Source organism: Staphylococcus taiwanensis, assembly GCA_020544305.1.
GTDB lineage: Bacteria > Bacillota > Bacilli > Staphylococcales > Staphylococcaceae > Staphylococcus > Staphylococcus taiwanensis.
In genome coordinates this window covers 403,699-461,369 of the sequence record CP058667.1, presented here as the reverse complement: position 1 = coordinate 461,369, position 57,671 = coordinate 403,699, and the positions used below count along the sequence as shown (strand labels likewise).

At 35.0% G+C, this 57,671-nt stretch carries 42 protein-coding genes, 4 pseudogenes and 1 riboswitch (1 of these 47 running past the window's edge); of the genes and pseudogenes, 10 read left to right on the top strand and 36 right to left on the bottom strand.

Annotated features, from left to right (window positions below):
- Positions 1-182: 182 nt before the first annotated feature.
- The 4 genes from HYI43_02070 to HYI43_02055 form a co-directional block, all read right to left on the bottom strand.
- Positions 183-1,361, bottom strand: coding sequence for an FAD-dependent monooxygenase (locus HYI43_02070; protein UDI77392.1), 1,179 nt, complete (start codon positions 1,359-1,361; stop codon positions 183-185).
- A 20-nt stretch (positions 1,362-1,381) separates the two neighbouring features.
- Entirely contained in the window at positions 1,382-1,957 is a 576-nt protein-coding gene (locus HYI43_02065) for a PadR family transcriptional regulator (protein UDI77391.1), read from the bottom strand.
- Between the two features lie 158 nt (positions 1,958-2,115).
- A complete protein-coding gene (locus HYI43_02060; GenBank protein ID UDI77390.1) occupies positions 2,116-2,433 on the bottom strand; it encodes a hypothetical protein in 318 nt (105 codons plus the stop codon).
- 10 nt (positions 2,434-2,443) lie between these two features.
- Positions 2,444-3,298, bottom strand: a complete 855-nt coding sequence (locus tag HYI43_02055; GenBank protein ID UDI79253.1) for a methyltransferase domain-containing protein — start codon at positions 3,296-3,298, stop codon at positions 2,444-2,446.
- Between the two features lie 166 nt (positions 3,299-3,464).
- Here HYI43_02055 and HYI43_02050 point away from each other — a divergent pair, with 166 nt between their 5' ends.
- Both HYI43_02050 and HYI43_02045 read left to right on the top strand, forming a co-directional pair.
- Positions 3,465-4,352: a LysR family transcriptional regulator gene (locus tag HYI43_02050; GenBank protein UDI77389.1), complete on the top strand. Its 888-nt coding sequence runs from the start codon at positions 3,465-3,467 to the stop codon at positions 4,350-4,352.
- 129 nt (positions 4,353-4,481) lie between these two features.
- Entirely contained in the window at positions 4,482-6,353 is a 1,872-nt protein-coding gene (locus tag HYI43_02045) for an esterase (protein UDI77388.1), read from the top strand.
- 104 nt (positions 6,354-6,457) lie between these two features.
- On the opposite strand, the gene HYI43_02040 is transcribed toward HYI43_02045, so the two are convergent.
- Positions 6,458-7,897: a 6-phospho-beta-glucosidase gene (locus HYI43_02040; GenBank protein UDI77387.1), complete on the bottom strand. Its 1,440-nt coding sequence runs from the start codon at positions 7,895-7,897 to the stop codon at positions 6,458-6,460.
- 41 nt (positions 7,898-7,938) lie between these two features.
- The gene (locus HYI43_02035; protein UDI77386.1) at positions 7,939-9,840 is read right to left on the bottom strand and encodes a PTS glucose transporter subunit IIA; all 1,902 of its coding nucleotides are present in this window, start codon (positions 9,838-9,840) and stop codon (positions 7,939-7,941) included.
- 187 nt (positions 9,841-10,027) lie between these two features.
- On the opposite strand from HYI43_02035, the gene HYI43_02030 reads away from it, so the two are divergent.
- The gene (locus tag HYI43_02030; GenBank protein ID UDI77385.1) at positions 10,028-10,732 is read left to right on the top strand and encodes a GntR family transcriptional regulator; all 705 of its coding nucleotides are present in this window, start codon (positions 10,028-10,030) and stop codon (positions 10,730-10,732) included.
- Between the two features lie 186 nt (positions 10,733-10,918).
- Here HYI43_02030 and mqo read toward each other — a convergent pair whose 3' ends face one another.
- From mqo to HYI43_02010, 4 genes and pseudogenes are all read right to left on the bottom strand, one after another.
- Positions 10,919-12,412 (bottom strand): malate dehydrogenase (quinone), encoded by a 1,494-nt coding sequence (gene mqo / locus HYI43_02025; protein ID UDI77384.1) that lies wholly within the window; start codon positions 12,410-12,412, stop codon positions 10,919-10,921.
- Between the two features lie 364 nt (positions 12,413-12,776).
- A pseudogene (locus HYI43_02020) lies at positions 12,777-13,494 on the bottom strand (kinase/pyrophosphorylase).
- A 1-nt stretch (position 13,495) separates the two neighbouring features.
- Complete coding sequence (locus HYI43_02015) at positions 13,496-16,123, bottom strand: pyruvate, phosphate dikinase (GenBank protein UDI77383.1); 2,628 nt, start codon at positions 16,121-16,123, stop codon at positions 13,496-13,498.
- 206 nt (positions 16,124-16,329) lie between these two features.
- Positions 16,330-17,220, bottom strand: coding sequence for a LysR family transcriptional regulator (locus tag HYI43_02010; GenBank protein UDI77382.1), 891 nt, complete (start codon positions 17,218-17,220; stop codon positions 16,330-16,332).
- A 119-nt stretch (positions 17,221-17,339) separates the two neighbouring features.
- On the opposite strand from HYI43_02010, the pseudogene HYI43_02005 reads away from it, so the two are divergent.
- A pseudogene (locus HYI43_02005) lies at positions 17,340-18,123 on the top strand (SDR family oxidoreductase).
- A 53-nt stretch (positions 18,124-18,176) separates the two neighbouring features.
- On the opposite strand, the pseudogene HYI43_02000 reads toward HYI43_02005, so the two are convergent.
- The 8 genes and pseudogenes from HYI43_02000 to betB all read right to left on the bottom strand — a co-directional run bounded on the left by HYI43_02000 (position 18,177) and on the right by betB (position 29,976).
- Positions 18,177-19,649, bottom strand: a pseudogene (locus HYI43_02000) (acyl--CoA ligase).
- Positions 19,650-19,768: 119 nt separating this feature from the next.
- On the bottom strand, positions 19,769-19,984 hold the full coding sequence (locus HYI43_01995) for a hypothetical protein (GenBank protein ID UDI77381.1): 216 nt from the start codon (positions 19,982-19,984) through the stop codon (positions 19,769-19,771).
- 113 nt (positions 19,985-20,097) lie between these two features.
- A complete protein-coding gene (locus HYI43_01990) occupies positions 20,098-21,282 on the bottom strand; it encodes an amidohydrolase (protein UDI77380.1) in 1,185 nt (394 codons plus the stop codon).
- Between the two features lie 180 nt (positions 21,283-21,462).
- The gene (locus HYI43_01985; GenBank protein UDI77379.1) at positions 21,463-22,845 is read right to left on the bottom strand and encodes an MFS transporter; all 1,383 of its coding nucleotides are present in this window, start codon (positions 22,843-22,845) and stop codon (positions 21,463-21,465) included.
- 12 nt (positions 22,846-22,857) lie between these two features.
- Positions 22,858-24,033, bottom strand: coding sequence for an amidohydrolase (locus HYI43_01980; protein UDI77378.1), 1,176 nt, complete (start codon positions 24,031-24,033; stop codon positions 22,858-22,860).
- A gap of 147 nt (positions 24,034-24,180) precedes the next feature.
- The gene (locus HYI43_01975) at positions 24,181-26,445 is read right to left on the bottom strand and encodes a helix-turn-helix domain-containing protein (protein UDI77377.1); all 2,265 of its coding nucleotides are present in this window, start codon (positions 26,443-26,445) and stop codon (positions 24,181-24,183) included.
- A gap of 191 nt (positions 26,446-26,636) precedes the next feature.
- Positions 26,637-28,343 (bottom strand): choline dehydrogenase, encoded by a 1,707-nt coding sequence (betA, locus tag HYI43_01970; protein ID UDI77376.1) that lies wholly within the window; start codon positions 28,341-28,343, stop codon positions 26,637-26,639.
- Between the two features lie 142 nt (positions 28,344-28,485).
- Positions 28,486-29,976, bottom strand: a complete 1,491-nt coding sequence (gene betB, locus HYI43_01965; GenBank protein UDI77375.1) for a betaine-aldehyde dehydrogenase — start codon at positions 29,974-29,976, stop codon at positions 28,486-28,488.
- A gap of 262 nt (positions 29,977-30,238) precedes the next feature.
- On the opposite strand from betB, the gene HYI43_01960 reads away from it, so the two are divergent.
- On the top strand, positions 30,239-30,793 hold the full coding sequence (locus HYI43_01960; GenBank protein UDI77374.1) for a GbsR/MarR family transcriptional regulator: 555 nt from the start codon (positions 30,239-30,241) through the stop codon (positions 30,791-30,793).
- A gap of 57 nt (positions 30,794-30,850) precedes the next feature.
- Here the strand turns inward: HYI43_01960 and HYI43_01955 are convergent.
- The 13 genes and pseudogenes from HYI43_01955 to HYI43_01895 form a co-directional block, all read right to left on the bottom strand.
- Positions 30,851-32,121 (bottom strand): annotated as a pseudogene (locus tag HYI43_01955) (BCCT family transporter).
- Positions 32,122-32,639: 518 nt separating this feature from the next.
- On the bottom strand, positions 32,640-33,932 hold the full coding sequence (locus HYI43_01950; GenBank protein UDI77373.1) for an anaerobic C4-dicarboxylate transporter: 1,293 nt from the start codon (positions 33,930-33,932) through the stop codon (positions 32,640-32,642).
- 242 nt (positions 33,933-34,174) lie between these two features.
- Complete coding sequence (locus HYI43_01945; GenBank protein UDI77372.1) at positions 34,175-34,426, bottom strand: hypothetical protein; 252 nt, start codon at positions 34,424-34,426, stop codon at positions 34,175-34,177.
- A 180-nt stretch (positions 34,427-34,606) separates the two neighbouring features.
- Positions 34,607-35,431: a CHAP domain-containing protein gene (locus HYI43_01940; GenBank protein UDI77371.1), complete on the bottom strand. Its 825-nt coding sequence runs from the start codon at positions 35,429-35,431 to the stop codon at positions 34,607-34,609.
- A gap of 565 nt (positions 35,432-35,996) precedes the next feature.
- Entirely contained in the window at positions 35,997-37,367 is a 1,371-nt protein-coding gene (locus HYI43_01935) for a CitMHS family transporter (protein ID UDI77370.1), read from the bottom strand.
- Between the two features lie 295 nt (positions 37,368-37,662).
- A complete protein-coding gene (cysC, locus tag HYI43_01930; protein UDI77369.1) occupies positions 37,663-38,262 on the bottom strand; it encodes an adenylyl-sulfate kinase in 600 nt (199 codons plus the stop codon).
- Positions 38,263-38,278: 16 nt separating this feature from the next.
- A complete protein-coding gene (gene sat / locus HYI43_01925; GenBank protein UDI79252.1) occupies positions 38,279-39,457 on the bottom strand; it encodes a sulfate adenylyltransferase in 1,179 nt (392 codons plus the stop codon).
- Positions 39,458-39,503: 46 nt separating this feature from the next.
- Positions 39,504-40,379: a sulfite exporter TauE/SafE family protein gene (locus HYI43_01920; GenBank protein UDI77368.1), complete on the bottom strand. Its 876-nt coding sequence runs from the start codon at positions 40,377-40,379 to the stop codon at positions 39,504-39,506.
- A gap of 20 nt (positions 40,380-40,399) precedes the next feature.
- Positions 40,400-41,011, bottom strand: a complete 612-nt coding sequence (locus HYI43_01915; GenBank protein UDI77367.1) for an NAD(P)-binding protein — start codon at positions 41,009-41,011, stop codon at positions 40,400-40,402.
- Between the two features lie 36 nt (positions 41,012-41,047).
- A complete protein-coding gene (gene cobA / locus HYI43_01910; protein ID UDI77366.1) occupies positions 41,048-41,812 on the bottom strand; it encodes a uroporphyrinogen-III C-methyltransferase in 765 nt (254 codons plus the stop codon).
- A gap of 34 nt (positions 41,813-41,846) precedes the next feature.
- The gene (gene cysI, locus HYI43_01905) at positions 41,847-43,568 is read right to left on the bottom strand and encodes an assimilatory sulfite reductase (NADPH) hemoprotein subunit (protein ID UDI77365.1); all 1,722 of its coding nucleotides are present in this window, start codon (positions 43,566-43,568) and stop codon (positions 41,847-41,849) included.
- An 18-nt stretch (positions 43,569-43,586) separates the two neighbouring features.
- The gene (locus HYI43_01900) at positions 43,587-45,452 is read right to left on the bottom strand and encodes an assimilatory sulfite reductase (NADPH) flavoprotein subunit (protein UDI77364.1); all 1,866 of its coding nucleotides are present in this window, start codon (positions 45,450-45,452) and stop codon (positions 43,587-43,589) included.
- A 167-nt stretch (positions 45,453-45,619) separates the two neighbouring features.
- Positions 45,620-46,351 (bottom strand): phosphoadenylyl-sulfate reductase, encoded by a 732-nt coding sequence (locus HYI43_01895; GenBank protein UDI77363.1) that lies wholly within the window; start codon positions 46,349-46,351, stop codon positions 45,620-45,622.
- A gap of 247 nt (positions 46,352-46,598) precedes the next feature.
- Between HYI43_01895 and HYI43_01890 the strand changes: the two genes are divergently transcribed.
- The 3 genes from HYI43_01890 (at position 46,599) to HYI43_01880 (ending at position 50,443) form a co-directional block, all read left to right on the top strand.
- On the top strand, positions 46,599-47,882 hold the full coding sequence (locus tag HYI43_01890) for an MFS transporter (GenBank protein ID UDI77362.1): 1,284 nt from the start codon (positions 46,599-46,601) through the stop codon (positions 47,880-47,882).
- A gap of 17 nt (positions 47,883-47,899) precedes the next feature.
- Positions 47,900-49,315: a sucrose-6-phosphate hydrolase gene (locus tag HYI43_01885; protein ID UDI77361.1), complete on the top strand. Its 1,416-nt coding sequence runs from the start codon at positions 47,900-47,902 to the stop codon at positions 49,313-49,315.
- Between the two features lie 150 nt (positions 49,316-49,465).
- A complete protein-coding gene (locus tag HYI43_01880) occupies positions 49,466-50,443 on the top strand; it encodes a LacI family DNA-binding transcriptional regulator (protein UDI77360.1) in 978 nt (325 codons plus the stop codon).
- Between the two features lie 73 nt (positions 50,444-50,516).
- Here HYI43_01880 and HYI43_01875 read toward each other — a convergent pair whose 3' ends face one another.
- The 3 genes from HYI43_01875 to HYI43_01865 form a co-directional block, all read right to left on the bottom strand.
- Positions 50,517-51,305, bottom strand: coding sequence for a zinc-ribbon domain-containing protein (locus HYI43_01875; protein UDI77359.1), 789 nt, complete (start codon positions 51,303-51,305; stop codon positions 50,517-50,519).
- Between the two features lie 200 nt (positions 51,306-51,505).
- On the bottom strand, positions 51,506-52,621 hold the full coding sequence (locus HYI43_01870) for a 5,10-methylene-tetrahydrofolate dehydrogenase (protein ID UDI77358.1): 1,116 nt from the start codon (positions 52,619-52,621) through the stop codon (positions 51,506-51,508).
- Positions 52,618-53,769 (bottom strand): 5,10-methylene-tetrahydrofolate dehydrogenase, encoded by a 1,152-nt coding sequence (locus HYI43_01865; protein UDI77357.1) that lies wholly within the window; start codon positions 53,767-53,769, stop codon positions 52,618-52,620. The genes HYI43_01870 and HYI43_01865 overlap by 4 nt, the downstream gene beginning before the upstream one ends.
- Before the next feature lie 241 nt (positions 53,770-54,010).
- Positions 54,011-54,112: riboswitch (TPP riboswitch) on the top strand.
- A gap of 126 nt (positions 54,113-54,238) precedes the next feature.
- On the opposite strand from HYI43_01865, the gene HYI43_01860 reads away from it, so the two are divergent.
- Positions 54,239-54,988: a 3-oxoacyl-ACP reductase gene (locus HYI43_01860; protein UDI77356.1), complete on the top strand. Its 750-nt coding sequence runs from the start codon at positions 54,239-54,241 to the stop codon at positions 54,986-54,988.
- Positions 54,989-55,065: 77 nt separating this feature from the next.
- Entirely contained in the window at positions 55,066-56,370 is a 1,305-nt protein-coding gene (locus tag HYI43_01855; GenBank protein ID UDI79251.1) for an LLM class flavin-dependent oxidoreductase, read from the top strand.
- 104 nt (positions 56,371-56,474) lie between these two features.
- Here the strand turns inward: HYI43_01855 and HYI43_01850 are convergent, their stop codons facing one another.
- Entirely contained in the window at positions 56,475-56,831 is a 357-nt protein-coding gene (locus HYI43_01850) for a DoxX family protein (GenBank protein ID UDI77355.1), read from the bottom strand.
- Between the two features lie 324 nt (positions 56,832-57,155).
- A protein-coding gene (locus HYI43_01845) for a DUF4064 domain-containing protein (GenBank protein UDI77354.1) crosses the window boundary here: on the bottom strand, positions 57,156-57,671 show its 3' portion. It continues 726 nt past the right edge of the window; the window shows 516 of its 1,242 coding nt (coding positions 727-1,242); the start codon falls outside the window, past its right edge; it ends in the stop codon at positions 57,156-57,158.

The following is a 57,671-nucleotide window of genomic DNA, read 5'->3' as shown; positions in this document are numbered from 1 at the left end:
CTTAGGTTGCGAACAATTACTAGCATCAAGCAAAAACTGTTCTTTAGTTTTAGCGCGATGCGTATAATTGTTGAGCAATCTGCTCACTGTAGCCCGTTTATCATTCCGGCGAAGTTCTATACAACTTCACTCGAATTAAAAGCCGACTGGTTATTTCAACCAGCCGGCTTTTCTAATACTTATTATGCTTGATTATGCGTTTGATGTTCTTCGAACAATTCCCCTACTTGATTAAAGAAATCGCCAAACGTTTGTGCTGCATTGTCATCAAACATTTTTTCTAAATTAGATTGTGATTCACTTGCACTTTGTTCAGAAACTTCATACATTTTTGCTTCATACGCTTTCAATGCACTTTGTAAATCATCATTCTCTTTTATCGCTTCTGCTAATAAATAAGCATCATAAAATGCCATATTGACGCCCTCACCCGCAAACGGACTCATTAAATGTGCAGCATCACCAATTAAAGTTAAATTTGACTGATTATCCCATTTGAATCCAATTGGCAATTTATAAATACGGCGTAGTAATAAATCATCACCAGCATATTCGATATATTTTTTTAAATCTGCATCCCAATCTTCAAAATCTTTCATTAACTGCGCTTTAATTTCAGATTTTGACATTGCTTTAAATTTATCAAATTCGTCGTAAGCCATTTTATACGACATGTAGACTTTTATACGTCCATCGCCATTGACTTGTCCTAATATCGCTTTATTGTCTCCAAAAGCCATCATTTTACCATTTTTATTAAACTGGGCTAAATCAGGATATTGATTAAACACGTCTTCCACATTCAATTCAACCATTGAAATATCATTATATTCTACATCTACATGAGCCAAATATGGTCTTACTTTTGAAAAGGCACCATCAGCCCCAATCACAAAATCAAACGTTTCATTGCTATCATCATCAAACATCACTTCAATTTGTGCATTGTCTAACTGTTTCAATGATTTAAATGCTTTACCGTATACCACTGTGCCATCGTTCAATTGTTCTGAAATTATGTCACATAATTCACCACGGTCAATCTCTGGGCGACCGCCCTCAATTTCAGGGTCTGCCGTTTCTTCATAGTAGACATTGCCATTTTTATCTAAAACACGTGTGTCTTCACCCTCAAAACGGGCAAGTTCTCTAAATTTATCAATAATGCCAGTTTCTTTTAATGCCAATTGACCGCTTTCCTCATGAATATCTAATGAGCCACCACGATCACTATTCACATTGAGTCCAGCTTTTTCAAAGATTTTAACCCCAAATCCTTGTTGTTGTAGGAGAAGACCTAACATTAAACCACCAGGGCCTCCTCCAATAATACCTACATTTTTTACATCTTTAATGTTCATAACCCGTTACCCCCGATTTATTATTTATAGAATCGTTCTAATTTTTCTTTAGTTTCTTCAATAAATACGTTTAATTCTTTTTGTTTTTCTTCATCTTGTAATGCACTTTGACTTGCTTTCATAAATCCATGGAATAATCCTTGTAATTGTTCGCGTGATGCTTTCATTTGTTCAAAATCTACATTTTTAAATTGTTCTAAGCGTTGTGTAAATTCATCTTGGTCAACATTCTCTTTTAAGAAGGTTTTACCTTCATCTGTAATGGTGTAGATTTTTTTGTTACCCTCTTTAGAAATTGATACAAAGTCTCTATCTTCTAACATTTGTAAAATTGGGTAAACTGAACCAGGACTTGGTGAATAGAAACCTTTGAAGCGTTCTTCTAAATCTTTAATGATTTGATAACCGTGACGTGATTCTTCTTCTAACATTTGTAAAATAATAAATTGTAGATTTCCTTTTTTGAAAAATCTATCTCGACCACCACGACGTCCGAAACCACCAAACCCTTCAAAACCTTGTGGCCCTTTGCTTCCACCAAATTGTTCAAAACGATCCATTCCTTGTCTCATATCTTGCATATGTCTTCTAAACATCATTAAAATCACCTTTTCTTTAATTATTATTTAATTACTTTTTCGATATATCGATATAATAAACGATATATCGTTAAATGTAAAGCGATATATCGAAATAATTTTATTAAAAATAAATACCATTCCAACAAAGACCGTCAGAATAGTATTTATACATATTAATTTTGTTCAAATTCTTCATTCGCAAGGTGCTCTAAATTACCAAATAACGGTTTCCACGCTTCAATTGTATAATGAGAAACTAAGCCTTGATACCAAAAAGGATCTTTCTCAAGTAACGACATTAACATGTCACGATTTTTAACTTTAAATATTAAATAAGCTTCTTTCACATCTTTGCGCTCATCAACAGTTGGACCAGAAACTATTAAGTGCCCTTGCTTTATCAACTTCTTTAAGTATAAGACATGCGGGACAACATACTTCTTCCATCTTTTTAAATCAGTGTGTTCAAATTTTACGATATAGTATTTCATAACGTCCCCTCTATACATGAATCAATACTTTACCAAACTTACCACCAGTGATTACAGGTATCGCATCGCCATATTTATCTTGTAAATAGTCTTTCACACTCCCCAGTTGTTGTTCATCTAGTTCAACCTCAACTTCTTTTAACCATTGAGGTAATTGCTGCATAACATCATCAAGTGTTTTATCATTGTGTTGTGTATGACGCTCGATTAATGTTTCATACGTGTAATCATTAACATATAATAACTGCAATAAGTAATACATATCCGCCGTCATAGTCTGACTTTTTTCATCTAAAAATGCTACAACCTCATCAACTATTGAATTTTCCTTAGGTCCAGCAATTAAACTGACATATACATATTTCTGTGCGATATCAATTGCTTTATTAACCGCTTCCCACGTCGTAACTGCCGGACACATAGATGCAAATACTAAATCATGATGCCCTAGTTCATCAATGCAAGCATCTTCAAACGATTGATTAATCGTTTCTAGTGTTACACCGAAATGGTACGCATTATCTTTTAGCATGTCATGTAATATAGGTGATGGCTCTAACGCTGTCACTTTAGCACCTTCTTTAGCAAATGGCATACTAAAGACGCCTGAGGCAGCACCAATATCTAATATACTTAAATCACTAAATGCTCCCGTTTGTCGTTCAATCCAATCCATAATACGTTTTGTACGTTGTTGGCTTTCTTTAGTAAATGATTGTTTATCAAAGTTTTTTGCCCACTTTTCAAAGCCAGGTGCAGATGGATCACCTAAGCCTGCACGTTTCATTCTTTTATCTTGTGTATTAGGATCGTTTTCCCACGCTTTCTCCCAATATTGATTATTAAATATATTTTCATTCACTATCATCAGCCCCTATATCTTAAATATTCATTTGTATTTTAACTATCAACTATAAAAAAACAAAACAATTTGAATGATTGGTTATATTTGAAATTACTTACAATTTTATATATTAAGAAGAATCATGTATCATTTAAATAATCAATATTATCGAAAGTTGTTGATAAATATGGAAATATCTTATTTAAATGAATTTATTGTCTTAGCTAAATATCAAAACTATTTCAAAGCTTCCCAAGATCTTTATATTGCCCAATCCACATTATCAAAACATATTGTTACATTAGAAAATGAATGTGGATACCGCCTTATTGACCGTAGTAATAAACAATTTGAACTAACAGAATCAGGTAAATTATTCCTTCATTATGCGAAAATGATTTGTCAGAACCATAAAGATTTAATCACAAAACTAGAACAACAAAATCATGATAATTTACTGACCATTAATCTTGGTGCCTCTCGATTAATGATTGAATATGGTATCACTAACATCGTCTCACAATGTATCCAAAAATTTCCAAATGTAAGATTCCGTATTCATGAAGGTAGTGAGCAAGATTTGCAGCAACTTATAGAAGACGGTGCAATTGATATAAGTTTCTTAAGAGAAGAACGACCGGTGCATGAAACACACGCCTTTACCTATTTAGAAGAAAAACTGTGTGCCGTCGTTCACGAATCTCATCCTTTAGTGCATGTTCCGGAAGTAACACTTGATATGCTTGAGGGCGAATCGCTGTATCTTACTCCTGATTTTGCGATTGAACATCAATCTTTCTTAGATTATTGCGAAAACCAACAATTCTATCCACATATTTCATTTACTGCACCTCGCATTGAGAACTTTCTTGAGATGGCAAATATCAATAATGGCGTAGCATTAATTATGGAACAACAAGCGAAATTCTATATCACCTCACCTTTAAAAATGGTTCCATTTAAATCACCAATAACATCCTACATCAATGTCAAAGTATATGACCATATTTTACCTTCTAATGAGATAGATGAATTAATGAAGCTTATTCAAGCATGTAGTCACGACAAGCACTAACAATTGTCAAGGGACTAAAGGTCTATTGGTACTTTCAAATATAGAATGGTTGATTCGCTTAATCCGAATTGATACCCCTCCTTATGTGATAAATAATAGATTTATCACAATTTAGAGGAGGAGTATAAGATGAAACGAACCTTTATATCACTTTTAACAGCTACAGTCCTATTATCTGGTTGTAGTGCTGGTGAACATCAAAGCAACAATTCAAGTCACGATACAAAAGGTGTGTCTACATCTAGTGTTAAGATTAAAAATTATAAGCAAGCCTCATCATCATTGAAAATAGATAACACGAAATGGAAATATGATAGTAAAAACAACGTTTATTATCAATTAAATGTGCGTTATGTTTCAAACCCCCAAGCCAAAAATGTAGAAAAACTTGGTATATATGTACCTGCCGCCTATTTCACAGGTAAGAAAAATAGCAACGGCACCTATACAGTTACAATTAATAATGGAAAAAAAGTGAACGGTTATTCCGCTAAAACAGCTCCTATCGTCTATCCGGTAAACACCCCTGGCTATGCTGAACAAAGTGCGCCTACTTCATATAATTACAGCAACATTTCGAAATATATGAAAGCTGGATTCATTTATGTAGAAGCAGGTCTTCGTGGCCGTAGTATGAGCATGGGCAATGATAGTAGTAGTTCTAGTACGAAATCATATGAAACTGGCTCTCCATGGGGTGTAACGGATCTTAAAGCAGCAATTCGATACTATCGCTTCAATGATAGCAATCTCCCAGGTAATAGCAGTAAGATTTATACATTTGGTCATAGTGGTGGCGGTGCTCAAAGTTCCATTGCCGGTGCTTCTGGAGATAGCAAGCTATATTATAAATATTTAGAAAAGATTGGCGCCGCCATGACAGACAAAAATGGTAAATATATTAGTGATAAAATCGATGGTGCCATGGCATGGTGCCCAATTACAAGTTTAGACCAAGCTGATGCCGCATATGAATGGCAAATGGGTCAATATGGTAACGAAGGCAACCGTAAAACAAACTCATTCCAAAAACAATTATCAACAGATCTCGCTTCATCATATGCTAGCTATTTAAATCAATTAAAGCTTAAAGATGGTAACACAACACTGTCATTATCTAAATCTAAACATGGGCAATATACTGAAGGTACTTACGCTAAATATCTTAAAAAAGAAATTGAAGACTCAGCTACTGAATTTTTAAATAACACAACTTTCCCATACAAACAAAGTAGCTCGGAACAAGCGGGCATGACTAGCGGTAAACAAAGTGGCAATAAACCAAGTGGTAGTAAACCATCCGGTAAAAAACCTTCAGGCAATAGTGGTTCAGCACCTAAAATGGGTAATCAATCTTCAAACAAGACATATAAAACAATGGATGACTATTTGAAAGCATTGAATAAAAAAGGCACATGGATTACGTACGACAAAAAGACAAAACGTGCACATATTACAAGTCTTAAAGACTTTGCAAAATACTATAAACAACCTTCAAAATCTGTCTCAGCCTTTGATGACTTAAAACGTAGCCAAGCTGAAAATGAAGTATTCGGTACTTCTGGTAATAACAGCAAATTACATTTTAACCAAACACTTGCAAAACTTTTACAAGATAATAAATCAAAATATAGTAAATTGAGTGGTTGGAATAGCAAATATGTATCTGCCTACCATAATGATTTAACTAAAACAGACAAATTAGGTACGAACATGTCTACACGAATGAACATGTATAATCCAATGTATTATTTATCTAATTATTATGGCGGTTATGGTAAGTCAAACGTGGCTAAACATTGGAGAATTAGAACAGGCATCCAACAAGGCGATACAGCATTAAATACTGAAACCAACTTATCCCTAGCATTGAAACAACTTGTAGGCGCTAACAATGTTGATTTCAAAACGGTATGGGATCAAGGTCATACAATGGCAGAAACATCTGGTGATGGTAACAGTAACTTCATCAAATGGGTAGAAAGCATAAATAAAAAATAAGACGCATTATTAACACAACATATATTAAAATAACTAAGTCCCTAGAAGAAATGGATAACCACGGCTTCTAGGGACTTTTATTGTATTTTCATTTTATAGTTTAGCTATAATGTTTCACCGTTTGATTCAATCACTTTACGGTACCAATCAAATGAATCTTTCTTCGTACGTTTTAATGAACCATTCCCATCATTATCGCGGTCTACGTGTATTAAACCATAGCGTTTTTTCATTTCACCAGTTGTGAATGAAATAATATCAATAATACCCCATGGCGTATAACCCATTAATTCTACACCATCTTTATCAACAGCATCGATGGCTGCTTCAATATGTTCGCGTAAATATTCAATACGGTAATCATCATGGATTTGTCCATTTTCATCAAATTCATCTACAGCACCAAAACCATTTTCAACAATAAATAATGGAATTTGGTAACGGTTATATAATGCATTTAATGTGTAACGTAAACCGACTGGGTCAATCGCCCAACCCCAATCACTCTTCTTAATATATGGATTATCAACTGAGTTTGGTAAACCACCATTAACAACATTATCTTCTACACTTGATTCATTATCATGTTTTACAGCTGTAGACATATAGTAACTGAATCCGATGTAATCCACTGTACCTTCACGTAAAATATCGTCATCACCATCTTGCCAACCAATATCGAATCCTTCACGTTCGAACATCTTCGTCGCATAACCTGGGTAATAACCACGGACATGAACATCTGGGAAGAAGAAACGCATACGACTTGCCACTTCCGCTTCCATAATATCTTCTGGGTTACAGCTATAAGGGTAGATTGGCACATGTGAAATCATCGCACCAATTTCGAATTCAGGATTGATTGCTTTACCAATCTTAACGGCTTTAGCACTCGCAATTAATTCATTATGCGCTACTTGGTACAACACTTCTTCTTTATTATCATCCTCTTTTAATGAGACACCTGAGTTTGTCCATAAGAAGATTGGATTATTGATGTCCATTTGGTTGTTTATTTCGTTAAATGTCATCCAATATTTCACTTTATCTTTGTAACGTTTAAATACAGTTTCTGCAAAATGCGCAAAGAAATCTGCCACTTTACGATTTCTGAAACCTCCATATTCACGCGCTAAATGTAATGGCATTTCAAAATGTGAAAGTGTAATCACAGGTTGAATGTTATATTTTAATAATTCATCAAATAAATCATCATAGAATTGTAGCCCTGCTTCATTAGGTTCTGTTTCATCACCATTAGGGAATATGCGTGTCCATGCGATTGATGTTCTTAAACATTTTAAGCCCATTTCACTGAACATTTTCACATCATCTTTATAACGATTATAGAAATCAATACCAACATGATTTGGGTAATATTTGTCTGGTTCTACATCTTGTGTGATTTCACGTGCTTTACCGTGTGCGCCAGCTGTCATCACATCAATAACACTTAATCCTTTGCCATCTTGATCATAGCCACCTTCGAATTGATTGGCTGCTAAAGCGCCACCCCATAAGAAATCTTTAGGTAATTTAGACATCTCTCAAAACTCCTTTTCTTATTTATCGATTTTTCAATATTTTACTTTTTAACTACCGTCATAATCTTATCTTTTGCTTTTACGTGTTGTGTATCGTCTAATATGACATCTTCAAATTCATCACTATTTGTGATTAATACTGGTGTAATAATGTCATAGCCTTGTTCTTTGATATAACTTGCATCAAATTTTAATATAGGTTGTCCTACTTTTACTTTTTCATTTTCAGAAACGAGTAAATAGAAACCTTTACCATTCAACTTAACTGTATCTAAGCCTACGTGCACTAGAAGTTCAACACCATTTGATGATGTAATACCAATAGCATGTTTACTAACTGCTACCATGCTGATTGTGCCATCGATAGGTGCTTTAATCTCATAACTTTCTGGTTGGATAGCAACGCCTTTACCCATCATACCCTCAGAGAATATTGGGTCATTGACTTCAGATAAAGGTACAACCAAACCGTTTAATGGTGCATAAACATCACTTTCAAGATGTTCATTCGCAATTGTTGTGTTGTGGCTAGCCTCGTGGCCTTCATCAACTTCAACGCCTTCTACTTGTTCCGTCACATCTTCACCATACCCAAGCACTTGGATTAAGATAATTGGTAATACAATCGCAATGATTGAACCAATGATAATACCCCATATAGATGTTGGATTATGCGCGTTATAGCCATTTACAATAGTAATTGGACCCGGTAATCCAGCGTACGCGTAGTATTTCGGATTAAAGAAACTAGCAATCAAAGCACCAATACCGCCACTAATACACGCGATAACAAATGGTTTCTTAAATCGTAAGTTAACACCATACATTGATGGCTCGGTAATGCCAAAGATGCCTGTAATACCTGCTGATAATGAAACCTTCTTCAAGTCTTTATTTCTCGTTTTCAGGAATACACCCATAACGGCACCAAACTGTGCGATAACCGCAATTGTTTGGAATGCAGAGAAAGCATCACTTTTATATTGTTCAAAGTTTGCCAAGACCATAGGTGTCACACCCCAGTGAACACCGAATATAACGAATACTTGCCAGAATGTACCTATTAACAAGCCAGCTAACCATGGTGCTACAGCTACTAACCAGTTAAATCCTTGAGCAATACCATGCGCAGCAACAGACGCTAAGGGCCCAATCACTAATAATGTAAGTGGCACCATGATGACAATACTGAAGAATGGTACAAATAAAGGTCGTATGACTTCATGAATATATTTATTTAAATATTTCTCAACATATGACAACACCCATACTAATAATAACGGTGGTAATACAGATGATGTATAGCTTGTTTCACTTAAAGGAATGCCAATAAACGTAAATGTTTTACCACTACTAATACGTTCTACAATACCTGCTAAATCCGGGCTAACCAATGCCGCACAACATGCCACAGCGATATATGTATTCACTTTGAAATGTTTAGAAGCAGTAATTGCTATGAATATGGGTAAGAATGTAAATGGTGACCATGAGATGAAGTTGAATACTTCATATGTACCCGTCTTCTCAAAAGTTGGAAAGATCATCTTTGCTATTATTAAGATACCTTGTAAAATACCAGCCGCAGCCAAGATATAAATGAATGGCGCGAATACTGCTGACATAGTTGCAATAATACGATTTAGAATCGTTCCCTTTTCACCCTCATCATCAGTTGATTGTTGATTATCTTCCCCCACTAAGCCTTCAAATTCTTTGTATACACTAGCGACCGCATTGCCAATCACGACTTGAAACTGTCCATTATTTTCAACGACAGTTACCACACCATCAAGTGCTGCTACATTCTTTTTCGCATCCGGCACAGAACGTTTCAAGACAATACGTAATCGCGTTGCGCAATGAGTGTAATTGACGATATTATCCTCTCCACCTACTGCTTCGAGGATTTCACTCGCCAATCGTTTATCTTTTTCACTCATGACACAACCTCCCAATTAATTATTTTCATTTTTATTCCCTTAAAAATGAAAACCCTTACACATTTTATTATAATTATACCGGTACAATTTGTAAACAGATTTCCCAGAATTATACCGGTACAATTAACAAAATTGAACTTAGTTTTGCTATAATGTATATAAAATCACGTCATAAGGGAGTCAAATGATGTTAAAGTACGAACGCATTGCACATGAAATTTCAGATTCTATTGAAAACAATCAATATCTTGTTGGAGATAAATTGCCTAGTGTAGAACAGCTCAAGCAAGACTATCAAGTTAGTAAAAGCACGATTATTAAAGCATTGGAAATGTTAGAAAAAGAAGGTACGATTTATCAGACAAGAGGTAGTGGTATCTATGTACGTAATAAAAAGAAATCTGGCTATATTAATTTATTAAAAACAAAAGGATTTTCCGATAATTTACAAGGCCATCAAGTCACAAGTAAAGTCTTAAAAGTTGAATCAATTTATCCAAATGATGAAGTAAGAGATCATTTACGCTTATCAGACAGCAATGCGCAAGTTTATTATGTTGAGCGAATACGCTACTTAGACAATAATCCGTTGTGTATTGAGACATCTTACTTCAATCAAGATTTGGTCACTCACCTTGATGAGACGATTGCCGAGCGTTCAATATTCGATTATCTACAAACCGAACTTAAGATTCATATTGGTTTCTCTGATATCTATTTCTATATTGATTTCCTTTCTGAAAATGAAGCCCCACAATTGAATCTTAAGCCAAACGATCCTTGTATGCGTCATGATTTGACCTTCCATACCAATAAAGGGATTCCTTTTGATTACTCAAATATTGTATATCATTATCAATACTCTAACTTCTTTATTCCTATAGAAAGTTAAAAACAGACTGGAACATAAATCCTAAAATCCTAGCGGAAGTAGGACAGAATTCTTTATAAATTGGTTGTAACCCCAACAAAGATAAACGAATAAATAAAAAGGGCAATTTCTATATTATTTAAATAGAAATTGCCCTCTTTATTTATCCAAGAACATTATGTCTCGGACTCTTAATTTAATTACATTTTATTTAGCGTTATCATAATAACCTAATTCAAGGTCTTTAGAAGTTTGACGACGTGTTTTTCTCATTAAGTCAACGTCTTCAATTAATGATTGACCATATGATGGAATCATTTTCTTAATTTTAGCGTCCCATTCACCAATATGTTCAGGGAAGTTTTTCTCAAGCACTTCTAATGCTACTGATACTGAAGTTGATGCCCCTGGTGATTCACCAAGTAAAGCAATAACTGAATGGTCTTCAGAGTTAACCACTTCTGTACCGAATTGGATAAATCCTTTACCTTCTTTTTCAGTATCTTTAATGACTTGTACACGTTTACCTGCAGTGTATAATTCCCAATCTTCATCACGCGCTTCAGGGTAGAATGTACGTAAGTGGTTCATACAACCTTCTTTAGTCATGATGATTTGATCAAATGAATATTTAATCAATGGTAAGTTTTTAACTGCTGCAGCCAACATTGTAGTAATGTTATACGGTTTGATAGATTTGAATAAATCTAAGTTTGAGCCATTTTTAAGGAATTTAGGTCCTACATTCGCAAATGGTCCAAATAATAACGTACGTTTACCTTCGATGTAACGTGCATCAAGGTGAGGTACAGTCATTGGTGGTGTGCCTGGTGGCTCTTTACCATACACTTTGGCATCGTGTTCTTCAATCACTTGTGGGTTAGTACAAGCTAAGAATTGACCAGTGATAGGGAATCCACCTAAATGTTTACTTTCAGGGATACCTGTTTTTTGTAACAATGGAATTGCGGCACCGCCAGCACCGATAAATACATAGTCAGTAACTTCTTCAAATACATTACCAGTTTTAAGGTCTTTGATTTTAACTTGCCATTTACCATTAGATAAACGTTCAAAATCAAGTACTTGATGACTATATTTAACTTCAACATGTTCGTCTTGTTCTAAATGTCTAGCCATCTTACGTGTTAATTCACCAAAGTTTACGTCAGTACCTTCGTTGATTTTACTAGCAGCCATTTTGCCATCATCAACGCGGCCTTTCATCATTAATGGAATCCATTTTCTCATTACTTCAATATCTTCTGTATATTCGATATTGTCGAACATTGGTGATTGTTTCATTGCTTCATAACGTTTTTTCAAGAATTCTTTGTTATGAACACCTCTAACAAAACTGATGTGTGGTAGAGGATTGATAAATTCTCTTGGATTCTCGATATGTCCTTCTTTCACTAAGTGACCCCAGAACTGTTTAGAAATCTCAAATTCTTCATTAATTTCTTTCGCTTTATCAATGTCAATTGAACCGTCTGGTTGTTGAACAGTATAGTTCAATTCACAAAGTGCAGCGTGACCAGTACCAGCGTTGTGGCGTTCATTAGAACTTTCTAGGCCTGGTCGATCCATACGTTCATAGAGCTTGATATTCCAATCAGGTTCAAGCTCATTTAACATAGAACCAAATGTTGTACTTAAGACACCGGCACCAATTAAAATGACGTCTTTTGATTCTGCCATGGTTGTACACCTCTCCAAATTTATTAGTTAACAATATAAAAAGTTATTACTTACTTTTCTTTCTCCCTTTAAACCAAAGTAATATACTTTGTTGTTAAGATTGTTAAGCCTTTCACTATTATGTTAAAACAAATATGGTAAATTGTAAATTGGCGAAACTTAATTATAATTAATTTTTTATAGATTCCTGTTTTAATAAACATTCATTCAATTTATAAATAAGAACACTCAGCTACAATATGTAACCAAGCGTTCTTATTTAACAAACCAAATTTGTTTCAATATTATTAATCGTCTTTTGATATGTCGCTTTTAACATGTATGAAAGGTATTTATAAATGAACCACTTTTCTAGCTTATACTATCATTTTGGTTGTATAAACTTTTCAATGTAAAATGCGGATTCTTCAATCGATTTATATTCTGTATTAATGACGGTTGCATTTAATTTCTTGAAGACTTCTTCCGCATAAACAAGTTCTTTCTTAATGCGATCCAAGTTATTGTATCGTGATTCGCTAGATAAACCTAATGTCTCGGCACGATTCTTTCGTATATTAGCTATATACTGTGGACTCGCAGTTAAACCAAACACTTTTAAGCCTTTTTGTTTATATACATTATGCATCCGCTTCTCCAATATCAGTAAAATGTTTGCCATCATCGTACTTAACTGAGTATTCAATCGCTTCAATCCGTTTGAAATATTCATCATTTAATTTACGTAACGCACCACTTTCCATAAGTGGTTGGCTGTGTGTTACCTTTTCAATAATACTGATTAAATCAGATATGTAATCAACATAAGGAATATCATGTTCATGTGCAAATTGATGTCCAAGGGCATTAAATGATTCACTCACTAATGTCGTCGCAACAATCGCATGTTGTTCACGAGCTAAATTTAAAATATTTAAGAATTCTTCTTCGTCTTTTATATATGGAAATTTCTTAATTTCAACATTATGCAAATCAGGAAACTGCGTTAATGTTGCATGAATCATTCGTTGTGCTGTTTCGCCAATGGAATCTGATACGATAAATAACTTTAGAATTTGTTCATTTGATTGAATTTCGTTCACTTTAATGCTCGCTTTCCTCCGCTTGACTCTGAGCTGTTGCTAAAATTGCACCTGGCACTCGGAATGGTGAGCATGAAACATAGTCTATCGCTAATTGATTGAAGCGACGAATAGACTTGGCATCTCCACCTAATTCACCACAAACACCGATTTTAATCTTCGGATTCACTTTTTTAGCTTGTTCAACTGCAATTTCGATTAATTTTCCGACACCATCTTTATCTAACGTTTGGAATGGGTCAAGCTTCAATATATTACTTTCAGTATACACATTTATAAATTTGCCTGCATCATCTCTAGAGAAACCAAATGTCAATTGTGTTAAATCATTGGTACCAAAGCTAAAGAAATCACAATGTTGCGCTAGTTCATCTGCTACTAAGCATGCACGAGGCGTTTCAATCATTGTACCGATTAAATACGGTACGCTATCCCCTTGTTCTTTCTCTAACTGTTCAATTGTATTAACAAGCTTCTCTTTAAGCGTTGTAAATTCTTCCACAGTCGATACTAATGGAATCATAATTTCAGGTTTACATGTTATCCCCTCTTTTTTAAGTTTTAATACGCTTCCCATAATCGCTTCAACTTGCATTTCATATAATTCAGGATATGTGATAGCAAGTCTACAACCACGGTGTCCTAACATCGGATTCACTTCATGAAGATCTACAATGCGTTTATTTAGTACTTCTTTAGGAATATTGAGTTGTCGTGCTACATTCTCAACATCTTCATCTGAATTAGGTAAAAACTCATGTAACGGTGGATCAAGCAGACGTACAATTGTAGGACGTTCACCAGATAATCTAAATATTGCTTCAAAGTCTTCTACTTGATACTTACGAATATTATTTAATGCCTCTACACGTTGTTCATATGAAGAAGACAGAATGAATCGGCGCATTTCAACTAAACGCTCTGCTCCGAAGAACATGTGCTCAGTACGTACCAAACCAATTCCTTTAGAACCAAATTCGTAACCTGCTTTAATATCCTGAGGTGTTTCAGCATTCATACGGACATTCAAGCGTGCAATATCTTCTGACCATTCCATGAATTGTGTGAATTCTTCACTGTGTTCGGCACTCACTGTTTCAATTTCACCGATGTAGATGTCCCCTTTAGAACCATCAACTGAAATTGTGTCGCCTTCATGAAGTTCACCACCATTATAATAAACTGTCTTTGCTACAGTATTAATTTCTAAATCCGAACAACCTGTCACACAACATTTACCCATACCACGTGCGACTACAGCAGCGTGCGATGTCATACCACCATGAGTCGTTACGATGGCTTCACTCGCAATCATACCTTCTATATCTTCTGGAGACGTTTCCGGACGCATTAGGATGACTTTCTTACCTGCATCAGCTTGTACTTTAGCTTCTTCAGCCGAGAACACGATTTGTCCTGTAGCCGCCCCCGGACTTGCAGGCAAACCAATTTTAGAAATTTCGGTAGCTTCTTTTAAAGCTTTTTCATCAAAATTAGGATGCAGTAATTGATCGATGGATTTCACATCAACGTTTGACATCGCTTCTTCTTTTTTAATAATACCTTCATCTACTAAATCAACTGCAATTTTAATTGCTGCACGTGCCGTACGTTTACCATTACGTGTTTGTAGTAAATATAGTTTGCCATTTTCAATCGTAAATTCAATATCTTGCATATCTTTATAGTGCTGTTCAAGTTGTTTTGTCACATCAACAAATTCTTGATGCACGTCTGGCATTTGGTCATGTAATGTTGAAATATCTTTAGGTGTGCGAATACCAGCTACAACGTCTTCACCTTGTGCATTTAATAAGTATTCACCAAATAATTTATTTTCTCCACTCACTGGGTTACGTGTAAATGCAACGCCAGTTCCACTATTATTACCACTATTACCAAAGACCATCTCTTGGATATTTACAGCTGTACCAATGTCATGCGGAATATCATTTAAATCACGGTAAATTCGTGCTCGGTCATTATCCCAAGATTTAAATACCGCTTCGATTGCTTCTTCTAATTGTTTTAATGGTTCTTGTGGAAAAGGTTTATAGACTTCTTCCATATAAATTTCTTTAAAACGTTCACAAATTTCTTGCAAACCTTCAGCTGTAATTGCAGCATCATTTTCAAAGTTGTGACGTTGTTTATAATCTTCAAAGTATGTATCAAATGCTTGCATTGGCACGTTATATACGACTTCACCAAACATTTGTAGCAAACGACGGTAACAGTCATACGCAAAGCGTGCATCACCTGTTTTATCTGCAAGTTTCTTAACGTTATCATCGTTTAATCCTAAGTTGAGAATCGTATCCATCATACCAGGCATCGATATTTTAGCACCACTTCGTACAGATACAAGTAATAAATTAGCATCTGATGAGAACGATTTCCCAGTTCTCTTTGAAAAGTCAGCAAGATGATTTATTAATTGTGTTTTTACTTCAGTCGATAATTCTTTACCTTGTTTTAAGTATTCAATACAGGCAGCAGTCGTAATAGTAAAACCATCTGGCACAGGTAACCCTAAACGTTTCATTTCAGACAGATTCGCACCTTTACCTCCAAGTAAATCTTTCATCGATTTTTGTCCTTCATCAAAAGCATAAATATATTTTGTCATTATAATGTCACCTCAATTAATTATTATGTCATACTAATTAATTTAAAGTATGTCATATAACACAAATTAATACAATTAAAAACATCATAATTATATTAAAGGTTTACAAAAAAGACACAATTAAGGCGTAAAATTGACATTCAAACTTTCTTGAAACGTCTATTGAACACGTCATAATTGTGTCATACTATTTATACCTATTTAGTTTAATTGTTTAGTTCACGAAAGTATTGTGTTACGAACGTTTTAAACGACGTTGCTACTTCCGTAAAATAATGTGATTGCTTATATGCGATACCAATCATACGATAACATCCTTTGTTTTTAATAGGGATAGCAACGACTTGTGAATTCAGCTGCATTAACGCTTGCTTGGGCGTAAATGAAATACCAATATTCATAGCAACTAATTTTAAAATCGCACTCGAATCTTCTACTTCGATTTGATAGTTAGGACGAATGCCTTCCCTTTCTAAAATGTCGTCTATAGTATCGCGGAAACCATAGCCCTTGATTTGTCCGATTAGTCTGTCGTTCTCAATTTGTTGCAACTCAATTGAGTCAAACGTTGCCAAAGGATGTGTCTTACTCACTGTTAAATAGATGTCATCTTTGATAATAGGTTCCCATACAATATCTTCATGTTCAATTGGTGAAGAGGAAATGGCACAATCTACTTTGTTATCTAATATTAATTGTTTAGCATCATCAGAATTCGCTTGATATTGTTTAATCTTAAGATCTGGATGTTGAGATAAAAATATTTGAATGAGGGATGGCATGACGTGTGGAAACGTGATTGCAAAAGTCACTTGCCCGCTTTCAATGCCTGTCAATGCTCTTACTACACGTTCTCCTTCATTAAGCTCTTCAAAAGCATTATTTACATAATTAAGCATTAATTTTCCATATTGATTTAAAAATATTTGCCTACCTTTGCGGTCAAACAATTTAACACCTATGTCATCTTCAAGCGAAGAAATAGCTTTACTTAATGCAGGTTGTGATATATTTAATCGTTTAGATGCTTGTGTGATATTGTTCATTTCTGCCACAACTTTAAAATATTTAAGTTTAATGATTTCTATTTTCCTCACCCCTTATCTATAACCTAAAGTTATAAAAATATAATTATTATGCATTATACATTATTAATTGCTGGTGCTACCATTAAATTGTAATAGTAGTTATTTTCAATTTTAAAAAAAGAGGGATAATTATGAGATTAGAAAATAAAGTCGCATTAATTACAGGTTCAGGTGGCGGTATGGGCTTTGAAACAGCAAACGTTTCGCCGCAAGAAGTGCAAACGGTTATTGTTTCAGACCTTAAAGAGGATGTGGTCAATCAAGCAGTTGAAAACGTTATCTTCAAGTCATGCAATCGTAATGTATATGGCTATGTACTTGATGTTTCTAAGGAAAAAGTGTTAAAGAAACATTCACTCATATTAAAGAAGACTATTGGCACAAACTCGATATCTTAGTTAACTGTGCTGGTATTACAGGAGCGTAAAACAACTGGACCAATTAACTGAAGAAGAATGGGATCAGGTTTTGCAGTGGATGTTAAAGGGGTATTCTCTGTACTAAACACGCTGTACCTCTCTTACGTGAAAATGGTGGCGGTTCTATTGTCAACTTCTCTTCAATCTTAGGTTTAGTGGTACAGATGAACTAACACCATATGCCGCTGCAAAAGGTGCGGTAACCAATATGAATCGACAAGATGCCATCAGCTTGGTAAGGACCATATCCGTGTTAACTCAGATCCTGTACCATTTTAACACCTTTAGTGAAAAAGCTAGGCGCTGAAACTGAAGGTGGTTTAGAAGCCTATACTGCTAAAATGTCTGAACGTCATCCTATTGGTTATTTAGGTGAACCCGTCGATGTGGCTAACGCAGTACTATTCTTAGCTAGTGATGAACCCGCTTTATTACAGGTGCTGCATTAACTGTTGACGGCGGATACACTGTAAAAGAACACCTCGTTAAATGACAAAGTAAATCAATACTAAGTCACTTAACGAGGTGTTTGATTTGATAAATGATTTATTTGAAACCATTTTCTTTATTATATTTTTCACGTTCAGCATCGCGTAGTTCTACACGGCGAATTTTACCAGAATTTGTCTTAGGTAAAGATTCAACAAATTCAATAGCTCGTGGATATTTATAAGGAGCGACCTCATTTTTCGCGAAAGCTTGTAATTCTTTCACTAGATCGTCATTACCTTCATAAGCATCTTGTAAAATAACAAAGGCTTTAACAATGTTACCACGGATTTCATGTGGACTAGCAACCACAGCACATTCCTTAACAGCCGGATGGTTTGTTAGCGCATCCTCTACTTCAAATGGCCCAATCGTATAGCCAGAGCTAATAATAATATCATCACGGCGTCCTTCGAACCAGAAATAACCGTCATCGTCGATATGTGCTAAGTCACCTGTAATATAATAATCACCAGCTTGTGCTGCTTTTGTACGTTCTTCATCTTTATAATATCCTTTGAAAAGACCTGGGAAATCTAATGGCAAAGCAATATTACCTTTAACATTGGGTTCTACTGGATGACCATCATCATCAACAACCGTTACACGGCTACCTGGTATTTCTTTCCCCATTGAACCTGGACGAGATTCTGTATCTTTTAAGAATCCGATTAATAGCGTACTTTCAGTTTGTCCGTAGCCATCGCGAACCGTTAAATTAAAGTTATTGCGGAATTGTTCTACTACTTCACGATTTAATGGTTCACCAGCTGATACTGCACTATGCAGATGCTCTAAATTATAGTCTTGTAAGTTATCTAGTTTCGCCATCATGCGATATTCTGTTGGCGTACAACATAATACGTTAATTTTGAAATCTTGCAATAATTCTAAATAGCGTGATGGGTTGAACTTGCCATTATAAACAAAGGCAGTAGCACCTGAACCCATAATTGATAAGAAAGGACTCCATACCCATTTTTGCCAACCTGGTGCCGCAGTCGCCCAAACTAAATCATCTTCTCTAATACACAACCAATGTTCTGGTGCCATTTTCATATGTGCATAGCCCCAGCCATGAGAATGTGTTACTGCTTTAGGATTTCCAGTAGTACCTGATGTATAAGATAAAATGGCAAGATCATCTCTTGACGTATTTGTTATATCAAGCACATCGCTTTGTGTTTCCTTTTCGTCTTCAATATTAATCCAACCATCTTCATGACCATCAATAATAAATTTAGTTAAAGATTCATATTCTTTAACACCTTTAAATTCTTCAATGAAATCTGATTTAGCAATGACCGCTTGAATTTCACCATGTGTAATTCGATATTGTAAATCTTTCGTTCTTAACATTTCAGAACTTGGAATAATCGCTATACCTAATTTTAACGCTGCTAGATAAAGTTCATATGTCATAATTGCACGAGGCATCATGATTAATACTTTATCTCCTTTTTTCAATCCATGATTCAAAAAGATGAGTCCCACTTTATTTGCATTCTTAATCAATTCTGAATATGTTACTTTACTTTTTTCTTCTACTACATATGTTTTATAACTATCTTCTAAAATCATGATTCTTATCCTTCATTTCTAAACTAGCATCAAGCTATGCTTTGATTTGTATATCTATGTGAAAGCGATTAAAATAATTGACTCTGTTCATAGAGTGAAAGAGAACGCTTCACTATTTCTAAAAATTCATGGTCCAATGTCGTAATTTTTGAAAAGTAACTAAGTATATTTGCTGAGATGCTTTCATACTTAGGAAATTGTTGATCTTGATTAATCCATTGAGCGAGTTCGCCTAAAGGGGTTTGGTCACCTATAAATCCTTGCATAAAATCATAAAAACTCATTATCTCACCCCAGTGTCTAGATATACGCTTATACTATCATGATACATAGCTTTAAACTAGTACTGAAAAGGAGACAAATTGTAAAAATTTGTCGGGTAAACTCAATAATAAGCTTATGATTTAGAATTTAGATAATCTAATACGACCGCACCTACCGCTTCTGCAGCTACTAACATACTTTTCTCATCAATTTTAAATTTCGGATGATGATGTGGGTATGCTTTACCATCTTGTGGTGCTGCACCTGAATAAATAAAGGTACTTGGTAATGTTTTAGCATAAAAGGCGAAGTCTTCAGAAGGTGGTTGTGCTTCACATTCTTCTACCCCTTTTACATCAGCTAAATCAGCATTTTGAATCGTTTCAGCTACATAATTTGTGAATTCAGGGTCATTATATAATGCTGGATAGTCTTTACTAAATTCAAAATCACATTTAACACCAAATGTAGCTTCTAATCCGTTTACCATATGTTGTAATTCTTCCTCGATGCGATCGCGTGTAGCATCTGTCAATGCACGCACATCGCCTTCAAGTTCAATCTTATCTTTAATGACATTAAATTGGCCTTTACCATCAAATGAACCAATAGTTACAACACCTGTTTCAAATGGATTAAGACGACGAGATACAATCGTTTGAGCAGTTGTCACAAAGTTAGCACCGGCTACGATAGCATCATTCGCAGTATGTGGAGATGAACCATGTCCGCCTTCACCTTGTATGATTAATTTAAAGTAAGAACGGCCAGTTTGAACATTTTCTGGACGATAATAGACTTTACCTGGCTCCATATTCGTCATTACATGCGTACCTAATACGTGGTCTACACCCTCTAACACGCCATCTTCAATCATGCCTTTTGCGCCGCCTGGTGGCATTTCTTCAGCTGGTTGATGAATAACAACGACTTTACCATTAAATTGATCTTTCATTTCAATTAATGTTTCTGCCAAGATTAACATATACGCTGTATGTGCATCATGACCACATGCGTGCATCACACCATCATTTTTAGAGGCAAACGGCAAGCCAGTATCTTCTTGAATGGGTAGTGCATCAAAGTCTGCACGAATCGCAATGGTTTTACCTGGTTTACCACTATCAATGGTTACCTTCACACCATTTTTACCTACGTTCGTTTCTACTTTACAGTCTTTATCTTTATAAAAATCAGCAATATATTTAGGTGTTTCAGCTTCATGGAATGACAATTCTGGATGTTCATGTAAGTGTCTACGTATTTCAATCATACGTTCTTCTTTATCTTGTAGACGTTTTACTAAATCTTTCATCATATTATCCACTCCTTTTTCATTATTATATGCTTTTAGATTTTAATTATGTTGTTAAAAGGGTTAACACCTTACAGAATCTTGTTATAACAATGTTGAATTATTTTATTTTCAAAAAAAGAAGAGTGTAAGAACTCTCATGAATTCTTAAACACTCTTCCTTAAATTGAAGTATTTGAAACATTATTCTGTTTTTTGTTTAGGAACACCAATCAGTATAACTAAAAATGAAATCATAGCCATTAATATGTTGAGCCATAATCCTAACATCGCACCAAAGTGAATATTAACCATGGCTGTACCAATACCATAAATCGTACCTGAAAGTGCGATACCAAATGCACCACCAAGTGAAGACGCCATTTTATAAATACCTGATGCTACACCCACTTTATCTTCAGGAGAGTTAGAAATAGCAGTATCTGTAGATGGTGTCGCATAGAAACCTAGCCCTAAACCATATAATAAATAACCGATAACACAAACAACAACATACATATGTGAAGATAAGAATGTAAATGAAATAAGTAATATTCCAATCATGTTAAGTGCAGTACCTAATAACATTGGTTTTCTTGCGCCTACTTTTTGTAATACTTTTTCACCTACTCGAATCATTAATAAGACTGTGATGAGATACGTAATTGAGAGCAATCCTGTTTGAAATGTTGTGAAACCTAAACCTTGTTGAACAAATGTATTAGCAACAATTAATGTACCTGCTACACCATTTAACATAAAGTTTGAAACGGTAGCACTGGTATAGGCTTTATTATTAAATAATTTAAAATCAATTAATGGGTTGTGTTTTTTCATTTCTATACGTATAAAGATGAGTGTTGAAATGATAAACACGACTATTAAACCTAATATGATAGGTGAGAATAAGCCTAATTTAGCACTTTGTGTAATGACTATATTAATACTTAACATCATAATGACAAAGAGTGTTAATCCACCAAAGTCAAAACGTGTTTGTTCTGTTTGATTTGCTTTTGTTTCAGGTGTACCTTTGATTAATACTATTGATAAAATAGCGACAATAATTGATATGATGTAAATCCAACGCCAACCAATAGCTGTATCAATCATGCCACCAAATAATGATGCGAATCCTGAACCACCCCATGAGCCAATAGACCAGAAGCTTAAAGCACGTTGACGATCTGACCCTTGGTAGTATGTTTTGATAATTGCTAAAGTCGATGGCATTATCGCTGCTGCTGACAAGCCTTGAATAATACGTCCTAGAATTAACATTGATGTGAATGGTGTTGCAATGATTAAGAGTGAACCAACGATACTCAATGTTAATCCGATATACGTCATTTTCACACGACCTAATTTATCTGCGAAACTACCAGCACCAACGACAAACATACCACTAAACAATGCTGTAATACTGATCGCAATACTTGTCGTACCTATACTACTTGAAAATGAATGTTGGATGGTTGGCACTAAATTTAATAATGATTGTGCAAATAACCAAAATGTAATGACGCCGAGTACAATACCTAATAACAGTTTATTATTTCCAGTGAATTGTTGTTGTTTCATTTCCATAGTGTTCTCTCCTTAACTTAAGTAGTCTAAAACAACTGTCCCTACCGCTTCTGCAGCTACTAACATGGATGACTCATCAATTGTGAATTTTGGATGGTGATGCGGATAAATTTTTCCATCTTTTGGTGCAGCACCTGAGTAAATGAACGTACTTGGTAACGTTGCCGCATAGAAAGCAAAATCTTCTGATGGTGGTTGAGGTTCGCAAACTTCAATACCTTTAATATCATCTGCATTCGCTTCTTTAATTGTTTGAGCCACATATTGTGTGAATTCTGGATCATTATATAAAGCTGGATAATCTTTCTTAAATTCGAAGTCACATGTTACGCCAAATGTTGATTCAAGACCTTCTACTAAACGTTTCAATTCTTTCTCAATTGTGTTTCGAGTGTCATCTGTTAACGCTCTGACATCACCTTCAAGTTCTACCGCATCTTTGATAACGTTAAATTGCCCTTTACCATCAAATGAACCGATTGTAATAACACCTGTTTCAAATGGACTTAAGCGTCTAGATACAATCGTTTGAACTTCAGTTACAAATTGTGCGCCTGCTACAATCGCATCGTTTGCCATATGTGGTGATGAACCATGTCCACCAGAACCTTGAACTTTCAATTTGAAATAGGCACGTCCAGTTTGTACGAAGCCTTCTCTATAAAAGACTTTACCTGCTTCCATCGTACTCATGACATGTGCACCTAAAACGTGATCTACACCATCAAGTACGCCGTCTTTAATCATACCTTGTGCACCACCGGGTGGCATTTCTTCTGCTGGTTGATGAATAATAATAACTTTACCCTTAAACTGATCTTTCATTTCAATTAATGTTTCACCAAGAATTAACATATATGCTGTATGTGCATCATGACCACATGCATGCATCACACCTTCATTTTTAGAGGCAAAAGGTAAACCCGTTGCTTCTTGAATTGGTAATGCATCGAAGTCTGCGCGAATTGCAATGGTTTTACCTGGTTTACCACTATCAATCGTCACCTTCACACCATTAGGTCCTACATTAGTTTCAACATCGCAATCTTTATCTTTATAGAAATCTGCAATATATTTGGGTGTTTCCTGTTCTTTAAATGATAGTTCAGGATGTTGATGTAAATATCTTCTGATTTCAATCATACGTGCTTCTTTTTCTTGTAAAGTGTTAATTAATTGTTTGTTCATAATTCATCTCTCCTTACTTCTTATTTTATCGGATTTCGTAATATTTAATATGTGATTATTGTCTTATTAAGCACGATTTTCGTTCTTTTTAAAATTAAAAAAGAAAGATGACAAAAATTAATGATTGTTTTTTGTCATCCTTCTTACTTATACATATTTATTTACTTCAATGATATGAATCGCATTCGTCATTATTTTTAAATAGTACGTTAAACTATCATCAACGTCGACTTCTGTAATATCCAGTTTTGGATAAGAAATACGATTGATATAATCAATAGTTTCTTGGTCCATACCATACATGGCATTATGTTGTTGCCAAACACGATAAAGTGCTCCATTTTCTTTATCCAATGTATAATGCTTTATTTTATATTGTCCACTATGCATATCTTTAATTTCCAATTTAACATTTCTATTTTCCATCACATTAGGTTCCCCAGTGACAGTGTAATAAGGATTATAATGATCTGCATCCCACACTACAATTTGAAAATGTGTATCATCTCCAACAACCATGCATTCATTATTTCTAAATCTGACATTATGTAGCAGCATTCTAAAGAAATTACTTGTAAAAAATGCAGGGCGTTTACCATCAAATTGATGATACAAGTCAATCCCCATCAATTGATGTTCATTCATCACGCCATACTTTTGGTGTAATTCATAATTTAGCCAATATCCTACCGTACAAACGTTATCATTGATATCTAACAATTGTTTAAAAATGATACCCGCTCTAAAATATTCGCCATTGGTTAAATTAGAATTGCCAGTCAATGTATTCCAATTAAGTAGCATAAGTGGTATATCTTTATGCTGTGTCGGAAGCCACTCAAGTATAGTTTCTACTTTTTCATTAATATGTTTTTTAGCATATTGATATTGCATATCTTCAGAAATCTCTAAATTGACGACATCATTTTGATTCGCTTCAAACGCTAACATATTTACCTTTTCGGAATGCATTTTGAAAAGTGATTTCAACTTGTTTAAATATTCATCACTCTCTTGATAATTAACAATAAATTTAACATTGTCGATATAGTGCTTAAATGCCTCATATAACTGTATATATTGTTTCATATCAATGGCATCTACAATCACTGAAAGTTGAATGTTATTGCTATGCGTTGTCATATTGACGAAATGTTTTAGGATGTTGTCCCATGTTTCGCAATAAGACTGAAACGCAATCGCCCTACGTGGCGGTCTTAAACGAATACTTAAGTTAATTTGATGATTCATTAAAAATAGTAAACACTCATCTAAAGTCATATATTGATGACTATGTGGAATAATCTCATCTGATACTACTACTTGCTCTTTCCAAGATGTATCATTCGCTAAATCTTGAACGAGTACAGTATCTAATCCTATTTTCTCTTTTACTTCTAATAATTGTTCTCTATAACGGGAAACACGTACATTGATAATACTCCCAATTTGAACGATATGATTATATTTTTTCAACCGTCCTAAACCGTTTTCGAGTTTAATATCAATTTCTTTTTGAGGCTCTGCAGAATTAATAACGACATCCATTTGATTATCAACAAATGACGACAAGTATTGAATATACTTTTTAATACTTTGTTTATTCATTGGTTCCATTTCTAACTGACGCATTTCTTTAATTTGATATTGTTGACGATATTCACTTGGCGTCATCTGATACCATAATTTAAAATTTTTGGATAACGCCGTTGAACTTGAAAAGCCATTTTTTAATGCAACATCTGTTATTGGGATATCTGTATATCTCAAATCACTTTCTGCACTTCTTGTTCTAACTTTATTAAGATAACTATTAAATGAAGTTCCTAGTTTTTTGGTAAATAAGCGAGAGGTATATGAACTAGATAAATTAATAAAATGTGCTAAATCATCTAAACCGATACGTTCCATAAAATGTTGATTGATAAATTCTGAAGCTAAACTAACAATAACATCATCCTTATTTTGTTCTTGAATCATTTCTTGTCTAGATTGATACGGCACAAACTTCACTAGCATCTCAATCAATTGAATCATCATTTGATCCATATGGAGTTGATAAAATTTACCTTTCCTTAGATACGTAATCCCCATCTTAGCTAGCATCATTTTGAAATCTTTCTGTATTTTTGGAGAAACATCATCGAAATGAAAATAAATATTTTTATCTTCGATATAATGAGAAAAATACTTATTTGAAAGACGTAAAGACATATAACTCACATCAGAATCATCTAAAATTAAAAAGTTCTGATAACTATTAATTAAAAGAATATCTCCCACGTGATATTGCTTATTTCGGTTTTCACTTTGGCATGTCACATGACCTTTTAAAATGAGGTTAAGTGATAAATAACCAGAAGCTACATCTTCTTTTTTAGAGTCGAATGTGATTTCATATTTAGTATTCAAGAGGAATTCATCCACCCTTCCAAACCACTTCTTTCTATCTATCATATCAAAATTCATAACGTATGCGTCTTTATATGGTGAACGCCCTCTTCCACCTCTAAATATATCTGTATAAAAAAGGCAATTTCTATTCAAGTTAAATAGAAATCGCCTTTATTTAATCTATATTGATCATTCTATTATGACGTCAATTAATGTTGATAATATGGATCAAATTCCATAGCGCCTGCATTTTCATCACTTACACCATGTTTATAATAATCAACATATTGTGGTTCTAATGGTTTCTTACCACGAATAATGTCCGCTGCTTTTTCAGCAAGCATCAATACCGGTGCATGAATATTACCATTTGTTGTGCGAGGCATTGCTGATGCGTCAACAACACGTAAGTTTTCCATGCCATGAACTTTCATAGTTAATGGATCAACGACTGACATTGGGTCTGAAGCAGGTCCCATTTTTGCACTACATGAAGGATGTAATGCTGTTTCGCCATCTCTACGTACCCAATCCAAGATTTCTTCATCTGTTTGTACTGATGGTCCTGGTGAAATTTCTCCACCGTTGAATGGATCCATAGCTTTTTGAGCTAATATATTACGTGCTACTCTAATTGCTTCAACCCATTCTTGTTCATCTTCTTTTGTTGAAAGATAATTAAACACGATACTTGGTTTTTCAAATGGATCTTTAGATTTAATTTTTAAGCTACCACGTGAATTAGAGTACATCGGACCAATGTGCACTTGGTAACCATGTGCTACTGGTGCTTTTTGTCCATCATATCTTACTGCAATTGGTAAGAAATGGAACATTAAATTAGGATAAGCAACTTGATTATTAGATCTTACGAAAGCGCCACCTTCAAAGTGGTTTGAAGCTGCTGCACCTTTACGTGCAAATATCCATTGTAAACCAATCCATGGCATACGTTTAACATCTAAGCTAGGTTGTAAGGAAACTGGTTCTTTACATTCATGTTGAATATAAACTTCTAAGTGATCTTCAAAGTTTTCACCAACACCAGGTAAATGCATACGTGGTTCAATACCTTTAGATTTTAAGAATTCTGCATCACCTATACCTGATAATTGTAATAATTGAGGTGTATTGAATGCACCGCCTGATAAAATAACTTCACCAGCGTCAACTGTATGATATTTTCCGTTACGTTTAAACGTAACACCTGTCGCTTTGTTACCATCAAAGTGTATTTTTGTAACAAAGGCACGTGTCTTAACTGTTAAGTTTTTACGTTTCATAGCAGGATGTAAGTATGCTCTAGATGCTGACACACGACGGCCATTATGTACTTGGCTATCGAATGGTCCAAATCCTTCTTGTCTAAAGCCATTTACATCTTTTGTTTTATGATAACCCGCTTCTACACCAGCATCAAAGAATGATTTGAATAATGGATTTGTAGCTGGACCACGTTTTAGTTTGATTGGACCATGGTGCCCTCTATATTGGTCAAATGGTGTCGCCCCATAAGTTTTTTCTAGGCGTTTAAAGTATGGCAAACAGTGTGCAAAGTCCCAAGATTCCATACCTTCTGGTTCTGCCCAGCCTTCATAGTCCATTGGATTACCTCTTTGGTAAATCATGCCATTGATTGAGCTAGAACCTCCAAGTACTTTACCACGTGCATGGTCTACTTTACGCCCCATGTGAGGTTCTTCTTCTGTTTGATAAATCCAATCGTAGAAACGATTACCTGATGGGAACATTAATGCTGCTGGCATTTGAATAAATAAATCCCAAGGATAATCACTTCGTCCTGCTTCTAATACTAATACGTCTTTATCTTTATCTTCTGTTAATCGATTACCTAATACTGATCCTGCACTACCGCCACCGATAATGACGTAATCATATGATTTATGTTTACTCATTGTAAATTCGTCCTCCCTTAAATTGATTGTTATGCCTTTATAATTCATGCTTTTAAGTTCGATACGTACAACTTTATAAGTCAAATTAATAGAGCCGCATAGTTTATGATTATTACGGCTCTATAGCTCAATCATAGAATTGTTATTTACTAAAGAAATTTACTGGTTCTGGATTCGTGTTTGTTAAGATATGCTTACTTGTTAAATATTCTTCTAAGCCTTCTTTACCTAACTCACGTCCAATGCCTGATTGTTTGTAACCACCCCATGGTGCTTGTGCAAAATATGGATGGAAGTCATTAATCCAAACTGTACCTAGTTTTAATTTATTGGCTACACGTTGTGCTTTGCCAATGTCTTTAGAGAAGACTGCACCAGCTAAACCATAAATAGAGTCATTAGCTAATTTGATTGCTTCTTCTTCACTATCAAATCCTTCAACAGTCACAACTGGACCAAACACTTCTTCTTGAACGATGCGCATTGATGTATCACAATCAGTGATTACTGTTGGTTCGAAGAATAAGCCATCTTGTAAATCGTCTCGTTCTGGACGTTTACCGCCAATCGCGATAGTTGCGCCTTCTTCTTTAGCAATTGCCATATAGCTTTCAATCTTATCGCGATGTTCTGTAGAAATCACAGGTCCCATTTCTGTGTCGTCATCAAAGCCATTACCAAGCTTGATTTTACCTACACGCGCTATTAATGCCTTTTCAAAATCAGCTTTAATATCATTGTGTACTAGAATACGTGAACCCGCTGAACAAACTTGACCTGCGTGGAAATATCCACCATTCAAGGCTTGATCCACTGCTAAATCAAAGTCAGCATCATCAAAAATAATATTTGGATTTTTACCGCCAAGTTCTAGTGCAATATTTGTAACATGATTTGCAGCATTCTTCATGATGTGTTTGCCTGTTTCAATACCACCTGTAAATGAGACAAGGTCTACCTCTTTATGTCCTGATAATGTATCTCCTATTTCTTCACCACTGCTCAATACTAAGTTGATAACACCTTTAGGGAAACCAACCTCTTCCATTAATTCAAATACACGAATAGTAGTTAATGGCGTGATTTCACTTGGTTTCATAACGAGTGAACAGCCTGTAGCCAATGCTGGCGCAATCTTCCATGATGCTTGTAATAAAGGATAATTCCAAGGTGTGATTTGCGTTACAACACCAACTGGTTCTTTGACTACTTTACTTTCTGAGTTCGGAATTGGTGTATTAATGATTTCACCACCATCTTTATCAGCTAACCCAGCAAAGTAAGTAAATACATTTGCGATGTCATCCATATCAGCAAATGATTCTTCTAATGTTTTACCAGTATCTAGGGTTTCTAGCTTAGCCAACTCTTCACGATGCTCAGTAATTTTATCTGCGATTGCTCTTACTTTTTTACCTCTGACTTCACTTGTTTCTAGTGACCACTCGCCATCTTCAAATGCGCGACGTGCTGCTAGTATTGCTTTCTCAGCATCTTCAACAGTACCTTCTGCCACTGTAAAGATCACTTCTTGGTTATAAGGATTGATAATATCTCTCGTATTTTTATTTGAACTTTCGACCCATTCACCATCGATATATTGACGATTAGACAATTTTTCTACAAGTTCCATCACACGACCTCCGTTAAGTTTGTTAAATTTTTATTTAACGAATTTTACAGAAATAGATTAGCATATATTTTTCTACCTTGCAAATGTCCTGAAATTACCCAAATCTTTTATTTCCTTGAAAATGCAGTACCAAAAATGCTATTAATAAATATGCGATTTTGAAAGTTTTCATAAAAGACTTTATAATGATTGAGAATTGAAAAAATGAATGCATATGTTTATTTATTTCTTACAAACTACTAAGCAATGATGGAGGTGCAAGATGGCACGTTCAATGAATTACGACCAAAAGATTGAAGAGGCAAAAGACCTTGTCATCAATTCAATCGGTGAAACAATGGATTTATACGGCACAAACCGTAGTGTAGGCAACTTATATGGCACCATGGTCTTCGAAGGAAGTATGACACTCGATGAGATGCGTGAGCACTTACAAATGAGTAAACCTAGCATGAGTGCAGGAGTAAAAAAACTCCAAGAATTCGATATTGTTAAACAACAATTCACACGTGGTAGCCGCAAGCAACACTTTATTGCTGAGAAAAACTTTTTCACTTTCTTCAGAAACTTCTTTACTCAAAAGTGGGAACGTGAAGTTGATACCAATCTTGAAGCTGTTGAAAAGGCTCAAACACTGCTTGACGAAACACTTAAAGACGCTAACTTAGACGAGGATACTAAAAAAGAAGTTGATAAAATCCAAGCACAATTAGATCATACGAAGCAATATTGTAAATGGTTAGAAAACTTAAGTAATGCCATTGAAAGTGGTCAAATTTTCGAACATTACCCAATTCCAGAAAACGAAGAAATTTAAAAGAGCTAGAAGATTTTCGTAAGTATAATACTTTGAAAATCTTCTAGCTCTTTTTGATTATAAATTGTCGTCTTCTGGTTTTTCTTTAACTCGTACGATACGTAGTGACCGTCTTTCTATTTCTTTATGTTTATCTGCTCTCGTTTCAAGTTTAATCCGATCTTTATTGAGCGTGATAATAAACGAAATCATCATAAAGATAAAAATAGCAATGAGTGGCACACTTGCCAATACCGATGCTGTTTTTAAAACTTCGAGTGCACGCTCTCCGCCTACTAACATCAGTGAGAACGGTAATAAACATAATGCAAATGCCCAGAATAATCGATTCGCTTTTAAAGGCTCGCCAACCACTTTTTTCTGTGATGCAGCCGCTAAAATATATGAACCTGAATCGAATGTGGTTGCTAAGAATAAAAAGGCAGAAATTAAGAACAATACAACAATTAAAGATGAAAATGGTAATTGTGACATGACTTGAATAATCGTCGCTTCAGTACCATGTGTATTTAAAAAGTGAATGACATTAAATTCACCAGTAATTTGTAAGTAAACTGCATAGTTACCAAAAATACCGAAGAATAACAAGCAGCCTAACGTACCATAAATTATAGTTCCAAGAATAACTTCTTTTAATCGTCTCCCTTTAGATATACGTGCAATAAACAGCCCAATAAACGGCGCGTAAACTAACCACCAAGACCAATAGAATATAGTCCAATCTTGTGGAAAGTTTGTCTCTTTACGTCCTTTAATACCTCCAAATGGTTCCATCCATGTTGCCATATGGAAGAAGTCTCTTAACATATTACCAAAGCTCGTAATGGTTGTTTCCATGATAAATACCGTCGGTCCGACAATAAATACAAACCCTAGTAAAATGAAAGATAACCATACGTTGATATCACTCAATTTTTGAATACCTTTTTTCAAACCAGTATATGAACTGATTGCGAAGACTACCGTGATTGTTAATAAGATGATTGAACGTACAACCATATTCTTTCCATCGATACCTGTTAATTTCTCTATTCCAGCAGAAATCATTGGTACACCTAACGCAAGAGATGTTGCTGCGCCTCCAAGTAAACCAAGATAAAGAGAATATCTACTAATTTACCTAAAAATTTATCTGTTTGTCCTTTTAACACTGGACGACATGCTTGGCTAATTTTGTAGATAGGTTGTTTTTTAACGAATACTAAGTAACCAATGGGTAACGCTGGTAAGACATAAATTGCCCATGCGATGGGTCCCCAATGGAACATACCGTATTGCGTTGCATATGTAAGTGCTTCGTCCGACATTCCTTTTGCACCATTTGGCGGTTGTTGACATGAAGGCGCGACAGTAATACGACTACCGTCCCTATAAAGTTGGCCATCCATAATTTTTTCTCGTTTCAATTATGCTCCTCCTCAAAATTGTTGTGTCGATAAAAATTAAAAACCACTTTCTTGTCACGGTTTATTCACATAATGACGATATCTAAAATTAAATAAAAATGCAAATTACATTCAAATTATACCGATAGAACAACTGAATAAATATATATTTCTGACATATTTTATCGTCTTATAAATTGCCATAACAACAGTGTTAAATTTAAACTTAACGTATTTAACAAATTTTATGTTGTATTAATTTTGCATAATCATACCTTAATCATGAATTTATATTTATTTATTTTTTTCTAGAAAAAGTAAGATTTTCCATAAAAAAAGAGTTGAGATAGAATCCATTTCGAATTCGTTTTCTCAACCCTTAAACGATGAAACATTTATAAATAAGCGCTTAATTTAAATAGCAACTTTATTAACTAAAATATGGCTTGTGTCCGAAAAACCTACAATCCTAAAATAGATTTTATTAAAAATCCGACTATGATCGAAACAATAATTGTGAAAAATCCTGGAATAATAAAACTTGTCGGACGTGTTCGTCCTGTATCATCTAAATTAACCGCAAAGAGTAATGTCGGTTGTGCTGGAATAACAAAGTTGACATTGAGCGTTTGTACCATTGCGATAAAATACATTGGTGGAATTCCCATACTCATAACAATTGGCACCATGATAGATGCTGTCGCCGTTTGAGAAATAACAATCATCGCAACGACTGCGACTAATACAATGACTAACCATGGAACTGATTGTATTGTTTTCCCAATATCATCTTGTATAATCTTCAAATTTTGCGGTGCATTAAACACGGTCGCCCCTAACCAACCTGGTCCAAGTACAGCAAAGAGTGCACCAATTGCAGATTGCGTAATATTGGAAGATAAAATATCATTCGTATTCACTTTCAACATTAATAAATTAATAGCCGCACTCAAATACATAAAGAACTGTACAATCTCTGTCATCGTCACTTTAACAGTATCACCATCGATCTTAAATGACGGCATTAAATTTGGAAAGATTCCAAATGTTAAAATACCTGCGACGCATAATAAGAAACCAAGCACACCGAATTTGGTTTTAGTTGAAAATGACTGCACCACTTCGACTTCAGGCGTATGTGCTTTTTCACTCGAAGTAACTTTCGTTTTACGACCTACAAAGGTACAAAACACACTTAACATAAGCATGGTAATGATAGCAGTAGGCATGACAATACTTAAATATTTACCCATTGAAATATGATAACCAGCCATTACAGAAATAATATATGCCGTTGCTGAAGCTGCTGGACTACAAAGCAATGCCAAATTAGCTGTAAGTACAGAAGCTGTTAACGGTCGTTTAGGTTGAATATTAGCTCTAACTGCCGTTTTAGCAATAATCGGTTCTAAAGATAAGGCAATGTTTGCCGTCCCTACGCCAAATACGAAAAGAAAACAAATCATTGGTGCAATGAAAATAATTGATTTCGGAAAACGTTCAATAATTTTAGATGCGAGATAAACGAGATAGTCTATCCCTCCTGTAGCTTGCAAAGTACCGCCAGCGATACCAATAGATAAAATGATTAATACTGCAGTAACGGGCGCTGAACCCGGAGGTAATTGAAATCCAAATATCATAATAAGTTGTGCCACAATGGCAAAGATACCACAGCCTAATGCGCCAGCTGTACGTAGCCCTAGCAACACAGCTAATATCATTATGATAATTTCTACTACAAACAGTAGCATGTTGAAAGCTCCTAACTTTTCTGAAAATTATTGTGATTTTTTTAACATAAATAGTTTATCACTTTAAGATGTTAAAAGTACATAAATGCAAATAATTTGAAATGTTAAATGTAAATAAAATGTGAACATTATCGTTTTCATATGAGTAAATGCTTCGATTGTCTCCGAGCGTTCCATACCTATAAACGCACATAAAAGACCCTTGAAAGTATAGGTCAATCCAACTTTCAAGGGCTATCTAATTATTTATGATAATCATCTTTTAAAGTTCCTTTTTTCGTAGGTGCATCTTTATAATCATCTAAATCTTCATCGTCTGTATGACCTTTAGCCATTTCCAAATTTTTCTCAGTTTCTTTACGTTTCTCTTTTTTAGAACGCTTATCATACTTACGCTCTTCAATTAATGAACCCCAAATCAGTCCACATATAATCGCGATTGTTACAATGACGATTAACGCTAATATAATCCATTTTATGATATCAAATGCCATTTGTACTCACAGTCCTTCAACATGAGAAATGATTAAATCTTATTACTATATCTTTTAGTAATATCTTTCCCTTTATGTTTCGGCTTCAATCACGATGTAAGCAATCTTGGATTGACCTTTTCCAAAAAAGAAAAACCACGACTCCATTATTTGAGGAATCGTGGTAATACTGATTTCGAATTATGAAATGTAGTTATATGAACCAGCTTCACTAGCTGAGATTGTACGTGAAGAAACAACGCCAGGTCCACCGTTATAGTTCATTTCTGATACTTTAACTGAACCGTCTTTGTTAACATTCTCAACGTATGCAACGTGGCCGTATGCACCTTGAGATGTTTGCATGATTGAACCTGATTTAGGTGTGTTATTCACTGTGTATCCGTCTGCTGCTGCTGCACTTGCCCAGTTACTAGCGTTGCCCCAAGTGTTACCAATATGGCCGCCTACTTTGTCATATACATAATAAGTACATTGGCCTGAAGTATATAAGTTAGAACCTGAGCTTGATTTACCTGCAAATGCACTGCTACTTGAGTTTGAATCAGAGCTTGAATTTGAGCTTGTTGGTGCATTTTGAGTAGTTACTTTCACATTGCGGTCTGATGTTGAGTAGTTCGCACCTAAGCCACCGCCATTGTTATTGTTTGCAGTGTATGATTGAGTGTTTTGTGTTGATTGATTATTGTTGTAGTTATAATTGTAATTATTGTTAGATTGCGTATTGTTGTAATTATAGTTGTTGTTTGCTTGTGTGTTATTTGCTGTTTGGTTGCCAGTATTTTGTTGACCTTGACCACCTTGTTGTGCTTGTGATGGGCTCCAGTTACCTTGCCAATCATAATGGTAGTTACCTTGTTGATCAATTGTGTAAGTGTAACTATATGCGTAAGGGTCGTTAGAGTTATATCCATTATTATTTTCCGCTGCATCTGCATCGTGATGTGCTAATCCAAATGTTGCAATACCTGCTGTTGCGATTGTAGCTGTAGCGATCTTTTTCATAATTAATATCCTCCTAGAATTGTTAAAACATTTTTTATCTCGTGGCTACCTGCAAATTTCATATAAATAACTTAAATAGTTTTGAATAATTTTTCCTCGTTAAATAACGACAAGACATACTGTATCAGACATACAAGGGTTTGTGTGCAATGTTAAGGCTTTGTAAATGAATCATAATAATTTTACGGCGTCTGTAAAAAACGACGACTTATGTTACAACTTCCAAAAATGCTCAGTGCCAGTAGTTTAAAATCGATAATCAACAGTGTCTTTACAAGCATTGTAATTTATCTGATTTTTTTAACTATGTTTTATGTCATGCAAAAAGGGAAAACACGACTTCAAATTTCCAATATTAATACAAAAAATTGTTTCAGGTAATCATGTATCATTTAAAATAGAAAAACATGAAATGGTGGAATCACTTCGCGAAGTCTTAAATGACCTATGACCTCCTCAAATATATTCAAAATAAAAAATGAAATCCCACCTTAAAAGACAACAAGCATAATTGTCTTTTAAAGCGGGATAAATTTAAAGTTTCTAATTCAAGCGTAATGAAATATTAAATTGTAACAGTACCAATTAATACTGCAATCGCGAGTAGTACAATCGCAAAGCCCCAAATCCAGAAGAATGCATATTTGATATAAGTTCCCATATTAGCTTCAGCAAGTCCAATCGCTAACCATAACGCTGGTGAGAATGGACTAACAAATGTACCTACTATATTACCTATTACCATTGAATACGCAGTTGATACTGAATGAACACCAAATTGACTTGCAGTTTGTTCTACAATAGGAAGTAACGCGAAATAATAGGCGTCAGTACTTGTTAGTAAATCTAACGGTACACCAAAGAAACCAACAATGATATGTAAGTATGGTCCTACAGCATCTGGAATAATTTTAATGAAGTTTAAAGCGATTGATTTCAACATACCTGTTTCATTTAAGACACCTAAGAACATGCCTGCCGCTATAATCACAGCTGCCATCATTAAGGCGTTCGGTGCGTGTGCTTTTAAACGATTCATCTGTTCATCGACATCTGGGAAGTTAATCACTAATGCAATCGCCACACCAATCATGAAAGCAAATTCTGGCGGTGCAATATTAGTTAACATCATTACAATAACAACGATAGTTAATATTACGTTGACCCAGATAACCCAGCGATGATTTTTAGCACGTCCTCTTACTGGAAACTTAATATCTTGATCTCGCTCATAATTCTTCACAAGACGTTCGATATCTACATTTAATGTAGGTTCAACTTCACCCTTCTCAATTGCTTTTTTAATTCTATTCTTTTCCCTAAAGCCTAAATACGTTGCGAATATGAGTACCAATACAAAACCAATTAATTGTACTGGAATCAAGCCATACCATAATTCATTCACGCTTTTCACTTTAAGTACTGAGGCAACACGTGCCATTGGTCCGCCCCAAGGTACCATATTCATAATGGCTGCACTAATCGCAAGTAATAGTATTAATAAATATTTATTCATATTAAGTGCTTTATATAATGGTAATAAGGCAGGTATTGATAGTAAAAATGTTACTGCCCCAGCACCATCTAATTGTGCAAACATACCAATTAAAGCCGTAACAATACAAACGATGACAACATTTCCGCGTGTCATCAGTATTAATCGTTTAACAATCGGTTTAAATAATCCACTGTCAGTCATAATTCCAAAGAAGACAATTGCGAAAATAAACATGATGACAACGCTCATAACTGAGTCTAAACCACTATTAAAGAATTTAACTAAATCTTTTATGCCATAACCTAAAAGTAATGCCCCGATACTAGGAATTAAAATCATACCCACTACTGGACTGATTTTCTTTGCAATTAAAAGTCCAACAATTGAACCAATAATCAAGATTCCCATAACTGTTAACCACACACTATCCCCATGCATGTGAATTCCCCCTTATTGTATTCAGCTTTATTTCTTTTTAAGTTATTTAAGAAATCGTTTTCATATATTGTAACAAAAATTCAGAAAATAAGTGGGAATAATCAAAAAAAGACTCATAGTTTTATATAAAAACGGGAGTAGAACAGAATTCATTTTGAATTCATTGTCCCACCCCCGTGCAAGGATGACTAGAACTGAGAAAAGCTTGATTTAAAGCGCCTTCTCAGCTCAGTTAGCTACTGCGAAATTGCAATGTAGCCTTCTAATATAAATTTGTCTCAAACGCCTATAGTCATTAGATATATTGTTTATCCTTTAAATAATTTAGAATTTGTTCAACAGATGCTTCAACAGTTTGTTGTTCTGTATTAATTGTTATTTCTGGATGATTTGGTGCTTCGTACGGTGCACTAATACCTGTAAATTCTTTAATTTCACCTGAACGAGCTTTTTCATATAAACCTTTAGGATCGCGTTTCTCACATTCTTCGACACTACATTCAGTATAGACTTCGATAAATTCGCCTTCTTCAAGAATGTCACGTACATCATCTCGGTCTGCTCTATAAGGTGAAATAAATGCAGTAACAGCAATGGTACCGGCGTCTACGAGTAATTTACTCACTTCACCAATACGACGAATATTTTCTTTGCGATCTTCTGGACTAAAGCCTAAATTTTTATTTAGACCATGTCGAACGTTATCGCCATCTAATCGGTAAACGTGTTTACCTTGTTCAAATAATGCTTTTTCTAGCGCAACAGAAACAGTAGATTTACCTGATCCAGATAAACCCGTAAACCATATGACTGTACTTTTATGACCATTTTGTTGTTGTCTATCAGCTTTCGTCACTTCAGAATCATGCCATGTGATGTGATTTGATTCACTCATTTCTTATACCCCCGATTTAGTCTTGCTTTAATCCTTTAATTAATACTTCAGCTACTTCTGGTCTTGAGAATTTAGTAGGTAAAGATTCACCATTACGTAATTTTTCTCTTACTTTTGTTCCGCTTAAATGCACATGTTCAGATGCATCGTGTGGGCAAGTTTTGGCTGTTGCCATGTTGCCACACTTTTCACAATAAAAAGCATGTTCAAATTTCAAGATTTGAATGTCTAATTCATCTTCAAATTGAGAGATTAATTCTTGAGCTTCATATGTGCCATAGTAATCGCCTACACCTGCATGGTCACGTCCAACGATAAAGTGTGTGCAACCGTAGTTTTTACGTACTGTGGCATGTAATATTGCTTCACGTGGACCTGCATAACGCATAGCTGCTGGATAAATAACTAAACGCGCTCTATCTTTAGGGAAATAATTCTTTAAGATGGCTTGATAACTTTCCATACGTACGTCTGCTGGGATATCATCTGATTTTGTTTCTCCAACTAATGGATTAAGTAATAAACCATCAACGATTTCTAATGCTGATTTTTGAATATATTCATGCGCACGATGCACAGGATTACGTGTTTGGAAGCCAACGACTGTCTTCCAGCCAAGATCATGGAATAATTGACGTGTTTCTGCTGGATCTAGATGGAAATCTGAAAATTCATCATGTTTAGGACGATTGATTAATTGAATAGGACCTGCTAAATACACATTGCCTTTGTCATACACTTTTTTCACACCTGGATGTGCTTCATCAGTCGTGCCATAAACATTTTGTGCTTCTTTCTTCTTGTCATAGGTATACTTTTCTTCTAGTTTCAAAGTACCATATAATTCTCCATCTTCACCGTATAAGGCGATGTCATCACCAATAGCTAATGTATCCGCTTCTTCTTCAGTAACAGGTAGTGTAATTGGAATACTCCATACTAGACCATTTTCAAGATGCGTATCTTCCACAACTTTCGTATAGTCAGCTTCACCCATAAATCCTGTTAATGGACTGAAACCACCAATTCCGATTAATTCTAAGTCAGAAATTGACCAAGGATTCAAAGTAATCACTTTATACGATTGTGCAGCTTCAAGTAGATGCGCTCTTTCTTCGCCTTCTACGACGCGGTTAATTAACTCGCCACCATGCGGTTTGATTGTATAATTAATAATCTCTTCATGTGTTGTCATCATTTGATAACTCCTTTTCCAATTAATTAGATTAGTTTACTCGGCTTTATTTATAAGAAAAAGACAATTTTTTGTTGCGAATGACAGTGATAATCACAAGTATCACAATCGCACAAATAATTGCGAATCGAACAATATTCGTAACAGTTTCATCATGTACAAAGTACGTCATTAAGGCATTACTATTAGTGAAGATAATTAAGCCTCCTACACAAATCGCTAAAATATTAATCGGTAGAATTTTAGTTAAATACGCTGAGATTGGCGCAGCAAGCATGCCACCAACACTTAATGCAATGACAAACCACCAATTAATTTGTGTAATACCTAAAAAGATAATAAAGCTAATGGATGTAGACAATGTCACAAAGAATTCGCTTGCTGACACTGTACCAATCGCATAACGTGGTTGAATCTTATGGCTTGCTAATAATAATGGCGTATTAACTGGTCCCCATCCACCACCACCAATGGCATCTAGGAAACCTGCAATCGCGCCTTGCGGAACAAGTTTAAAACTACTTAATTTTCCAACATGGGTATGCATCTCTTTATTTCTTTTAAATAAAAATTGATACAAAATATAAATACCCATTGATAATAGGAACAATGCGATATACGGTTTAATGTAATCGCCATGAATTTGTGTTAGTAACCCAGCACCTATGAAACCACTGATAGCACCTGGAATAGCTAATTTTAACATTGTGGGTTTATGCACATTTTCAAATTTCCAATGTGATGTTCCAGATGCAGCAGTTGTCGCTATTTCTGAAAAGTGCACCGTCGCGGAAACGATTGCAGGTGCAATACCATATGTTAATAAAATGGATGATGATGAGGCACCGAATCCCATTCCGAGTGATCCATCAACAAGTTGGGCTAAAAATCCAGCTAATGCAAATATAAATAATTTCCTCATATATCACATGCCCCCTCATATTAAACTTGTGATTGGAGCCATCGCATGAATTCATGTTGTTTTTCCTCATCTAAATAATCTTCAGATAGAAGGTGTTGTAATAAACTTTGTTTCCTAGATGGCTCGATTGTAGAATCTTTAATCATCTTTCTGCTTTGATATAAAAAATCGATATACGTTTCATATCGCTCATCGTACATGTCACTTAATGTAGATAAGATTTGACGTCCTAACTTAGGGCTTGCGCCATTCGTTGAAACGCTGATTGTGAGTTTGCCACGTCTTAAAACACTTGGAAATGTGACATCCCCTTCTTGTGCATGTGCTGCATGATTGAGTAATGTTCCTTCAGGTAAGGATGCTTTCACATCATCATTAACGTCTGGTTGATTTGTAGCAAGGACTACGATATCAGCATGCTTAATATCTTGTGGTTCGAAACATTTCTCGTGCCACATCACACGTTGCTCTTTCACTAATTTATGTAAATCTGTGGTGATGGACGGACTGACAATATGAACATTGGGACAGTATTCAATTAATGTAGATGCACGTCTGGTTGCTACTTTTCCTCCACCAACAATGACAATTTGTTTATTTGTTAAATCAATCATAAGTGGCATACTGCTCATATTGTTTTCCTCGCTTTATCTGTTTCTTTAAATTGATTAAGGTAAGGTCATTTCTAAATCATCAACTTGTTCCTTGAACCAACTGATTTTTTGTCGCATCTGTACAACATCTCCTATGACAATCATGGCAGGGTTTTTAATATTCGATGCATGTTCAACAATATTATCTAGTGTACCAACCACTGTCTGCTGAGCGTTTGTTGTACCAAGATGTACTAATGCCACAGGTGTTTCTTTAGCTTTGCCATGTGTCATGAGTAGTTCACAAATTTCGGGCAATCGCTTCACTCCCATGTATACACATAACGTTTCAGGTCCATGTGCTAAATGTTGCCAATATGCATCTTTCGACATACCTGGCTTGTTTACTGCAGTCACAAAGGCTACGGATGAACTATAATCTCTATGCGTAACGGGAATACCTGCATAAGCTGGTGCGGCGATACCTGAAGTAATACCTGGTACAATTTCAAAAGGTATTTGATGTTGTGCCAAGATTTCAGCTTCTTCTCCACCACGTCCAAAGACGAAAGGATCGCCACCTTTTAAACGTGTAATCACGTGACCTTTCTTAGCTAAACTAACCAACATTCGATTTGTTTCTTCTTGCGGTAAAGAATACTTATTAGGATCTTTACCACAATAGAAGAATTTAGTGCCTGGTTCAGCAAGTGCAAGAATCTCCTTGTTCACTAAGCGATCATATAGAATGACATCTGCTGCTTGAATTGCCTTCATCCCTTTAATCGTTAGTAAATCAGGATCACCAGGTCCTGCACCTACCAGATAAACTTTCCCCATTTTGTCACCCCGCTTCAAACTACTTTTCTGAAAATTAACTATGGAAATCTTGACCGCCATGAACTTTAGCTACAACACCTGAGCGAATCACAAAGTCGCCAAAGTGTTCACCTTCAAAACGTTCTTTACCATAATCCATTAAAATTGGACGTAAACTTTCAAGAATCTCTTGTTCACCAATGTTCTCTTTATACAATTTATTTAAACGTTCACCTTTGAAGCCACCGCCTAAATACATGTTGTACTTACCTGGTGCTTTACCAATAAAGGCGATTTCAGCAAGTGCTGGTCTTGCACAACCGTTTGGACAACCTGTCATACGAATGGTAATTTCTTCATCGTTGACACCTGCTTCATCTAATAAATCTTCAATTTTAGAGATTAATGATGGTAGATAACGTTCTGACTCAGCCATTGCTAAACCACACGTAGGAAAGGCTACGCATGCCATAGAATTACGTCTTAAACCTGTGTAATGCTTACCATCTGTTAAACCGTATTGGTCTATCAATCCTTGAATTTCTTCTTTTTTCTCTGGTGTTACATTAGCGATAATCAAATTCTGATTTGGAGATAATCTGAAGTCGCCCGTATGTGTTTTTGCAATTTCTCGCAATGCCGTTTTTAATTGATAATCTTCTGTATCTTTGACACGTCCATTTTGGATAAATAACGTATAATTCCATACATGATCTTCGCCTTCAATCCAACCGAGTCGGTCGCCATTATGTTCAAATTCAAATTCACGTGCTTCTTGAATATCCCAACCAAGACGTGCATTTAATTCTTCAACCACTTTATCAACGCCTAAGCGGTCAACTGTATATTTGAATCGTGCGTTTTTACGATTTTCACGATTACCATAATCACGTTGAATGGTTAAGATTTTCTCACAAACATCAACGACTTGGTCTTTAGGGACGAAGCCAGCGAGTCGACCAACTTGTGGGTACGTATCTGTGTTGCCGTGCGTCATACCCATACCGCCACCAATTGTGACGTTGAATCCAATCAACTCCTTATTCTCAACGATACCAATCAGACCAATGTCTTGTGAGTAAACATCGATATCATTTGAAGGTGGGATAGCAATGCCGATTTTAAATTTACGTGGTAAATATTTTTTACCGTACATTGGTTCAATTTCTTCTGAAGAATCTAAGACTTTCTCACCATCTAACCAAATTTCATGATAAGCATTTGTCTTCGGTAATAAGTGATCACTAATTTTAGTTGCATAGTCATTAATTTCTTTATGAATACTTGATTGATACGGATTAGGATTACACATCGTATTGCGGTTAACGTCCCCACATGCTGCAATAGTATCTAATACAGATTCATTGATTTTCTTCATAGATGATTTTAAATTTCTTTTTAAAATGCCGTGAAATTGGAAAGTTTGACGGGTTGTTAACTTCATCGTCTGATTGCCATATTGATTTGAAATGTCATCCATTGCTATCCATTGTTCAGGCGTTGCTGTACCTCCTGGTAAACGAACACGTATCATAAAGCTATATGCTGGTTCGAGTTTCTGTTTACGACGTTCATCACGTAAGTCTCTATCATCTTGTTGATAGCTACCATGGAACTTTAGTAGTTTCGTATCGTCGTCAGAAATGGCACCAGTTAATGGATCAGCTAAACCTTGTTCAATCGTTCCACGTAAATAATTACTGTCATCTTTTAAATATTCTAAAGCATCAAGTTTTTTGTCTAATTCATCTGAAATTTGCTTATTTGTTTTAGCCATCTTGTACCACCCTTTCTATTAGTACACATCGCGTTGGTAACGTTTATCTTTTTTCATTTGTTTAAGATACGCTTCAGCATCTTCTTCAGATAAGCCTTGTTCTTTCACTAACACATTGCGAATCGCTTGATGCACATCTTTAGCCATATGTTTTTCATCGCCACAGACATAAATTGAAGCACCTTGTTGTAGCCAATCATTAAATTCTTTACTGTGTGCTGCGATACGATGTTGTACGTATACTTTTTCTTCCGTATCACGAGAGAAAGCGACATCCATCTTGCCTAAGATACCATCTTTCAACCATTCTTGCCATTCCGTTTGATATAAGAAATCTGTTGTAAAATGTTGATCTCCAAAGAATAGCCATGTGTTGCCTTTAAAGCCATGTTCCTCGCGTTCTTGCATATATGCTCTAAATGGTGCAACACCTGTTCCTGGTCCAATCATAATAACTGGTGTGTCACCCTCTTTTGGAAACTTAAAGTTTGGATTACGTTTTAAATATATTGGCACCGTATCTCCTGGTTGGATACGTTCAGCAAATTGAACTGAACATACGCCTGAACGATCACGACCATGCGCATTATAACGCACCGCACCCACTGTAATATGCACTTCATCTGGTAACGCTTCATAACTACTTGAAATTGAATACTCTCTAGGTGGTAATTTTCTAAGTAATTGATATAAATTATCTGGTTGTAATTCAGTAGTTGCGAAGTCAGTTAATAAATCGACCAAATCACGTCCTTCTACGTAACTTTGAATCCATTCAGTATCTTCTACTTTCTCTTGTAGTTCATCATTGTCAAAGAAAGAAGCTGCATTAATTAATAATGGTTTGGTTAATTTTGTTATTTCAAAATGAGACGTCAAAGCTTCATCTAGCGGTAATGTGTCACCTTCATCTGAAATTTGTACTTCTACATTTGATTCCCAACCAAGTGTGTTGATTAATAACTCAACTAATGCTGGATCATTTTGTGGTAAGACGACTAGGCAATCACCTACTTCATAATCTTCCCCGAAATTATCTAGCAAGAATTCAATATGACGTGTTTCCTTATTTGAACCTTGGCCATTTAAATTAATATTCTCTAGTACTTCTGCTTGATACGGATTTGATTTAGAGAACTTTTTCTCTTTCGCTGATTTAATGGATTCGCTAATCACTTGTTCATTTTGTGTACCTTCTGGTGCTGTATCAATCGCATTGATAACGTTAGCCATCCACTTCTCAGCATCTTCTTCATAGTCGACGTCACAATCAACTCGATCATAAATACGTTCAGCGCCAAGTTCGCCAAGCTTTCTATCAAAGTCTCGTCCTGTTTGACAGAAGAATTCATATGTTTGATCTCCGAGTGCTAAAACAGAATATCGTACACCTTCAAGCTTAGGTGCCTTTCTACCATGGATAAACTCATGTAATTCCGCAGCGTTATCTGGTGGATCTCCTTCACCTTGGGTAGATGTAATGATAAATAAATCTTCTACATTTTTTAGGTTCTTAGGTTTGAAGTCATCCATAGCTTTTAGAGTAACGTTGTGACCTATATTTGACAGACGTTCTTCAAAGATTTCAGCTAAGCCTTGTGCGTTACCTGTTTCAGAACCATATAGCAATGTAATTGCACGCTTCTCTGGTGTAATCGTTGGTTCATTTTGTTGTAACATTGCTTCTGTACTTTCAGAAAGCTCACCTTGAGCCGTTGCAACTTGGTTAGACGCTGTTGTTGTAGCACCACCAGCGAATTGTTGATTCGCAACTAAATAGCCGCTTAGCCATACTTTTTGTTCTGGTGTAAGTGTTTGTAGTAATTCATTAATTTGTGTAGCTTGCCCTTCTGTAAAAGGACTATTTGTGACACTTAAATTCAATTGTATCCACCTCTTATTCCGTAAAATAACAATGATCGTTGTTAAGTCATATACTATTATTATGTAAGAAATACGTCCGGCTGTACACTATTGTCGGACATATTTCAATTCCTGATTATTTTCTATCAGAATACTATGTTTTATGGATAAAATTTTTTACCTTACTCTTAAGGTTTGTCAGCAACATGTAATCCACACTCTGTTTTTTCAAAATTAGACCACCGTCCAGCTCTTGAATCATTTGAATCAAATACTGGTGATGTGCATGGAATACAACCGATACTTGGATAATGTTGATCATGTAACGCATTATAAGGTAAATCATGTTGCTTGATATAATCCCAAACTTCGTCTTCTGTCCAATAAATTAATGGACATACTTTAATAGATTTGAAACGTTCATCTTTATTAATAAAATTCGTATTCGCACGTGTTGGCGATTGATCTCGACGTAACCCTGAAATCCAAGCAACAGCACCGCCTAACACTTCTTCTAACGGTTTAATCTTTCTAATATAACAACATTGATTTGGATTATTCTTCCATAATGCTGGATTATATTGATCTGCTTGTTCTTCTAATGTTAAGTCTGGTTTCTTCATTTCAATACGAAGTTGAGGAAATCTTTCTTTGACTCTATCGATTAAGTCATACGTTTCTTGAAAATGTAAATCCGTATCTAGAAATACAATTTGAGCATCTGGTTTAATTTGAGCAATCAAATGAATTAAAACCATACTCTCTGCACCAAAACTACATGAGTAAACGATGGAATCACCATATGTGCGATACGCCCAGTCTAGCATTTCATAGGCGCCTTTAGTTGCATCGTCAGTTGAAATAGAATCAATGAAAGGATCACTTTCAAAGTTCTCGTACGTTATCTTCGGTACTGACATAAACTTATGGTCCCCCCTAGTGTTCACAAATTTATTCATCTAATACCTACCAAAATTGTCAGAATAATATGTTAATACTTTATCGAGTTTTATATATAAAGTCAAGACGTTTTGGTAAATGTTCACAACATGAAAAAGATTATTAATTATGTATTAAATATTATGACAACCGGTTGACATAAAACAAAAATGAGACTAAACTCAAACAAAAGAAAGCGTTTTCTCAAAAAGATAAGGTGGGATATTAATGAATATATCTAATATTATTAGCCCTTTTAAAAACAAATCTTACTTACAAACTTCAGTTATTTTCATGTTGTTCTTTGCATCTTGGAGTATTTGGTGGTCATTCTTCCAAATCTGGTTAACTTCTAAAGACAGTGGACTAGGTTTGACAGGTGGACAGGTCGGTACCATTTACTCAGCAAATTCATTTGTAACTTTACTTTTAATGTTTATTTATGGCGTAACCCAGGATAAGCTTGCAATTAAAAGAACGCTTTTAATTTTCTGTTCTCTATTTTCTATGTTTGTGGGACCATTTTTTATTTTGATTTACGCACCACTTATTCAAGCTAATTTTTGGCTCGGTGCAATTATTGGTGCAATTTTCTTATCTTGCGGTTTCTTAGCTGCTGTCGGTGCCTATGAAGCTGTTGGTGAAAGATTTAGTCGCTTTTTCAATTTTAATTATGGTCAATCAAGGGCATGGGGATCATTTGGTTATGCAATTATGGCATTAATTGCCGGATTTACTTTTGTTATCAATCCTCATCTAAATTTTTGGTTAGGTTCTTTATTAGGTGCGATTTTATTACTAGTATTAATCTTTTGGAAGACTGATGCTGAACAACGTGCCAAACATAATATTGAACATAATGAAGAAGAGTCAGTACCATCAATTAAAAGCATGTTAGCCTTATTAAAAGTTAAGGATATCTGGGTTATTGTTATTTTCATTACATTCTCATGGTCTTTTTACACAATTTTCGACCAACAAATGTTCCCAGAATTTTATACTAAATTATTTGCAAATCCTAGCGTAGGTCAACAAACTTATGGCGTTTTAAACTCTGTGCAAGTTTTCTTCGAAGCAATAATGATGGGAATTGTGCCAATTATTATGTCAAAAATTGGTGTAAGAAAAACGCTTTTATTAGGTGCTACAGTGATGTTCTTAAGAATAGGCTTATGTGGCATTGCTCAAGGTCCAGTAAGTATTTCATGCATTAAGATGTTTCATGCATTAGAAGTCCCATTATTTGTATTACCAATTTTCCGTTACATAACATTGCACTTTGACACTAAAGTTTCAGCTACTATTTATATGGTAGGATACCAAGTTTCAGCTCAAATTGGACAAGTAATTTTATCAAGTCCTTTAGGTATCTTAAGAGATCATATTGGTTACCAACCTACATTCTTCGTTATTTCATTTATTGTATTACTAGCTGGCATCTTTGCTTTTATAACTTTAAGAAAAGATAACGAATACGTATATGGTGACCCTTTTGTAAAAAATAAAATCTAACTGAAAGGATGAAGATAATGAATAAAGAGGCGATTGAAGTAACTAACACACGTTACCGTTTGGGTTATCATATTATGCCTAAATCCGGATGGATTAACGATCCTAATGGTTTCACCCACTATGATGGTTATTATCATATTTTTTATCAACATTACCCTTACGCTCCTGAATGGGGGCCTATGCATTGGGGACATGCTAGAAGTAAAGATTTAGTACATTGGGAAACACTACCAATTGCACTCACTCCAGGTGATGTTGAAGATAAAGATGGTTGTTTTTCAGGCACAGCTATTGAAAAAGATGGCAGATTACATCTATTTTATACAGGTCATCATTATTATGAAGATAATAATCCAGATCATTTTTGGCAAAATCAAAACCTAGCATATAGCGATGATGGTGTTCATTTCAAAAAATATGCCAACAATGCAGTTATTCCACAAGCACCTGAAGATAACACACATCATTTCAGGGATCCTAAAGTGTGGCAATATGGTGATGACTACTACATGATTGTTGGTAGTCAAAACAAACAAGAAGTCGGCCGTATTATCATGTATTGTTCAGATGATTTACTAAATTGGAAATATTTAGGTCCTATTAACGAATCAAATGGTCAACAAACTGAAGGTTACATGTGGGAATGTCCAGATTTATTTGAACTCGATGGTAAATACGTATTTTTATTTTCTCCTCAAGGAATGGACGCTGAAAAGGAACAATATTTAAACTTATTCCAAAATGGCTATTTCGTAGGCAACCTTGATTATGATAACCATAAATTCACACGAGGTAACTTTAAAGAATTAGATCATGGTCACGATTTCTACGCGCCTCAAACGATGCAAACACCTGACGGACGTCGCATCCTTATTGGTTGGATGGCTATGTGGGAAAGTTATATGCCTGAAAAAGAGGATGGCTGGTCTGGCGCACTAACATTGCCTAGAGAACTATATCTTAAAGATAATCATTTATATATGCGCCCAGTTACTGAATTGAAACAATTAAGAGTAAATGACGGTGTTCATAACTCATTTATTCTTGATGAACCTAAATTATTATCTAATGATACTTATCATACAGAAATCAATTTATCTACTTCAAACAATAATTTAAATATTGAGTTAAAAAATGATGATTCTCAGTTAATATCATTAGCTTATGATGCTATATCTCATAAATTTACACTTTATCGCTCCGACAAAGATGACTATCGATATTCTACTATAAAGTATAGTGACGTTTTAAATCTTCAACTTTATATTGATACAAGTTCGATTGAAGTGTTCATCAATGATGGGGAATCCGTTTTTACAGAACGCTATTATAGCGAAGTCCCACCACAAGTGTGGCTTTCAAGTGATGAATGTCCTCGAATCTACACTTGTATTTATGAATTAGAACAGAATGCAATTTCATTTGATAAATAGAAACTAAATACTTTAGCTTAGTATTATAAAATATATGATTCAGACAGAAGTTCATTTTAGCTAACATGAATTTCTGTCTTTTTTAATTAGCATTCTTTATGAAAATAAGGGATAATAACACTAATATTACTGGAAATTGGAGTGAAAGATATGAAGCCAAAATTGGAGGACGTTGCCGAATTAGCAAATGTATCTAAAACGACAGTTTCACGTGTTCTAAATAATCGTGGTTATATCAGTCAAGTAACAAAAGATAAAGTCTATAAAGCAATGCAAGAGTTGAATTATCAGCCTAACTCAGCTGCTCGTCAGTTGTTTAAACAAAAAACAAACATTATTGGACTTCTTTTCCCCACTGTATCAAATCCCTTTTTTGGTGAGCTTATCAATGAATTGGAAACTAAATTATATAATAAAGGTTATATCGTAATTATTGGAAATTCTATGAATAATCCCGAAAAAGAGACTCACTACATGAATCAATTACTTTCTAATCAAGTAGATGCATTAATCGTAGGTACACATAATATTGGTATTGATCAATATAAAAACAGCAATTTGCCTATAGTAGCGATTGATAGAATTGTAAACGAAGACATCCCTGATATTCGTTCGGACAATTATAACGGCGGCTTGTTGGCAACTGAACGCTTGATTGAGCAAGGTGCAACACAAATCATACATACGAACGGTCCTATTGATGTCAACACCCCTGCTAATTTACGACAAAGTGCCTATGAAGATACTATGAAAGCACATAATCTTAAACCTATAACATATACAATCGATTTTAGTTTAGATTATTCAAGTAAATTGGATATCTTCAAATTGATATTCCAAGATCACCCTGATGTAGAAGCAATCTTTGCTTCAAATGATACTGATGCTTTACAAATTTATCAACTTGCATTGTCTATGGGCAAAAGTATTCCAAAAGATTTGAAAATTATTGGCTACGATGGCACGCAATTAGTTAGAACGTTAATGCCTCAACTTACTTCTATTATTCAACCTATTGATGCAATAACAGATAAAGCAATTGAAATTTTAGAAAGAAGACTAAATTCAGAATCTACGGAACAAGAATACATCTTACCTGTTACATTGTGGGAGGGTACGACAGGATAAACCAAAAGAGACGATATCATCCAACTTATTCAAGCGGATGTGTCGTCTCTTTATCTTTATTATTTTAATTTCTTTAGTATTCTGGTACACATTCTATTAACACAACTTTTCCATTTACTGGCGTAACTATAATCTCAAAGCCATTGTCTTTTACATTATTGTATATATATGAGCCAGATAAACTATGCTTATCATAATTATTATACTTGCTTATAAATTCATGCTCACTAACATTATCTGGTGCAACAGCAACCATTGCTACCTTTTTAATTTGTGTATGCGGATTATAAGTAATAGCAATATTACCATATTTTATATAGTCATTATGAAAGCCTTCAATATGTGGAAACGGTGTACCTTTACCGTAACGTTTTTCTACTTCATCTTTAGTCATTCCTTTTTTAAATCCCATATATCCGTCAAGATTATTCTTTTGCATATAAGTTTGAAAAAAATCATCGCTCAAGACATCTATTTTAGGTAAGTTTGATTGCTTATCTTTCTCTTCATTATCATCTTCTCTTTGTTGTTCAGTTTTTTTAGGATCATTAGATATTCTATGTTCTTTGGTATGATCATCGTCGTTATTGACGTGTTGCGTCGTAGTTGGTTTATTTTGAACGTGTTCACTTTCCTGAATAAAAAAGTGATAATATGTAAAGCAACTTGCAACAATAAGGCCAATGACGACAATTGCTACTAAGACAAATGGCCAAACCTTTCTTTTCGGCTTTTGAGTTTGATAATAGTTATAACGTTCATCATTTCGATAATCTTCAAAGGCTTGTAAATCATTACCACATTTACTACAAAAATGTTGGCCTTCTTTTAATTGATTTCCACATTGAGGACAAAATTTCATAAGTTTACCTTCCTTCACTTCTTGATGTTCAATCTAAGTGATATATGTGAAATAAGGTTCTCTCTTTATTATCTTCACGTACTATACTAAGTAAGTTTCATTTTAAATTACTTTCAAACTATTTTCTATAATTTTTTTATATAAAATTTAGCACAAAAAATAAAGTCGCTTCGAGTTTTTCACTCTAAACGACTTATTTATTATTTATTCTTACCTTTATCATCGTAACGCATTTGTTGACGATAACCGTACGTACTTTCTTTAATCAATTGGTCATTTAATAAACCTGCACCAATTGCCCCAGCAACAGTAGAAATTGACGCAGCAAACCATGGGATACTTAAATATAAATCTATGCCTGCTGGTCCTTTTAAGCCAACTTGTTGTCCTAAAAAATTAGCTGGCAGTAATACCAGTTCAGCAATCAAGAATAGTGTATATAGAATAATATAATAAATAATGATTGCGACAAATAGCGTCATAACTGTTGTAAGATTATAGAGCCAAGTAATGCGTTTATTCTGACTTTGTTTCGTTGATTCCCATAAATCATGTGACATCATAATCCAAAGTAACATGCCTAAAATAGCGATAATTGAAATGCCAAAAAGACGCCACATAGAAAATTCCATACTCATTTGCCACATCGTCGTAAAAATCAGACCGAACGCACCAGTGGTAAAGGCAATGGCTACAATATTACTTAAACTTGCCATCATATTTAAAGGATTATTCGCAAAAGTCATTCCACTGACTAAACGTACCATACCAAATGAGCGTGAACTCGCTAAATAACGCAAGTGATCATTGCCTGTTTCTTCTAAATGCACTTCCGTTTTATCAACTTTTGTTAATGGAAATTGTTTGTCAATTTCAGTTTTAACAGTATCTTGGCTATCGTATGCTTCATGTCTTTGTTCTGAGTCATAGACTTCATTAATAATAGCAATGATCGCATTTTTAAACCGATTTTTAACTGGAGGCCAACCAAATGCAGGATAAGAGAAGATGGCTGCACCATTTTTCTTATTAATATCAAGTGCTAATACGCGTTGTTGATAAAACATAGGCAAGTCTGTAATCGCAACGACATAGTCCCATTTTCTCTTGTCATGATAATCTTGAATCTTCTTGAAAATGGCTTCCACAGATTCAGCATAGCCAGTTAGAGGATCAACCACAAGGTCAACTTCCCAGTCTTGTTGTTGATTATTTTGTTCTGATAAAATGTCTGGAATATCGTTAATTAAACTTTCAGCTAGTTTCTCAGTCACGCCTGGTGCTACTACTAGCCCAATCGTTTTTTCACTACTCATGATTCATACTCCTCTCTGTGGTCTTGTTTCTTACCTCCATATTGTTCATCATCTTTGTCTTCTCTATTCGAAGCGGATTGTTCCACTTCTTGTTTCGCTTCCTTATAGCGATGATACTGACGATAGGAATAAGTGATACGACGAATCTTCTCTTCATTCTCTACTGTAGAACCCATTGCACCGGCTAGTAATCCAAGTGAGGCTACAAACCATAATAATTTTAAATAATTTAGAAAAGTAAAATCTGGATTCGCACTCGTCCAATTATTAAATAAACTCACAGGTACAAATAATGAAATACTGATTGATAATAAGAGATATAAAATAACATAATTCATCAATGTGATAATGATTAAAGTAAGCAAGGTTGTAGCGTTGTAAATATAGCGATAAACACGTTGTGATTTAGCCGTCTTTCGTTCAAATAATTGATGTGCATATAAAAGCCACCCCGCCATACCGAAAATGGCAATCAGCATTAAGACTATAAAACGATAAATTGAATACTGAACGCTTAATTCCCAAGGCATAGAGAAAATCGATACATAAGTGCCTGTGGCAAAAGCGACCGATATAATCTTCTTAAAGTTAAAAATATTCTTCCATGGTTCGTTTGCACGTGTTAACCCAAGAATGAGCTGTAGCCAACCTAGAATAAAGAATTTATTAATATAGCGTCGTTTCGAACTTTCATCTTCTCGTGGATCGACAGCTTTAGGATGAATCAACGGATGTACTTTGGGACGTTCTTTCGTACTGTTGTTATATAGTTTTTCTATTAAAGCAATCATACTGTTAACTAACTTATGTTCTAAATTAACCCACCCCAGTGCGGGTAGTGATAACATCGATACTTGTTTGTCACTATTAAAGTCACTGATCACGACTTTGTTACCAGAAATACTGGGTAAATCAGTAATACAAATAACGAAATCCCATTGATATTGTGCTTTTAATTCAGCTGCTTTATCAATGCTTTCATGTACATCTTCCGCTGAACCAATTAACAAATCGACTTTGCTTTCGAATTGCCAATCGTGACCATCATCGATATGTTGATATAATTGCTGTTTAACTTTAGCTATCGCATTATCTACCAAGTGGTGTGCTACACCTGGCGATGGTATTAATCCAACCGTATATGTCATCGTTAACCTCCTTTCTAATCGAATGATATATCTTTATTGTTTATTTTTTTCCTGAAAATTTGACTAATAAACTACAACAATAATAAACGTGTAATGGTCAGTTTACGCTAATGTCAATACTTTTTGCAATCAAATTAGTTATATTTATTATATTAATTTATTTCAACATAAATTTGGAACATCATCAGCAACTGTCTTGACTTCTGAATTTAAAAATAATAAATTGTAATTATAGTATAAATATATGCACTAGGGGTGTTTTATAACTGAGATGGAGCATTGCTCTAAACCCTTTGAACCTGAACTAGATTGTACTAGCGTAGGAAAGTGTGGACTAAATTTTAGATAATAATGAAGACTTGATGCTTTTAAGTCTTCTGTTATATATATGCATCTAACATTTACGCAACTTTCCTCTAGTGAAGGTTGCGTATTTTTTACTGTTAATTTGATGTAAGGAGGCACATTTATGGCAAGAACCGTGTTAGTTACCGGTAGTAGTCGTGGCTTAGGTGCAACGATTGTTAAGACATTAGCCGACCAAGGCTTTCAAGTTGTTGTGAATTATAATCAGAGTAAAGAAGCGGCTGAACAAATCGCAAGTGATATCGGTGATAAAGCAATCGCAATCCAAGCTAATGTAACACGTCGTGATGATGTTGACCGTTTAGTTAAAGAAGCAACTGCACATTTTGGTCAAATTGATGTTGTCGTTAATAATGCATTAGTTAATTTTAAATTTGACCCTGTTGCTCAAAAGTCTTTTAAAGATTTAACGTGGGATGATTACCAACAACAAATTGATGGTACATTAAAAGCTGCCTTTAATGTTACTCAAAGTGTCGTTCCACAATTTATCGAACGTGGTGCGGGTAGTGTGATTAGTATTGGTACCAATTTATATCAAAATCCAGTAGTGCCCTACCATGAATACACGACAGCTAAAGCTGGTTTGATCGGTTTTACGAGAAATGTTGCAGCAGAATTAGGCCAATACGGCATTACCGCTAATGTCGTGTCAGGTGGTTTATTGAAGACGACAGATGCTAGTGCCGTCACTACACCTGAAGTATTTGACTTAATTGCTCAAACCACACCATTACGCAAAGTAACGACACCACAAGATTTAGCTAGCTTAGTGGCCTATTTAAGTACGGAAGCGGCAAATGGTATCACAGGCCAGAACTTCACCGTCGACGGTGGCTTAACAATGAACTAAACAAATGATAGTTCGACTATTTTAATTACATATCATGGTTGTTACTATCAAATATATTGGAGTGTTTATTATTGGTTATGTCTAACAATGACCATCAATTACACATTGGCATTTTAATCTATGGTTGTGGTCATCATCAAGCAGCTTGGCAACAACCAGAATCTAGTGTAGAACGTCTTGGTGATATAACGTATTATCAACAACTTGCACAATTAGCTGAAAAAGGATTGTTTGATGTCGCATTCTTTTCAGATAATCAAGCTTTTAACCCTGGATTTACTACGATGCCAAGCTTTTGGTTTGATCCACTTATTAATTTAACAGCTATCTCTCAAGTGACACAGCATATTGGTTTGGTACCTACGATCTCGAGTACCTTTTCAAATCCTTTCACTGTGGCAAGACAGTTGTTAAGTTTAGACCATATTACAGGTGGACGTGTCGGCTGGAACCTCGTTACATCCATGACTGATGTAGAAGCTCAGAATCATAGTATGACTGCTTTGCCTGACCATGACATGCGATATAAAAAGGCTGACGAATTCGCTCACGTGGTGAATGGCTTGTTTGAATCTTGGCATACTGACGACTTCCAACCCAATCGTGAACGTGGCACACTTATGACAACGTCAAATATTCAACCACTTCAGCATAATGGGCAATATTTCCAAGTACGTGGGCCCCTCACAACACCTGCGAGCCCACAAGGTAAACCCGTAGCAATGGAGGCAGGTGCATCAAAGCAAGATATTGCATTAGCTACCAAATATGCTGATGCCGTTTATTCAGTTTCATGGAATATCAACCAAGCAAGACGTTATCGTAAGCGTCTCGATGTCGCGATGACTAATGCAAATCACCCAAGACATATTAAGGTGTTTCCTGGTTTAGTCACATATGTTGCCCGTACACATGAAGACGCATTACAAAAGAAAGCAAATTTAGATGCCTTATTGCCTATTGACAATGCATTGAAACAACTAAGCTTCTTTGTACAACAAGATTGTAGCACTTGGGAACTCGATGAACCTGTACCTGATTTACCACCAGTTGAATCATTCAGTGGTCCTGTAGGACGCTATGAAACGATTCTTGAAATTATTAAAGATAAAGAACCAACTGTAAGAGAATTACTTGGTTACTTAAATGCTGGCGGTGGCCATTTAACACTTATTGGTACGCCAGAAATGATTGTTGATGAAATGGTGTATTGGTTCAATGAAGGTGTAGCAGATGGTTTCAACTTGATGCCACCTTCCCTTCCTGATAGTTTAGAAGACTTTGTAGAATTCATCGTTCCAGAATTACAACGACGTGGTCTATACCGTACGTCATATTCTGGACAGACCTTGAGAGAACACTTAGGGTTAACACAAAATTAGAAATTCATTATTATTCATTTATCCATATAATAGAAATTAACGTAAAAGTGGTGATGTTAACTTAGGAACATCACCACTTTTTGTGTATAACAATGAATTATTGATTAGTACAGTTCGAGTATTTTCTTCCAATTATACGAAATCATGACAGCGATACTCATCACTAATAGTAAAAGTACAAGTTCAGATGCCATATACCCTTGAGCAAGGTGAACTGTAAATAGTGCGCCTAACATGATGAAAATGAATCCTGCTGCAACATAGTTAGAAAATAAACCTATAATCATGAATATGCCACCAATCAATTCAAATAAACCTAATAAAACACCTAGAAATGCAGGTAATCCAAGCCCTGCCATCATTGACATCGGCTCCTTAAATCCACTAAATACTTTTTGCGATCCGTGTACTGTAAATGTAATACCTAACATCAGTCTAATTAATAATAATCCTATTCTCATAGTATATGCGCTCCTTTAAGATATATTTATTATACCAAGTATACTTAACATACTATATGAAGCTAATTAGACTTTCAACCCTGAAGGTATCAATTTAATCTCATGTTAATCTTAATTTATTCTCTTTGTAATTTTTATTTATTTTGATAACGGGCGAAAAAAAAGACTAGGACAGAATTCTTTTGAATTCATAGTCCTAGCCCTGCAGGATGACTATAACCGAGAAACGCTTGATTTAGAGCGTCTTCTCAGCTCAGTCAGCTACTTCGAATTTGCAATGTAGCATTTTTAATCTCAATTTGTTCTACTCTTACGACTTAAACCTTAATATTTATAAGGGTCATTGTCCTTCTTATCTTTTAATTTATCAGCTTCATCTTTAACGAAGTTATGATCATGATGTTGTTCTTGATTATCGTTGTTGAAACCATTTAAATTATCGTCTTGATTATTTCTATCACTACGACGGAAATTGTTGTCTGCATCATAATCATCACGATGGTTTGATGAATGATGTTCGTCACTTGTTAAATCTCTACCTAAACCATTGTTGTCATGGTTCTCACGATTGTCGTGTTGACCGCCTTCTCTACGATCATTTGACCAATCAACATCATTACGACGATTGAAATCATCATCAGAACGATGTAAATCATCGCGGTGATTTGAATGATTGTATTCATTACGGTCGTTGTCATGATTGAAATCACGATTGTTATCGTTATAGTCATTGCGATTATCATGATCATTATTACGACGGTAACCATTGTCATCATATAAATGGTCGCGTTGATTACGATGATCTTGGTTACGATCAGACTGTGCACCTTGATTTGTCAT

Excerpts from the sequence above, each read along its gene's own strand:
- HYI43_02070 (UDI77392.1), bottom strand. The coding sequence starts at position 1,361 with ATGAACATTAAAGATGTAAAAAATGTAGGTATTATTGGAGGAGGCCCT.
- HYI43_02065 (UDI77391.1), bottom strand. The coding sequence starts at position 1,957 with ATGTTTAGAAGACATATGCAAGATATGAGACAAGGAATGGATCGTTTT.
- HYI43_02060 (UDI77390.1), bottom strand. The coding sequence starts at position 2,433 with ATGAAATACTATATCGTAAAATTTGAACACACTGATTTAAAAAGATGG.
- HYI43_02050 (UDI77389.1), top strand. The coding sequence starts at position 3,465 with ATGGAAATATCTTATTTAAATGAATTTATTGTCTTAGCTAAATATCAA.
- HYI43_02045 (UDI77388.1), top strand. The coding sequence starts at position 4,482 with ATGAAACGAACCTTTATATCACTTTTAACAGCTACAGTCCTATTATCT.
- HYI43_02040 (UDI77387.1), bottom strand. The coding sequence starts at position 7,897 with ATGTCTAAATTACCTAAAGATTTCTTATGGGGTGGCGCTTTAGCAGCC.
- HYI43_02035 (UDI77386.1), bottom strand. The coding sequence starts at position 9,840 with ATGAGTGAAAAAGATAAACGATTGGCGAGTGAAATCCTCGAAGCAGTA.
- HYI43_02030 (UDI77385.1), top strand. The coding sequence starts at position 10,028 with ATGTTAAAGTACGAACGCATTGCACATGAAATTTCAGATTCTATTGAA.
- mqo (UDI77384.1), bottom strand. The coding sequence starts at position 12,412 with ATGGCAGAATCAAAAGACGTCATTTTAATTGGTGCCGGTGTCTTAAGT.
- HYI43_02015 (UDI77383.1), bottom strand. The coding sequence starts at position 16,123 with ATGACAAAATATATTTATGCTTTTGATGAAGGACAAAAATCGATGAAA.
- HYI43_01995 (UDI77381.1), bottom strand. The coding sequence starts at position 19,984 with ATGAGTTTTTATGATTTTATGCAAGGATTTATAGGTGACCAAACCCCT.
- HYI43_01990 (UDI77380.1), bottom strand. The coding sequence starts at position 21,282 with ATGATGAAAGATTTAGTAAAACGTCTACAAGATAAAGAAGAACGTATG.
- HYI43_01985 (UDI77379.1), bottom strand. The coding sequence starts at position 22,845 with ATGGAAATGAAACAACAACAATTCACTGGAAATAATAAACTGTTATTA.
- HYI43_01980 (UDI77378.1), bottom strand. The coding sequence starts at position 24,033 with ATGAACAAACAATTAATTAACACTTTACAAGAAAAAGAAGCACGTATG.
- betA (UDI77376.1), bottom strand. The coding sequence starts at position 28,343 with ATGAGTAAACATAAATCATATGATTACGTCATTATCGGTGGCGGTAGT.
- betB (UDI77375.1), bottom strand. The coding sequence starts at position 29,976 with ATGGAACTTGTAGAAAAATTGTCTAATCGTCAATATATCGATGGTGAA.
- HYI43_01960 (UDI77374.1), top strand. The coding sequence starts at position 30,239 with ATGGCACGTTCAATGAATTACGACCAAAAGATTGAAGAGGCAAAAGAC.
- HYI43_01950 (UDI77373.1), bottom strand. The coding sequence starts at position 33,932 with ATGCTACTGTTTGTAGTAGAAATTATCATAATGATATTAGCTGTGTTG.
- HYI43_01945 (UDI77372.1), bottom strand. The coding sequence starts at position 34,426 with ATGGCATTTGATATCATAAAATGGATTATATTAGCGTTAATCGTCATT.
- HYI43_01940 (UDI77371.1), bottom strand. The coding sequence starts at position 35,431 with ATGAAAAAGATCGCTACAGCTACAATCGCAACAGCAGGTATTGCAACA.
- HYI43_01935 (UDI77370.1), bottom strand. The coding sequence starts at position 37,367 with ATGCATGGGGATAGTGTGTGGTTAACAGTTATGGGAATCTTGATTATT.
- cysC (UDI77369.1), bottom strand. The coding sequence starts at position 38,262 with ATGAGTGAATCAAATCACATCACATGGCATGATTCTGAAGTGACGAAA.
- sat (UDI79252.1), bottom strand. The coding sequence starts at position 39,457 with ATGACAACACATGAAGAGATTATTAATTATACAATCAAACCGCATGGT.
- HYI43_01920 (UDI77368.1), bottom strand. The coding sequence starts at position 40,379 with ATGAGGAAATTATTTATATTTGCATTAGCTGGATTTTTAGCCCAACTT.
- HYI43_01915 (UDI77367.1), bottom strand. The coding sequence starts at position 41,011 with ATGAGCAGTATGCCACTTATGATTGATTTAACAAATAAACAAATTGTC.
- cobA (UDI77366.1), bottom strand. The coding sequence starts at position 41,812 with ATGGGGAAAGTTTATCTGGTAGGTGCAGGACCTGGTGATCCTGATTTA.
- cysI (UDI77365.1), bottom strand. The coding sequence starts at position 43,568 with ATGGCTAAAACAAATAAGCAAATTTCAGATGAATTAGACAAAAAACTT.
- HYI43_01895 (UDI77363.1), bottom strand. The coding sequence starts at position 46,351 with ATGTCAGTACCGAAGATAACGTACGAGAACTTTGAAAGTGATCCTTTC.
- HYI43_01890 (UDI77362.1), top strand. The coding sequence starts at position 46,599 with ATGAATATATCTAATATTATTAGCCCTTTTAAAAACAAATCTTACTTA.
- HYI43_01885 (UDI77361.1), top strand. The coding sequence starts at position 47,900 with ATGAATAAAGAGGCGATTGAAGTAACTAACACACGTTACCGTTTGGGT.
- HYI43_01880 (UDI77360.1), top strand. The coding sequence starts at position 49,466 with ATGAAGCCAAAATTGGAGGACGTTGCCGAATTAGCAAATGTATCTAAA.
- HYI43_01875 (UDI77359.1), bottom strand. The coding sequence starts at position 51,305 with ATGAAATTTTGTCCTCAATGTGGAAATCAATTAAAAGAAGGCCAACAT.
- HYI43_01870 (UDI77358.1), bottom strand. The coding sequence starts at position 52,621 with ATGAGTAGTGAAAAAACGATTGGGCTAGTAGTAGCACCAGGCGTGACT.
- HYI43_01865 (UDI77357.1), bottom strand. The coding sequence starts at position 53,769 with ATGACATATACGGTTGGATTAATACCATCGCCAGGTGTAGCACACCAC.
- HYI43_01860 (UDI77356.1), top strand. The coding sequence starts at position 54,239 with ATGGCAAGAACCGTGTTAGTTACCGGTAGTAGTCGTGGCTTAGGTGCA.
- HYI43_01855 (UDI79251.1), top strand. The coding sequence starts at position 55,066 with ATGTCTAACAATGACCATCAATTACACATTGGCATTTTAATCTATGGT.
- HYI43_01850 (UDI77355.1), bottom strand. The coding sequence starts at position 56,831 with ATGAGAATAGGATTATTATTAATTAGACTGATGTTAGGTATTACATTT.